Raw genomic sequence first — 57,186 nt, forward strand, 5'->3', positions numbered from 1 at the left:
ATGTCATCACGTTCACAAGCTCATCGACAGCGCGAAATCTGGTGGCGCTACTCGCTTCGATCAATCGCAAAATTCCCGATGGCATCGCGCTCGCCTCGATTGGCCCCATCACCTCTGGGACTCTTCGGGAACTCGGATACGAACCGTCCTTCGAAGCCGACGAACCGACCATCGATTCGCTAGCGATCGCCATCGCGAGACACCTAAAGCGGAGCTAGTGCGAACTCCACGTCTTATCGGAAGCATTGCAAAGATGCTCGAGAGAGCACTCGGCGCAGCGCGGCTTGCGGGCAACGCAGACCTGCCTTCCGTGGTGGATCAACTCGTGCGAAAACTGTATCCACCGGTCCTGTGGAATGACCTTCATCAGGTTTTGCTCGACTTTTTCGGGAGTCGTGTTCTTCGTCAGCTCCAACCGCTTTGAGAGTCGCAGTACATGCGTATCCACGACGACGCCCACAGCAATTCCATAGAACGAGCCGAGCACGACATTGCCAGTCTTGCGCGCGACTCCGGGAAGACGGAGGATCTCTTCCATCGTCTGCGGAACCTGGCCTTTGAAGTCATTCACGACGACTTCGGAAGCGCCCTTGATCGACTTCGCCTTGTTGCGAAAGAAGCCTGTCGTGCGGATGAGTTCTTCAAGCTCCGGCAGGGAAGCGGCGGCCATCGCCTTCGGGGTCGGGAAGGTCTTAAAGAGCGCGGGTGTGACCAGATTCACGCGCACGTCGGTGCATTGCGCGGAAAGGATCGTGGCAATCGTAAGCTCCCACGCATTGCGATGATTCAACGCGCACACGACACCGGGATAGGTCTTCCGCAACGCATCGAGAATCGCCGCTATGCGTTCCGGCGCAAGCGGCTTCTTCGTCTTCCCGGGTTTTACCTTAGGGGCAACTGGTTCAGACTTGGCGATAGACTTCGCCTTCTTCGCGGGCACGCCTTCAATCGCAAGTCTTCGCGCCGCCGCGCTAAGCTTCTGGGGCGGAGTCAGCGCAGCGGCGGCTTTCTTCTTTGCCTTCGGAATCGTGGCCGGCATCAGCTATCCCAGCCGGTTCAGCATCTCTGAAGCAGGCAGCCGGACGCAGCTGAAGATCGGCGTGTCCTGCAGCGTGTAGAGGCTGATCTCCGTCTCGCGAAGCTGCTGTACCAGGTCAAGAAAATCTTCGGGAAAGTTGGTCTCGAAAGCCACAACAAACTCCTGATCATCGATGCCAAAGGAGTAGGTGGTGTTGAGCTTCACACGGGGATACATCAGACCAATGCGGATGTGTTCATCCATCAGGCGCTTGCGCTCCGCGGCCGTTAACAAGTACCACGGACGTGTCTTCCAGAACGGATAGATGAAGATGTACTTCTGGCCACCGGGGCGAATCGCGCCGCGGCCTTCGCCTTCGCTTTCATCCGGTCGATCGATCTGGTACTGCGAGCGCTTCGTCATGGCGAGGAAGTTGTGCGGCGACGTAAGGTATCCGCCAAGCTCCGTCCCCATCAACTCGCTTCGCATCTGATTCAACTCATCGACAGCGTAACCGATGGACCAGACACACATATCCACGTCGCCGCGCGTTCCAATGGTGGAGTAGGTGAGCGAGAGAAACTCGCCCGGCTTGTTCCACTTCGCGATCACAGCGGCGAACTCCGCCTTCTGTATTGCCTTGGTCTCCTTCGGCAAACGACGCCACTCAGGCATCACCTTGTAGAAGCTGAAGCATACGATCTGTCGCTTTACGGGCGGCTTCGATGGATCATGGGGTGCTGCACCATAGCTGCTCGCCGGACGGCCCGATGCTGCGGGCGTTGCCACCGCTGTTGCTGTTCCCACCGGTGCTTCTACGGTCCCGGATTCAACCGGAGAAATCACTGTCTCTGCCATCGCTATCCTCTGTAGCAATGATAAAGGCTTCGGACGATCACCGCATCTGTTTACGATCAACTAGCTTGAATAACAACAGCACTGGCTGGTTGAATTATGACGCTCTCGGCGGATAGAGGTATCGGCCAACCGGTCCATCGTCCCTGAGGATCGACCGCAGCGCCGCCGAAGGTAATACCCGTCGTGCTCTCAGGCGATGGGCCTCTGAGATAGAGCACTGTCAGCTTGCGAAGATTCAATTCCGAAAGAGAGAAGGGAAGGCTGGCGGTCGCGGATTTATTGATCAGGACCACACTGTGAAGTCGACCCGCGCGACCGAGCGTAAAGGAAGAGAGTTCGCGGTCGCTCGTTGCGTGGCTCATTGCGAGAACTTCGCGCGATTCAGCAACTGCGGTGGCAAATGCGAGCATGCCGTAGTATGGTGCACCTGCCGAGTTATGACCCGCGCCGTCATCCTGAATAGGCGAATAGGAGCTGACGAAGCCGAGTTGATTTACCCCAGTTTCAATATTCACCCCGGCACAGCCACAAGCAGCGAGCAGGAGCGTAAACTCAAGCGTCCATAAGGCCCCGGCGAGAGTGTCGCTGACGCCGGGCCGGCCTCCGCCGAAGAAAGAGTTGGTCTCGCACATTCGCCATGGAATGCCGCTCTTTTTTGACGCCTCACGTAGACGCTTGAGACGATCGATAAGCTCGAGATCGGTTTGGAGTAGTTGATCTTGTGTGCCGTGTCGCTGGTCTCCGCGATAGTAGTGTGTGGTGAGCAGTTGAACATCGCCGCGTGAGTCCGCTGCCATCTTCTCGACCCACTCGACCGAAGCGGCCGTATCCGGCGCGGCGAAGCAAAGCGTGGGGACCGCGGCAAGAATCGCTGCACGCCAACGGCTGTATTCGGCGCGGTAGTTATCGTAAAGGTAGGGTGGCGTCCGAAGCGGGTGCTCGCCGCGGCTGTAGTTTTCAACTTCGTTGCCGAGTTCAATCGCGTTCAGGCGCGACCCGAGAATCTGCTGCACAACTTTGGCCTCGGCGACTGCGTCGTTGAGGGTGCCGCTACCGAAGTTGAGGCTCCAGATAGCTGTCCATCCCGTTGCATCAAGGAGAGTCCGAAGCTGAATAAGACTATCGCGCGTGATGACGGTATCTCTGGGCTGGGCCGAGCCGGGGCCGTGTGGAGAATAGCTCGTGAAGTCGGCCACGATGCCGCCAATGCGCAAAACTCCCTTCGGGCCGAGATTGCTGAGAAGATGGACGTATGCCGCATTTTTACCGGTCAACAAGTCGGCGCGACCGACCGAAGACATCTCGTAGCCGAGGCCGATGAAGTCGGACGGAATGCGTGCGAGCGGTCGACCGGACGTTGCAGAGACTGGCTCCGCAATCGCCAGCCGATTGCACTTCAAAGCAATGAGCGCGGATGAAGCAAGGGCGGATCGAAGAAGGCTGCGACGGGTGGTCATGGGCTTCCTGATAGATCTGGCTGAGTTTATATCTTTGCGGCATGTGCCATAGGCCGGATATCCGAATTGATCTTGAGAAAACTCTGATCCGATATACTTCTGGGCAATGTCAGAGAAAATTCTTGCACTCCTTGTCGCCTTCATCTCCACGGGCGGCTACGCCAGCGTCGCTCTGCTTATGGCCATCCAGTCGGCCTGCATTCCGATCCCTTCGGAAGTGATCATGCCGTTCGCTGGCTTCGTCCTGGCACACAACCAGTTACAACTGGTGCTCCTGGCGACGGTGGCCTCTCTGGCCTCGAATATTGGCTCGATCCCCGCATACTGGGTTGGCGCGTGGGGTGGCCGACCGATGGTCGAGCGCTTCGGCGGCTATGTCCTGCTCAGCCGGCACGATCTCGATCGGGTGGACTACTTCTTCAACAAGTATGGCTCCATCACGGTGCTCATCGGTCGCATGCTGCCGATTGTCCGCACCTTCATCGCTCTGCCCGCCGGCGTAGCCAAGATGAACCAGGTTCGCTTTCACATCTACACCTTCATCGGATCGTGGCCCTGGTGCTACGCACTGGCCTACGTGGGCATGAAGCTGGGGGCGACGTGGAACTCGAACCCGGAGTTCAAGGCGTTCTTCCATAAATTTCATCTCGGCGTTGAGGCTGTCTTACTGGTTGGAATCGTATGGTTTGTGTGGACTCATTGGAAAAATCGCATCCGCTTCGAGGCTGCCTGAGAGTCGTTCGAAACTAGTCTGAGAGAGCCCCTGAAGCGCAAACGTAGTTTCGCGTTTCGGGGGCTCTTTGTCGTCGCCGCACGAAACATCCGGGCGTGGCCGTAAGGCGCACAAATCACTTGCTATGAACCCCTTACGTAAAGCCTTCAGCAGCGCTCGACGTGCTCTTAAGTCCTTCGTTAGCGATAACTTAGCCACTCTTTGCCATGTTTGCTGCACCCCTTCCAATGGGCAATACTGAGGTGTCCGGCAGTAACGGAACTATCGACCAAAAGAAGGGTATCGCCAAGCATGTCAACACCCGGCGCCGCAACGCAAGACGCGGCCAGCATCAAGCCCGCAACTGGAAAACTCGGCATCATGATCCCCGGCATGGGAGCCGTCGCTACAACTCTTATCGCCGGCGTGGAAGCTGTCCGCCGCGGCCTCGCCAAGCCGATCGGATCAACCACGCAAATGGGCACCATCCGGCTCGGCAAGCGCACCGATGGTCGCAGCCCGCTCATCAAGGACTTCGCCCCGATTGCCCAGCTCGACGACCTAGTCTTCACCGGGTGGGACATCTTTGGCGGCAACCTCTACGACGCCGCAAAGACCGCACAGGTCCTCGACCGCGATCAACTTGAGTCGATCCGCCCCTATCTCGAATCCATCGAGCCCATACCAGCCGTCTTCGACCAGCACTACGTCAAGCGCCTTACCGCGAAGAAGGCCAAAACCGGCAAGAACAAGTGCGACCTCGCCAACCAGATCCGCAACGACATTGCGGAGTTCAAGACCAAGACCGATCGCCAGGTGATGATCTGGTGCGGTTCCACCGAGATCTTCCTCGAGCAGGCGGCGGTCCATCAAACGCTTGAAGCGTTCGAGAAGGGCCTCGTCGACGACGACCCAGGCATCACGCCCTCGATGATGTACGCCTGGGCCGCGCTCAAGGAAGGCATTCCCTTCGCCAATGGCGCGCCAAACCTGACCGTCGATGTCCCGGCACTGGTTGAGCTCTCAAAGAAGATGAACGCGCCCATCTGCGGCAAGGACTTCAAGACCGGCCAGACCTTCATCAAGACTGTTCTCGCCCCGGCGTTCAAGACGCGTCTGCTGGGCATCTCTGGCTGGTATTCGACCAACATCCTCGGCAATCGCGACGGCGAGGTCCTCGACGACCCCGAGAGCTTCAAGACCAAGGAAGAGTCGAAGCTCGGCGTGCTGGACTACATCCTCCAGCCGGAGCTTCATCCCGACCTCTACAAGGACATTTACCATAAAGTTCGCATCAACTATTACCCACCACGCGGAGATAACAAAGAAGGTTGGGACAACATCGACATCTTCGGCTGGCTCGGCTACCCGATGCAGCTCAAGGTCGACTTCCTCTGCCGCGACTCCATCCTCGCAGCTCCGCTGGCTCTCGACCTCTGCCTCTTCCTCGACCTCGCCTCCCGCACACCTTCTCTGCGCGGCCTCGGCATCCAGGAGTGGCTGAGCTTCTACTTCAAGGCCCCGCAGACCGCCCCCGGCGTGTATCCGGAACACGATCTCTTCATCCAGCAGATGAAGCTGAAGAACACACTCCGCCACATCATGGGCGAGGACCTCATCACCCACCTCGGCCTTGAATACTATGGCGAGTAGTCATCGCTCTCGCAAAGCCGGAACGCCCACTCTTTCCCAAGGGTGGGCGTTCACTTTTTGTTGATGAGTTGGCCAAAGAGCACTACCATCTCTCGCAGGAGGACTCCATGTTTCCCTGCGCGACCAACAAGCTCGAACACACAAAGCGCGTGATCGAAGCGATTGACGCGGACCTCAGGCAGTCCAGCTTCCGGAACGTCAATCTATCCGACGCCCTGCTGGACGATGTGAATCTCACGCGAGTCTCTATCCACAACGCGAACATGTCGCACCTGACAATTCGTGACGCGTGCCTACAGGGCATGTCCATCGCCGACTGCAGCACCGCAGGCGCGACGATCAACGGCATCCTCGTCGACGATCTTCTCGCGGCCTACAACGCCGCGAAGAGCTGACCTACTTCGCAGCCTCCTGACGCAGTGCGGCGGGAACTAACTCGGTCGAAAATGCCTTCGAATCTTGGGTGAGATAGAACGTCTGGATTGCAGGAAACTGCTGCTCCACGAGAATCAGCGTCCTGAAGTCGAAGCTCTGTACGTCTGAGCGCGCCTCCATATGGTTCCGCGTGATCGCTCCGCACAGCGTGTCGACAAACTCCTGCGGGCTGACCGTGTGGTTCTGTAGCATCTCTGCGGGAATCTTCAGCTTTGGATCCATCTGCGGAACGTAGTCCGGCAAAATCTTAGTCTCAAGATTGAAGTGCACCCGTTCTCCGGCCTTCGCCCGTTCCGCAGCACGCGGAGTCGTCTTGCCCGTGCCGTTGCGGTAGTAATCCGTATAGAACGCCGTGAAGCGAAATAGCTGTTCCGCGTAGGTAGGCACGTAGGGACTGATGAGGTGCTCCTGTGCGGCGAAGGCGACCGCTACCGGAGACAGTGCGAGCTCATTCACCTGGTTCGGGAATTGGTTCGGACCGTGGTGCAGCTTATCGCAGATCAGCGTCGCCTGTGCATCGTGGCTCGAAATGTCGCGAAGATAGATCCGGTTCTCCATCGTGTAAGGTGAGCCGTCCGCCTTGCGGCACGACTGCGGATTGAAGAACTGGTCATGCCAGATCATCGAAACACGGTCAGTCGTAACTCCGGTATCGGTCTCAATCGTGTCGATCAGGTTATCCAAGCCAGACTCGAAAGCGGGCAGAGTGTTCTCGGGTCTCAAACCACGGCCGCCACGATGGCCCGATACGTTGAAGTCCTTGAGCTTCGCCGCCATCTGCGGCGAGGACGCGCGCTCCTCCGCAACCACCTTCTGCAGCAGGTCTGGGCGGTCAGAGATCAGGCCGTCGACTCCGGTACGAATCACGGCGCGCATCTTCTCTGGGTCGTTCGTAGTCCACGGGACAACCTTGATGCCGAGCTTCTGGAGCGCCGCAACTGGAACCGAACCGTCGATAACTGTGTAATCGAGCGGTGACAGCGCGGGGATAGTGGAAGCGTGGCTGGCCTTGGCGTGCGCCGCCGCACTCTTCATGAGTTGCTGATACGGATTCTCACCTTGCGCTGGCTGCTGGGCACCGGCCAGGCTGGGTGCAAGGGCAACAAACAAAGCGGCGGAGTTCCGCAGGGCGAACAAGGCTTTAGAGGACATCGCTCGATCGTCATGGATTCCGGTTACAAGACGATGAACGACCTCCGTCGGCCTCGTCCCATTCCGCGAGAAGAGCATAAACTTGAGAGAGTCGAAGAATGAGCGCTTCGACAGACGCAGGAGAGATGAATTTGCCGTTGCCGCAGAACGAGACCCGCACCGAATCCAGGCATCACCGATCCATTCAACTTGCCGTGGTCACCGCGTCTCTGATCTGGTTTGCCGCGGCTAACCAGATTGCCACCCAAGCCGCGAGGGGACTGGCCGTGCGTCTGAATCTGAGCGACGGGTATCAACTCCTTCAATCAATCTTCCTGCTCTTCCTACTCGTTGTCGGTACGATGTTTCTCCAGTCGATCTTCTCGGGCGGAACTCCCGTTCGCCGACTGATTGGACTGCCGCGCCGCCCCTCATCACGCAAGGAATTCGCGACCGGAGCCGCGATCGGTTGGGGCGTCGTCCTGCTGGCCGTGCTCCCACAGGCTTTCTTCGGAGCCTTGTACGTACGCTTCTGGATCGCGCCGCGTTCGCTCTATCTGCTGGTCCTGAACCTCATAACCGTCGCCATGCTTGCTCTTGCGTCAGAGATCGGATTCCGCGGCTTCGCCTTCCGCCGCTTGATCGAAGCCCTCGGCCCGGCATGGGCAACAGTTATGATTTCACTGCTCTTCGGGCTCATCGGTAGCTTCAGCCGTGATTCCACAATCCTGAGCGTTATCGCGTGGACGATCTTTGGAGTCTGCCTCTGCCTTGCATGGCTGCGAACCCACGGCCTCTGGCTCGGCTGGGGGCTTCACTTTGCGTGGATCGCCAGTCTTGGCATCCTGTTTGGCCTGCCGGTCAATGGCATCGATAATCTCGCATCGCTCGTGGAGTCACGTGCAATTGGTCGTGCCTGGCTGACCGGCGGAGCCTACGGCATCGAAGCCGCTCCGTGGACGCTCATTCCGCTGGCCGCAGCCATCGCCGCAGTGGTTCTCGTCAGCAGCGACTGGGCATGGGACTACACGCGCAAACCGCTGGTCCCTGCCGGGTACGCGATGGATGTTCCTCCACCTGCCGCTCACACCGAGATGGAGCGGGCTATTCCACCAGCACCTCCCGCGTTAGTACAGATTCTGCCCACAACCCCGCAGTCCAGATCGGTCGAGCCGGAACGCTAGTTCCACTACCGTTGAAAGCGCGGTGTCAAAATTGAACCCCCCGGCCGCTACGCCTGCGCAATTGACTTGTCAAACCTCCCGGATGAGCGGAGAATCACTTGCATCTGAGGTGCAACATGGTGAAGTCCGCGTCCAGATGGGCCCCCATATTTTTGATCGCCGCATCGTCAACCGCCTGCCTCTCGCAGAACGGTGAACCGGAGAAGCAGAAGCCGGATGTCTTCGTGGTCGGCGAGCATAGCGCCACCGCCGGAATCGCGACCGATTTCACCCCCACCCATATGCAACTGCCCGACGGTCGCCTCTCGGAGCGCGGACGCCGTGAGTTGATCCGGGACCTAGAGTCGGAGCAGGGATTCGCGCACCGCGTGCTCCCCATGGGCGCAGGCTTGATGCTCGAAGCCAATGGGGAGCTTACGCCCGGCGCAGCCGAATACAAGAAGATGATCTACGAAAAGGGTGCGTCCGTCTCCGTCGGCGACCGGGTCGTCGTGACGGCCCTGACCTTCAAGCCCGACCGTATTGTAATCGATGTCAACGGCGGCCCCTACGCCAAGCACCGCTACCTCAGCCACATTTCGTTCGGAGACGGCCCCGTTGCCCGCCGGGGCGACGATCCTACGGGTGCCCGCGTAACCCTCATCTTCAAGGGTGGTGTGCCCGAGATCTCGGCTCCGGAAGTAAAAGCCCTCCTGACGCCGGTGATCGACTTCGGCGCCAAGACCTCAACAGACGCCTACGCCGACACTCTCCCCGCACCTGTAAAGGAATCGATCTCCGCACACGAAGTTTTGGTCGGGATGGACCGCCGCATGGTTCTCGCATCCGTAGGCGCACCAGAAAGCAAAGTGCGTGAACACGCCGAGGACACTCCGGAAGGAGTTCACTACGAGGAATGGATCTACGGGCATGTTCCACAGACCGTTCGCTTCGTACGATTCAAAGGCGATCGCGTCGTCTTGGTCAAGGTCGCGGCGCTAGGCAAGCCGATTGAGGTTCACGATAAGAACGAGATGGGAGACTTCGCTCCAGAGCCCGACAAACGGGATATCGCTCTCGGAGATGGAGTCGACCCTAATCACACAGTAGCTCCGCCCACTCTTCGTCAGGCGGGTGAAAAAGACGATACAGTGCCGGTAAGTAACGCCCATCGCGTCCAGTATCCTCCGCCATCGAAGACCGGCTCTGCTCCCGACCCAACGCAGCAGCCCTCATCTCCTCAGGCACCGCCTACTCAGTGAGCGGAATCTACTGTTTCGAGCTTCTCTCGACGACCTATCACCCACTCCGTAAAACGGTCTTTGTGCTTCAGGATCGGAGACTCGTAGAACTTCCAAGAAGCGGCAGAGAAGGCTACGGAGAGAATGACGGTCGTGATGGAAACGATCCAGTAGCGGGCCTCCTGATTCAGGCCGCCTGCAATCCTCGTCACACCAGCCCGAACCAGGAAGTACATCGGGAGGTGGATCAGGTACAGCATGTAGCTGATCGAACCAAGATAGACCATCGGCTTCAGCCGTAGAAACCAGCTGACCGGATTAGAAGATCCCGCATGAAGGATCAGCCAGCCCACTGCTCCGGCGAATGCAAACTCAGCAAAAGTCATGCTCAGAAGTTCGCGGTGCAAGATCACGAGCAGCAGATAGATCACGCCCGACAGGGCTGACGCGATTCCGAAGAGAAGATCGTTTCTGCGCTGCGTTCTCGCGTCGAGGCCTCTACGGTGCTCAATCCAAAGGGCCAGCAGAGCACCCGCAATCAGAATATCGCTAGAGCGCAGGATCATCGAAGGCGGGCTGATGATCCAACGCAGCAGAAATCCCGCCACACACATCGCAAATCCCACCGCGACGATCCTAGTGCGGCTGAGCAATAAAACAACTGGCGCCCACAGGACGTAGAACCACTCTTCGACCGAGAGCGACCACGTCGGGCCCAAGGCGCCCGTAATCGGCAAGATCGGGTAGTCCGGTTCGACAAACTTATTGAAAGTGATGGCAAATGGATTCGGGATCAAGCCTGGATGTTGGATCACGTCGACAAGCCGATGCAGATCGCTCCCTATGTTTACGAAGCTCCGCAGAAAGAGGATCTGTCCTAGAAATTTTTCCGGCTCGATTGGATCATGAGCGAAAAGGGCGATTCCGTAGACAATCACGAGAAGCAGAATATACGGCGGCATGATCCGGATGAATCGTCTCGCGTAAAAGACCTTGTAGGGATGATCCGCGTGCTTGAGTTCCAGCAGGATAGTGGTGATCAGAAAGCCTGAGAGGACGAAGAAAATATCGACTCCCAAACCGCCATAATGCGCCGGAATCTGGCCGAACCAGTTTGAAAATGGAGCAAAATGGCAGGCGATTACACCCGCGACAGCAATTGTCCGCACACCGTCCAGTTCCACAATTCGCTTCATCGGCCATCTCCTGGAACGGGGTCTTTGAACTGGTGCGCGTTCTCAAAGGATACATGAGGCCCATAGCCGATCTTCTCCCTCCTGCTGGGAGAAGTCATCTTCCCGAGATAGCCTGCCCTAGAGCCCCGTTCCTTCATGTAGACTTATCGATGGGCGTCAGCCACTCGTCCGACTCTCCGATGCCTTGCCCGAACCGGCGGCCCCGGGTTAGAGTCGTGCTTCCCGTGGACAGCCTAGAGATCAGCATCAGGAGATTACCAAGATGTCGAAGATTGCCAAGACCGGCGACCGCAAGAAAGTCATGGACACCAACAAGAGCACCGATTGTCCCAAGTGCTCCAAGCCCACCCGTATCGTGAAGCGCGTTAAAGACCGCGAGCGCGGCATCCCCGGCGGAGTGTACATCTCCTGCTCGGCCTGCGAGTTCTTCGAAAAGCTCTAAGCAACAGATTGATTCACACGATCGTTTGACACGCAAAATAAGCTCCGGCAACGGGGCTTTTTGCATTGACTCTCATCATGGAACGCACCCTCTCACGTTTTCCGCAGGTCTTACAACGGTAAGTTACCTCTTCTGATTCAGTCCCATAGAGGTACCGTTAAATTCGAGCGCGGCACTTGACGAAGCTGTACCAACAGGGGGAGACTCAAGCACTGAAAGCAGGACCTCTTGTCATGAAAAGCAGTACCGGTTTGCAGTTGGATACAGTAAGCAGCACGACGCCTTCCCGAAACTCCCCACCTCCCCCACAGTTCGATACGCCTACCTTCCTGATGTGCGCCCCGCAGTGGTATGACGTTGATTACGTCATCAACCCATGGATGGCGGGCAACCTTCACCGCCTCAACCGTGACCTCGCCTTCGCCCAGTGGCGCGAGCTGCATCGCCAGCTCCAGCTGATTGCGGATGTCCGCCTGATTCCGGCCGTCCAGGGTTCGCCTGACATGGTATTCGTCGGCCACACAGCCGTCGTCCAGCACGGCGTCGCCGCCGTTTCGAGCTTCGCTCACCCCGAGCGGCGCGTCGAAGAGCAGCCCGTCCGGCGCTGGCTGAAGGATCATGGTTTTCTCCTCTGGGAGACGCCTCGCGAGACCGCCTTTGAGGGCGAGGGAGACGCTCTTTTCGATGCCAACGGCAAGCTCCTCTGGGCAGCGCACGGGGTCCGTACGTGCCTCCAGTGCCATCGTCACCTGGCGCAGGCGTGGCACCTCCCGGTCGTCTCACTGCATTTGGTCGACCCGCGCTTCTATCACCTGGATACGTGCTTCGCTCCGTTGTCCGGCGGCCACCTGATGTACTTCCCGGACGCCTTCGACGCAGCGTCGCGAGTTGCCATAGAGAACGCCTATCCGGAGGAGAAGCGAATCGCGGTTAACGAAGAGGAAGCCACCGCGTTCGCCTGCAACGTCATCAATATTGGCGAGACCGTTCTGATGCATAAGGTGTCCAGCGACCTCTCACGACGGTTGGGACGGCTTGGATTCGACGTGGTCCAGATCGACCTAAGCGAGTTCCTCAAGGGAGGCGGATCAGCCAAATCGCTCGTCCTCCGCCTAAGCGATATCCAGTTGCAGGCGGAGATCGCGAGCTAATTCTTCATTGCAGGCGAAAGGCAGCTCCCACGACCAGTCTTTTCCTAGGTTGTGGGAGCTTTTCTTGTTCGGTTTAGGAGATGGAACCAGCGGCTTCGATCTCAGCAAGGATCGCTGCCGCTGCCTGCGCCGGATCAGCCGCCTGCGTGATTGGCCTGCCAACAACCAGCATGGACGCGCCATCGCGAATCGCCGAGCCCGGCGTTGCGATCCTGCGCTGGTCGCCTATCGCAGCGCCAACGGGACGAATCCCCGGTACCACCAGCAGATTGCCAACGTCGAGCTTGCGACGCAGAATTTCTACCTCTTCCGGGGAGCACACCATCCCGGCAACTCCACACCTCTGGGCCAGCAACGCCAGACGGACGGCCTGGTCGCGGGGACTCGACGCAACTCCGGTTCCATTCAGATCTGCCCCATCCATACTTGTTAGAACCGTTACAGCTAGAAGTCTTGGTGAACCGGGTGCCTGGGCTGCCTCAACCGCGGCAAGCATCATCCTCTCGCCGCCAGACGCGTGGAGCGTAAGCAGGGAGGCTCCGGTTGAAGTGACCGATTGAACCGCGCCCGCGACCGTATTCGGGATATCGTGCAGCTTCAGATCGAGGAAGACTTCAAAACCCTTTTCGCGAAGGTCATGGATCAGCCCGCTCCCAGCCGCGTAGAAGAGTTCCATCCCCACCTTGAACCACCGGCAACGTCCTTCAAGCCGGTAGACAAAGGCAAGAGCGGACACCGCGGAAGGGAAGTCCAGCGCCACCGCGAGGCGATCTTTCGCATCTGTTCGAGCTTCGGCGACAGCCTGGTCCAGCCTCTGAGGCGCTGCGATTTCCATGCCTTCAAGTGTAACGAATACTATCGGAGAGGTGAAGACCGTCCTTACGATCGCTGGCTTCGATCCCTCGTCAGGTGCCGGCGTAACTGCCGACCTGATGGTCTTCGCAGCACATGGTCTATTCGGAACGTCCTGCATCACGGCGTTGACCGTCCAATCCACGATGGGTGTACGGGCCTTTTATCCCGTCGAGGCTAGCATCCTCTCCGACAGCCTGGCATGCCTCGACGACGATCTACCGCCAGCTGGAATCAAGATCGGCATGATGGGAACCAGAGCCGCCGTCGCAACGGTATGCGACTACCTCGAGCGCCTTCGCCGACGAGGCTCGGATATTCCGGTAGTGCTTGACCCCGTCATCCGATCTTCATCAGGCAGGGAGCTGCTAGAACCTGAAGGAGTCGACCTCCTGAAAAAGAGGCTGCTGCCTCTAGTGGATTGGGTGACACCCAATCATTCCGAGCTTGGCTGGCTGACAGGCAGATCAGACATCAAGTCTAAGGAAGAAACCGTTCGAGCGGCTGAAGACCTCCAGAGGGAAGTTATCGGACATGGCGGCAAGCCTTTAAACGTGCTGGCTACAGGAGGGGACATCATCCCTCCCGACGACCTTCTGGTCACCCTCGCATCCAGGCATCATTGGATGTCCGGCGAGCATGTTGAAACAAGCTCGACCCACGGAACGGGCTGCGCTCTCTCTAGCGCTCTACTGTGCCGGCTGGTCTTGGGGGACGATCTGATAACGGCAACACGGAATGCAAAAAGCTACGTAGCCGAAGCGCTGCGATCAGCAGTCCCTATCGGTCGCGGCCGAGGCCCTATGAACCATCTATGGCCCATTCGATGAATCTAACGCCGTTGGAACTCTGGCGACCCAAAGAGCAGCCCGGCTGCCAGTGCAGCCTGGGTATCGGCAGGTAACGGAGCGGCACCGCGCATACCGGGGGTTCCAAAGGCAAGCGGATCGCGCTTCCGGTCAACCACGGCGACCTGCTTCAGACTTGCCTGCTGCTGTGCAGGGTCAGAGGTGACCTGAGCGAGAATGGCCTCGCGCGTCCGCTCGCTTACCGACAAGTGGAGTAGCTTTGTCTCAAGCTCCGATTCTTTTTCTGCCGGATCGAGCTCCGCGGTATTGAGAAACTGATTCCAATCGACTCTGACACCGACAACCCGGTTCGACGATAGAGCCAGCGCGAAGTTCAACCGAGCTATCAGTGATGCGGAGCTGTTCCACGGATCGGCCTTCATCGAATAGCCGTTCGGCGTCTGCATCCCGTATACCGGCATTCCCAGATCCGAGATCACATTGGCGATCGCACCTGCGCTCTCAACCTCCGCCCCCGAAGCGCGAACCGTCGAGACTACGAAATCCTGCGGCGTTTTCACCTTGGCGCGATACGTTGCCGTGGTGAAGAACTCCGGTGAGTTGACCATGGAAAGAAGAACCTTGCGGATGTCGCCATGCGTCGACTGAAAAGTCTTTGTCATCTGATCTATCAGCGCCTTCGGAGGATCGTCCGCCACGAAACGGACGGCAATTTTGGTGGAGATGAAACGGGCTGTCTGCGGACTCGTCGCCAGCATGTGCAGCACCTCCAGGCCCTCCTTTTCGCCGTTCTCCTTGATCTTCACCCCGAGCACGGTCTTCGACCCGGGCTCATGTCTGGTCTCGTCGAACTCCACCCGTGTGGGAACTCCTCCTTTCTCGGGCGATCCGACTGTCCATCCGGTGAAAACCTTGGCGACCTCGGTCACATCCTTCTGGGTATATCCTCCGTTGACCCCAAGCGTATGCAACTCCATGAGCTCTCGGGCGTAGTTCTCATTGAGGCCAGTCTGTTTCTTCGGCTGCCCGTGCCGCCCGCCGGCGCGTTCCGCAAACATCGATTTTGGTCCAATGCTCTGTGCGTTGTCGAGATAGTTCAGCATCGCAGGACTTCCAGCAGTCGCTACGAGCAGGCTCTCAAAGCTCCCAAGAGCATGCGGACGTATGGTGTCACGTTCATAACTATCAATGTAATAAGGAGCATCCTGTGATTTCTTCATGTAAACATTGAAGTGGTTGAGCCAAAAGTCAACCATCACTTCATCTAATTGCCGCTCGCTGTAGATGTCACGAAGAAGCTTAGTCTGCGTGTCTTCCGCTCCTACTAAGCCGACGGGGGATTCGAATGCAGCGAGTGCCTCGAACTGCGGGGGGGTAAATCCGTCAACCAGACGAATGCGATCTGCAGGCTGCGTGGAGCGGCGAAGTTCAGTCAGCTGCTGCGGCGTGAACTTGCACAACACGCTGAAACGGCTTTCTGGGGTCATCGCGATCAAGGTCGCGACATCCTGGGGGAGCGGCGGTGGCGGATCTTCGGCCATCTGGCCCTGGTCGCCGTCACCGTCTTTGTTCTTCAACTTCTCCTTGTACCTTTCGATGGAGTCTTTGTAGATAGCGTTCGCTATCTGTCCACCAGGCCGGTCCATCCTTCCGTTCATCTCTTTCCGGACCGCCTGGCGATTGGGATAGAGCGCCATGAGCTGTGGAAGGGGAAGCTGCATCGCGGGAAACCTTGCCAGCCGTCGATCTAAATCGCCGTCGTCAATCGTCTGAGGGGCAAGCTGGCGGTTGAACCATGTCTGAAGTCCCATGGAGCGCAACTTCTCAAGATCGCCCGGTCTCGGCCCATAGGTGAACCGGTTCAGCACCAGGAGCAGTTTTTCGTCCGGGCTAAGCTGACCGACCTTGGCTTTCAAGGGTGGATGCGCAGCAGCGGGACTCTGACCAAAGACTTCTACAGGTCCCATCAAGAGTGGAATGAGCAGTGCTGCTACGAGTGACGATGCCTTCGATCTGAGTCTGTGATTGGTCATGAGGTCTCCGCAGCGGTCCACGGAAATTGGAACCCAAGCCGTCGAGAGAAGTTCCGAGCTGTGCATCTGCTCTGGCAGGTCGATGTCCCGCCGGCGGGACCAGCGACCTGATACTCTCAGAGTCGTATGGCACTAGAAATTATTCTCAACGGCCATGTCCGCGTCTTTGCGGAGATGGAGAATGGCTCAACCATCGCACAGCTTCTCGGCGCTCTTGAGCTGAAAGCCGATCGGGTTGCGATCGAGCTCAATGGCGCAATCACTCCCAGAGCAGCGTGGGCAGAGACAATGATTGTCTCCAAAGACCGCATCGAACTTGTTCATTTTGTTGGAGGTGGGGCTCAATAGTTCAATTTTCGAATGAACTATTGAGGCCGCGCAATACCGCGAAATTAGGTTGTGACTAGCGATCTTTTCGATAGAGCAGATCTTTCATCGCGGCACGCCGGGCTTCGTTAGCCTCCGCGTTGGCCTTGCGTTCGTCTGCATCCATGCTTTGTTTGCCGCCCGCATACTGCGACTCTGGCTCGCTGCAACTGGGGCACCGATTGGCGAAGCCAGGCTTATTAGGCTTCAGCTCAAACTCTTCTGAACAGACGACACAAACTTTTACAGGGAACGCCATACTGTTCGTATTTTACGCGAAAGTTCAAGGGGAGAAGGCAGGCTGAAGCGCGCTGGCGTAGCTTAATCAAGCGTTACGATTCTGTTGGAGCAAAGCTAAACCGTCGCTGGATCTGCAAAGCGGTTCTGTCATCATAAAGCGCCGTAGTCGTCGTGCGGTGCGTAATGTGGGAATCGACGTACTGTGTGGATTCCCAAGGACTGTGGGAAGAGTGGGACAGTTTCATCGTTCCACGCTTTCCATCAGGCCGTCATTTCCACCGCAGCCGGCGGCGCGTTTTTTGCTTTGTAATTCACCCCGTAAAGTTGACGCGGGTTCTTCTTGTAGCCGCCCTTCTCGCTGTTGGTTTGTATCCTTGGAACAAGCGTTGCATCCTGTCTCGCCTTGATGATGGATAGGGCATGGCTCAGTCGTTTGCGCTCGACGATGGCTGCTGGGTTGACGCGCTGGTCCTTGTCGAAGACGCGGTAGGGAAGTACGTGCCCGTGCGAGCGCACCTCCAGCCGGCCATCGGGGAATGTGTAGATTTCGACGTATTTGCCGCCCAACTCTTCGCTGATCTCATTACGTTCCAGGATGAGCTGCTTACGGTCGTAGCTCAAGGTGAGTTGCTCACTGACATGGCGTTGCTCGCGTTGGCTCAGCACGTCGTTGAGTCTGCCGGGGGTGTTTAGTCTGCGATGAAGATCGGCTGCCGCTGCAGGCTTGAGTGCGAACCGCTTGTTGAAGCGTTCCACGAAGCCGGGCAGGAAGGCGTTGCCAGTCTCCAGATCACATACGTTCTCCAGACGTAACTCCTTGACCAGCCGATCCTGCAGGGTACGGTTGGCTCGTTCGACGCGCCCCTTGGCCTGGCTCGAGTTAGCGCAGATCATCTCGATGTTAAGCTCGGCCAGCGCACGGCCGAACTGAGTCATTCCGCAGCCGTTCTTCGTGTCCGGTCTGTTCACTCGGAAGACGGAGTGCTTGTCCGAGTAGAAGGCCACCGGACAACCATGCGTTTCCAGATAGCTGCGAAGAACCTCGAAGTAACTCGACGTGCTCTCACTGAGGACGAAGCGCAACTGCATCAAGCTGCTTGTGGCATCGTCGATGAAGACCAGCAACGTGCAGGGCTCGCCACGGTCTTCGAACCATCGATGTTCGCTGCCGTCGATCTGGATCAGCTCGCCGTAACTCTCGCGACGGAGCCTTGGCTGATGGAAGCTCCTGCGCTGCTTGCGTGACAACCACAGACCGGCCTCGACCATCCACTTGCGCAAGGTCTCGCGTGAGACCTCGACACCGTGACGCTCCAGCAGGACCTCCGCTGCAAGTGTCGGCCCGAAGTCACGGTAACTCTGCTGTACGAGTTCGAGAACCAGCTCACGTGTGCCTGCGCTTAACTTGTTGCTCGCCGGGCGGCCGCGGCTCTTATGGATCAGGGCTCCGCCGCCGCCATCACGGTATCTAGCTACCAGCCGTTGTGCCTGCCTCAAGCTCACATCCAGCACGCCCGCCGCCGACTCCGTCGTGCGCCGACCCGCCAGCACCTCGGTCAAGACCTCAACCCGTCGTAACTCCTGCTTGCTCATCTGTAGCCACCCCATCTGCCGCCTCCAACCCTCAGCTCAGGATGGGGCAGCGACACTTTGGCTTTGCAGAGCTATGACATTATTGCTTTGCGCTTACAGATTCAGGTATACATAATATGTGTTATCGGACGTAACCGATCCACCTGATGGAGAGGTGTTCTTTGAGGTTTGGCTTGGTAGGAGTTATTTATGGCGGAGAGACAGGGATTCGAACCCTGGATACCTTGCGGTATACACGCTTTCCAAGCGTGCGCCTTCAGCCACTCGGCCATCTCTCCGCAAATTGCGAGCCAGACTCACTTTACCACATGGCGGCTATCGGCCGACCCGATCCAAAGTGGGCTTGCAATTCCCTGAATCTACACTAACGCTGTCTGCTCATCAGGATAGAGCGACGCGTACTTGTTGATGCCCACCATCGTGAAGACCTTCTGGAAGTGGGCGCTCAGGCCGAAGATGCCGACCTTTCGCGTTCCGGACTTGCTTGCCTCCAGCAGTAGCTGAATGATGATCGCAATGCCCGAGGAGTTGATGTAATCGACAGCAGTAAAGTCCAGCAACACATTAGTCGTCGCCGCGCTCAGGCCGTGATACGCCTCGAGGATGGCTTCCTTTGAAGCTGACGAGATATCGCCGGAAAATGCGAGGACAGCAATGGATGTTCCTGCAGCGGAGGTAGCGGTGCGCTGGGTGACTTTTGTAGTCGCCTGCATTTATTGACTCTCCTTGCCTTGATGGGCGTCGTGATGGGCGTCGAGACGGATAACGAGACGGACGAAGCTCTTGCCGGGAGGCCCCTGGTGCCACTCCGCTTCGTCGACTAATGCTTGGATAAGAAACATGCCCATGCCGCGCGGATCTTCTTCACCGTGCATCTTGCGGTCGATGTCGGGCGAGGCTGGGGCCTTCGCGATTCCCGCGCCGTCGTCGATGACCTTTACTTCCAACTCATCGTCGGTCGTCGATAAGACGACTCCAACGTTGAGCGTGCTGTCGAGCTGATTGCCATGCTCGATGGCGTTGATGCACGCCTCGGCCACGGCAGTCTTCAAATCTTCGATCCGGTCGTTAGAAAATCCCATCAGCGCTGCCATGCTGGAGGCAGTGCTCATCGCGACCTTTTCAAAGCCGAGCTCGGAAGGGATACGGACTTCGACGGAACTTCCGCTTTTCATGAGGCAGCATGCTCCTGCGAAGAGGAATCGAGATGATAGATGGCGAGAGCGGTCATGTCGTCGGTTTGCGGCGCGCCGTCTGAAAATGTAGCCAGCGTCTCCCAGAGTGTATCGAGAATGTCCTTCGCCTGCGAAGAAGAGTGGTCCCGGAAAGCGTCCATCAAGCGGTCTGTACCGAACTCGTCATCCCCCTGGAAGACCTCCGTAAGGCCATCCGTATAGAGCAGAATCCGTGCACCGGGTGGGAATGAAAACGTCTCCGCAGAGTAGACCATGCCCGGCAGCATACCGAGAGGCGTGCCCGAAGCATCCAGCGTTTGCAGCGTGCCGTCCGCCAGGACGAGTGCGCCGGGATTGTGGCCCGCGTTCACGACCTCCACCTCGCCGTTCTTCGAATCCAGGCGCACGAAGATCGCGGTGACATATCGCCGTTGCGCCTCGGTTCCCTCATCCCAATGCTGTTGACCGATGCGGCTTACGAGCTCCTTCAGCGGCATAGGCTGGCTCGCAAGCGAGCGAAACGCAGCCCGGAAGCTGGTGGCGACGATCGCCGATGCGAGTCCCTTGCCCGCGACGTCGGCTACCAGCATAAGTTCGCTGCCGTCCGGAAGCGTAAGCGTGTCCATGTAGTCGCCGCCTACCTCATAGCAGGTGCTCGACTGCCCGGCAATCGAGTAGCGCTCGATCTCGGGCATACTCCGTGGCAGAAGCGAACGCTGGATAGCACGAGCCGCATCGAGATCCTGCTGCACCCGCGCCCATTGCAGGTCGCGCTCATGCAGCGTGGCGTTCTCCAGGGCGACCGCAGCCTGCAGCACCAGGCCTTCGACGAAATCCTGCTCGTACAGTGAGAACGATCCATCGGAAGGTGTCGCCAGCACAAGCTCCGCGAGGACCTGATTCTCCTTTGAAAGAAGTGGAAACCGCCGGCAACCCTCGTAAGGCTCCGCGGGCATATGTCCCCACATCTTCGACATCACCCTGGATGAGGTCGAGAGAAAGAGCGCGCCTTCCATCTCGAGTTCGCGCACAAGGATCTGTGCCGTCCGGTCCATCACTTCATCAGGAAGAATGGTCGAGTGAATCTGCCGCGTGGCTTCCAGCAGCGCCTGGAGACGCGCCACCTGCTGCTCAAGAGGCAATGTATCTTGTGACAAATAAGGAGGCGGTAGATCCATAAGATTAAAGGGTCCTGACGACACGCCGAATCGTTGATCCGGCCCTTGCGAGTGAATCCTGGTGGAACATGGGGAAGAGCCTCATAGTATCCAATTGAGCGTCGCAGGGGCAAGACGAATCTGCCCAGACCGCCATACGGGCCGCCTGCGATGCTAACTTGCCCGCGATTACGCGACTCGCTCCACGGCGAGTGAGCCGGCGGCCTCTCCTTCTGCCACACTGGGCAGGTAGATCGTGAAGGTCGAGCCTTTACCGAGCTTGGTCTCAAACTCGATCCATCCCCCCATCATGCGGGTCAATCGTTGGCTGATCGCGAGACCAAGGCCTGTACCTCCGTGCCTACGCGTCGCGGAGGAGTCAACCTGCGAAAACGCCTGGAAGAGCTTCGCCTTATCGTCCTCGGCGATGCCAATCCCTGTGTCACTAACCTCCCAGCAACTCCATATCGCTCCGTCTCTCACACGTTCCTCGACCCGCAGCCGAACGATGCCACCCTCCGTAAACTTGCAAGCATTGCTGAGGAGGTTGAGCAAGCATTGGCGGAACTTCGTCACGTCCACGTAGATGGTGGCATTCGCATCCTCCGTGGATGCGAGAAAGACGTTCTTGTTCTTGCGGGCGATAGGGTCAATCGTCGCTACGATATCGTTCACCAGCGTCCCAACCTGCGCGGGCTCGGAGAATAGTTCAACCCGCCCAGCTTCGATCTTCGATAGGTCAAGCACATCATTGATCAGCATCAGGAGGTGTCGGCCAGCGGATTCGATCCGCTTCAGGTCGGCAACCTCCGACTGGTTCCCTGCCGCTTCCGCATCCTCTTCCAGCATCTCGCTGTAGCCAAGGATTGCGTTGAGCGGTGTCCGAAGCTCATGGCTCATATTCGCCAGAAAGGCACTCTTGGCACGATTCGACTCTTCGGCGACCAACTTGGCGTTCAACAGGTCCTGCTGAATCACCTCTCTCTCCGCGATCTCATTTTGAAGTTCTCTCGTGCGGTCGGCCACCCTTACCTCCAGATCGTCCTGGGCACGCTTCAACTCCAGATCGCGTTGGCTTACCTGCTCCATCATGGAGTTGAACTGATCGATCAGCACCCCCGTTTCGTCTTCCGATCTCGAAGCTGCGCGAATCGAGTAGTTCCCTCCCTTCGAAACTCGTTTTGCAACTTGGGTCAGGTGAATAATCGGGTCTGATATCAGACGCTGCAGACGCAACGACATCAGCATCGCCAGCAGAGTAGATGTAAGCAGCACGAGCGCACCGATGATCCCGAACCTTCGCAGGCGCGAATACATCTCCACTAGGCTCACACGCAGAAGCAGACTTCCACTGACTTCGTTGTCCGTCACAATCGGGTGAAGGACAGTGAAGTTACGAAAATTGAAGCGGAGCGGCACGACGATCTGATGCTGAGTACAGGCGCGATCAGCAGATGTTCTTATGTAGCTTGCAAACAGGTTCCCATGCCTGTCATAGAGACACGCGGACTCCATCCGCGAATCCGCTCGGAGCACCGCCAGCGACTCCGCCGCCGCCTTCTGATCGGCGAAGGTCAACGCAGGGGTGCTCGATTCCCCCAGCATCTGTGCCATTGTCGAGACCTCCTGCACCAGCGTCTGCCTGTACGCAAGTGTTAGATAGATCCAGAAGACAATGCAGGCGAGAGTCAACGCCACCACCGTGTTCGCCGTGAACAGCAGCATCAGCTTCCTTTTGATCGAGCCCGACCACAAGCTGCGCATCGAGAGTCTTTCTTCGCCCCATAAGAAGTTCATCGCGACACCGTCGCAATCTTCAGGAGTTTGGAGCTCAGTGTTAAACCGCTCTGCTGGGCGGCCTTGAGATCAACAACGATCTGAACCCGGCTATCCACCATGGGGAGAGAGATTACGATGCCCCCCGTCGTGGGATTATCGCTAATGGTAAGTACCGCGCACTTGGCGATGTCAGCTGGTGCCTCGAAGATTTTCTTCCGATCTAGCTTCGGGGCGTAGAGGACGTGGCAACTAGCCGCAGCGGACGCGGAAGAGATTCGCCGCACAGTCACCTTGCGGTCTTGTCCCGAGCTCTCGCGAGATTGACGGTCGCGGACTAGAGCCTCGGTGTCGTCGCCCACAGCATCACTCGCGAGAAAGCAGAGAACGAAAGGTGCGGACGGCTCGTTGAACTTCCAGGGAGGCCACTCGACGTACCGGGTGAGGTTGAAGATCATGGCGGCTCGAATTTGCGCCTCATCCACCACTGGCGCAGCCTGCCCCAAGGACGGAGTATCCGTCGCAGCGTTGAAAGACATGACGAGCAAGAGAAGGCGCAACACTCTCCACCCAGGTTTGATCGGAGTGGTCACGTCTCAGAAGCTCCATAAGAGTTTTACGAAGGCACTGCGCGGAATCTGCGAACCTACCGAGTAGCCGTCGTCCGCAGGGTTCAGCTCAACATGCCGGGATTCCTGCAAATTTTCGCCTCCCGCAGTGATCTGGAGATTCTCCTTCAGGCTGAACGAGAGGTGAGCGTCCGCTCGCAGATACGCACCTACATGGGAGTTAGGATCGACCGGATCGTCAGGCAATTGGGTTACTGTGTAGAGCGACGAATAGAAGGTCCACCGGCGAGCGAACTCCCACGTTCCTCGCAGGCTGAGAGTGTTCGTCGGGGTTGACCAGGAATCGCCAGTGGTCGAGGAACTGACATGGTCCAGCCAGCGACGTGCGTTGATCCACGAGTACGCCGCATCCATTCGAACTGAGCTAACCGGCCGAAATGAGACCGCTGCCTCCACCCCATCGCTGCGTGCTTCCAGCAGGTTGCCGTAGACGATCGGGATAACCACCTCAGGTGTTGGACTTGCTACAAGATAAGGCTGAAGCTGCGATTGACTCCTGAGCCTCTTGTATTGGTTGTAGAACCCTGCAATGTCAACGGACAGACTCTTGCCGAGTGCCTGCCTGTAACCAGCTTCATACGCGTGTACAACCTCTGACTTGAAATCGGCATTCCCTTCTGCCAGGATGTCCGTCAGGATGGGTCCGTCGTTTGGAATAGGTCGCAGATAGTGGAGGTCTCGTTCCTGGACCGAAGGTGTACGTACAGCCCGTGAAACCGCTGCCCAGACAGCATGCCGTTCATCGGGCGTCCAAATCCCCCGGAGACCCGGTTGAATCTCAACCCCAGTGTAAGAAGTGTTGAGCAGTTTGAATCCGCCCGTGACTTTCACTCTTCGAGGCACGACAACTAGATCATCCTCAAAAAGGAAACTGTACAGAATGTCGCGGTAGTGCTCCCGGTTGAACGTAACGGGGTCACTCTCGATCCGGTCCGTAACCAGCCGATACCCTACACCCAGAGTCGCCTCATTTTGCTTATACCGAGGCAGGTGTGCAAGCAAATCAAGATCGAGCGTGCGTTCGCGCCCATTGCCCGATAACTCAGCGTGATTCTCCTGGTTGTAATAAGTCTGCAGTCCCAGGTCCCATTGCGAAAAGGTATGGTCCCATCGGGCTAGGGCAAAGCCACCCTCGGTATTCACGTTGGATGAGGTCGGCTCATTGACTCCATCGACATGAACTCTCTCGTCACCATGACCTCGGTACAGATCTCCCTGAAAGGAGACCGAGTCTTGGGGATGCGCTTGCCAATCGGCGCGCGCTCCTACCCGCACGGAGCTACCAGCGTCCCCGGCGCCCTTGCCGGTCGCAGTGACCAGTTGATTGCGCTCCAGGAACTTTACATACGATCGATACTTCAATTGCTTCCCGATTCCTCCGCCAAATCGCGCCGCCCCCTCTTCGTCCAGGCGACCTCCTTCGCCGATCAACAGCGCACCTTTGGTATCCCCAGCCTTTAGGGTGATGATGTTGATGATCCCATTCACCGCGTTGGCGCCCCACAGCGTTCCGCCGGGACCTCGGATCACCTCGATGCGATCAATGTCCTCGAGCAGCAGGTCGTTCTGGTCCCAATAGACCCCGGAGTATATTTCGGAATAGATACCCCGGCCATCGATGAGGACCAGCATCTTGTCAGCAAATCTTCCGTTGAATCCACGGCTGCTCACCGCCCACTCGTTGGCATAGAGCTGCGCAACCTGCATCCCAGGCACCATGCGCATCAACTCCGGCAGACTCCTGATTCCGCTTCTGCGAATGTCGTCGTGAGTGATCACAAAGACCGCAGCCGGTGTCGCGAAGAGTTGCTGATCCTTGCGCGCGACTGAACTGACCTCAATCTTCGTTAGATCTTCCAGGCTTAGTTGGGACAGATCGGATGCCTGCTGCGCCCAGGCGGTCACCAGGCACGCAGAGACCACGCAGGCCGAGATTGCGAGTTGAAGAGCTGCACCAGCCACTTTTGCTCGGAATCTCCGTGACATCAGACCGGCTCCTCGCGCGGGGAGTGCAATGCCTCGATCGTCGGGCCGCCTATTCGATGTTTCTCCTGGCCCCGTTTCGGACCAAGCATGCGTTCCGCTGCCGCTGCGTTTACGGGACGAGAGAAGAGGAATCCCTGGCCATACTTGCAACCTAGCTCGCGCAGACGCGAGACATGGGCCGCATTCTCTACACCCTCCGCGACAACCTCCATCTTCAGATTGCCGGCCATCTGCACGATGGTCCGCACAATCTCTTCGATCTCCACACTGTCCTGATCCAGCTCCTTGGTGAAGGAGCGATCGATCTTGAGCGAATCGAAGGGAAACTGGCAAAGGTATTTCAGGCACGAATATCCGGTTCCAAAGTCATCGATCTTCAAGCCGATGCCAAGTCGCTTGAGAGCGTGCAGCACAGCCTTCGCCTGGTCGATGTCCTCCATTAGCAGGCTCTCAGTAAGCTCAAGGTTGAGGCTCGAAGCGGGCAGCCCGGTTCTCTGCAGGATCTCCGTCACGCTGCTGACCAGGTTCGGTTCCTTGCACTGCTGTGGCGACAGGTTGACCGAAACTTCAAAGTCTTCAGCAAGGTTGTACTGCTTGCGCCAGAGCTGCGTCTGTTCGCAAGCTCGTTCAAGAACCCACAGCCCGATATCGTGGATGATCCCGCTCTCCTCTGCGATAGGGATGAACTCGAGTGGCGACACCTGGCCGCGAGTAGGGTGGTTCCATCGCACCAGAGCCTCGAAACCGCAGATGGCTCCCGTATCCAGGTGCACGCGTGACTGGTAGAAGACCTCAAACTCCTCTCTCTTCACCGCAGTCCTAAGATCGATATCCAGCTGCAATCGCTGGTCGCGAAGTTTACTCATGGACTCTTCGAACAGCACCCACTTTCCGGCCCCGCGCAATTCGGCAGCGGACGTTGCCGTGTTCGCATCGCGAAGCACGTCCTCCGCGCTCTTGTGGTCAGGTCTCCCAATCACCAGTCCGAGGCTGATAGAGCAGAAGATTTCGCGCTCCTCGATAGAGAACGAAGGACGCATCTCGCGAGTCAGAAGATCGGCAAGCAACTCCGCCTGGGAAACGTGCCTCAGTGGATCAACCAGAATCGCGAACTCGTCTTCGGCAAGACGGGCAAAGATGGGCGGGTTTCCGGGGTTCTCCAATTCGGAGCTTCCGAATTCTGAAAGCACCTTCTGTACTCTTTCGGCGAAGCGTATCAATAGAAGCTGACATCCTGCTTGAGTAAGGCTCGGCTTCAGATGCTTGAAATGGTCGATGTCGAATAGGAGAACGCAGAATCTGCCCGAAGGCACTCGTGCCCGCCGCAGGATCGCTGTCTCGATCTCTTCTTCGAGCACACGCTTGTTTGCTAGCCCCGTAAGGGTGTCGATCGTCAGCCGTGCGGTCACGTCAGTGATCGAACCGACTCGGCGAATCGGTACACCGTCAGCATTCCGGAGAGTCACGCCGCGCAGCGAATACCAGCGATACCGCCCGCTCTCGTGCCGCAATCGAAACTGGCTCGCGCTCTCATCTGCTGGATCATCCGTAGAAGTGAAAGCAAGAGCGAAGGCGCGACGGTCACCGGGGTGGACACGGGCCACGCAGCTTCGCGGATGGTAAGCCTGCTCCCGCGCCGCGAGACCGACCAGGCTATGCAACTCTCGCGTACAGAAGACGGTATTGCTCGTAAGGTCCCAGTCCCATAGGCCTTCACCAGAGCCCCTGGCCGCGAGGACGTGGCGCTCTTCGTTCTTCCGAACCTTGTCCTCTTCCCTTCCCATCGCAAGCTGTGTACGAATTCGAGCCAGCGCAATCTGGAAGTCGAGAGGTTTGGTCACATAGTCGTTCGCGCCCAGGTCCAGGGCCAGTGCAATCGCAGAGCTATCGCTGACGGCCGTCACCATGATGACGGGCAATCGCTGCGCTGACTTGCTCGCTCGGATCTTGCGCAATACCTCGGTACCGGTCATCCCCGGCATCATCTGATCGAGCAACACCAGGTCCACTGGCGACTCCTCCAGCATACGAAGGGCTTGCTCGCCATTGCTTGCCGAAACGACGTTGTATCCGCATCGGCTCAAGCGCCGCGACAGCATGTCGACATTGCTATCTTCGTCATCGACGATCAGGACTTTGCTGGAAGATTCCATCTACAGATCCTTCCCGGCGACGAACTCCGTCATCTTCCCAAGGAGTCGCGAGTACTCTACCGGCTTGGTCTCAAACTCATCGCATCCCGCGAGCATCGCCTTCTCGCGGTCACCGTTCATCGCATGAGCAGTCAACGCAATAATAGGAATATCGCGAGTGTGCAGGTTCTCCTTCAGCAGCCGAGTCACACTCCAGCCGTCCATCTCCGGCAGGCTCATGTCCATCAGGATCAGATCGAACTCCCCGCCGCGCGCACGTTCCAGCCCTTGAACTCCATCGATCGCGACCTCCACCTCCCAGCCGCTCCGCCGCAGTCGTCGTGAAAGCATGTCCCGGTTGAACTCGTTGTCTTCAACCAGCAGAACCCTCCCCACGTACGCGTGATGGTGAGCAACCGCCGGTTGATAGTCTCTGGCCAGAGCCTGCATTACTTGCCTCTTTCTTCGCGTTGATTGTGAATGGAAATACTTCGAGACAGAGTGTCCTCTGGAGCGCCTATCGGCTCAGAGATGTCTGAAAGTGAGTTGGAAGATTTCGTGGAGATACATCTTTGGTGGAATTCACCGGGACACGTCTGTGCGCGTTCCCTGTTTCGAGCAGAAGCGAATGCTCCGCGGAATGGGTCAAAAGAAAAGGCCCCGGAAGTATCCGGGGCCTTTCTATCTTGCACATCGCTGAAGACGCTTCAACCTTACCTTTCAGACTGAAGTTTGATCGGCTTATCGGGATCAGGCAGATCGCCGGGAAGCGGCTTCTTCTTCCGCTTCACCGGAGGGGCCGAGCTCGGAGGACGCTGCTTCCCTCTTCCGTTCTTCTTGCCGTTTGGTTCGACAACTGCACGCATCCAGTACTCGCCGTTCCCATCCACTTCAATTCCGTGAGTCTCGCGTTCAAAGCCGGGAAACCGCTTGCCAAACTCTTCCATGGCAAGAATCAGCTTGATGACCGGGCTGTCTGAACCTCCAAGGCGTTCCCCAGGCATGCTCATAGGAATGCCCGGAGGATACGGCACCAGCATCACGGCAGCGATTCGTCCCGCCATCTCCGCAAAGCGAATCTTCTCTGTCTCATTTCGCAACAGCTTCTGATAGGTCTGCGACGGTGTCAGGATAGGGTCGAAGTCCTCATCGCAGGCAGCATTCACCAGCCCCGAAAGATTGAGCTGCTGCATGACGGCGTGCATCTCATCCGACAACTCTTTCAGCGTCACGTTCCGATAGCGATGCGGATACTTGGAGACGAGCTCTGGCAGAGCCTCCTCAAGCGACGCCTCAGAGTCGTAGAGCCGCTTGAACTCAAAGAGATTCTCAAGCAGCGCTCCCCACTTTCCTTTGCTGGTACCGACTGAAAAGAGCACAAGGACGGTGTAGTCACCGGTACGCGCGATCTCTACACGTCGCCCATCAAGGAACTCCGTAAGGATCGCCGCAGGAATTCCCCATTCTCCAATCACGCCCTGCGCGTTCACTCCTGGAGTAAGGATGGTGACCTTTGCAGGATCCAGCATGCAGTAGTCGTCGGCGATGTCTTCATCTTGGAAGCCATGCCAATCCTCGCCCGGCTTTAGCGTCCAGCAACTCGAACGGTTGGTAAGCGCACCATCAGGGCACTCCTCGAACAGATACTTCTTCCCATCAAGCGGGTCGGTTACAGAGTCGGGCTGGTAAAGGCTGAAGAACCATCCCTGCTCAGCGGCAAGTAGCCTGTGAGCGATCGAAGACATGGCCTTGCGGAACGCGATGGCGTCCTGCAGCGTCTCGGACATCAAGGTCGGCCCGGCAGGCTCGTCCATCATCGCTGCGGCCACATCCAGCGAAGCGATCAGCGGATAGAACGGCGACGTCGTCCCATGCATCATGAACGACTCGTTGAACTGGTCGTAGTCAAGCGGCGCCCGGGGGCTCAGCTTGACGTGCACCATCGATGCCATAGAGAACGCAGCGAGCATCTTGTGCGTCGACTGTACAGAGAAGATCGTAGGCCGGTCCGGCATGTCGTCCGGAACGTCCATCGCAAATCTTCCGCGATAGATCTGGTGGAACTTCGCATAGGCATACCAGGCCTCGTCGAAGTGAAGGCGAGGCACGCTCTTCGAAAGCACTTCGGCAACGCGGTTCACGTCATAGCAGAGCCCGTCGTAGGTCGAATTCGTCACGACCGCGTAAGTCGGCTTCTTTGACGGAGCTCCCGCACTAAAAGGACTCTTGTCGATCAGCGCCTGAATGTTCTCCGGACTGAACCGCTTGATGGGCACCAGGCCAATCATCCCGTAGCCATTGCGCGTCGGCTTGAAGTAAACAGGCCGCGCCCCGGTGACCGTTAGCGAATGGCAGATGGACTTATGGCAGTTCGCATCCGCAAGAACAATGTCATCCTGCGCGATCACACCATGACCCACGATCTGGTTCGAAGTCGACGAACCGCCCAGAACATAGAATGTCCAGTCCGCACCAAAGATGCGAGCGGCGTTCCGTTCCGACTCTCCCGGAGGCCCCAGGTGATCCAGCCACGAACCCAGCGGCGATGTCGAAATGCCGAGGTCCGAACGCATGATGTTCTCACCGAAAAACTTGTGAAACTCCATCCCAACGGGATGCTTCAGGAAGGCCACGCCACCCATGTGCCCCGGCGCGTCCCACGAGTAGGCTCCCTGGTCGTTGTACTTCTTCAGCTCGCGGAAATAAGGCGGAAGCAACTGCGCGTGATAACGTTCGACCGCGAAGTCCACGCGGTTCGCGATGAACGCTGGCGTGTCGCCGAAGAGGTGAATGTACTCATGCACCTGCTGGACGACCTCAAGTGGAAGTTCGCTGACCAGAGTTCGATCCGCGATCAGAAAGATCGGAATCTTCTTGTTGCGCCTTCTGACCGCACGCAAGATCTCTAACGCTACGCGCTCTTCAAACTGATTGTCCCCTTCAAGGTCCCAATCCAACAGGATCGCACTATGCGATGGATCGCTGGTAACCAGTGATAATCCATCCTCCGGCGTCGACGTCCGGACGACCTCGTAACCCTCTTCACCAATCGCGTTGATCAGACGCTCCATAGCGCGGTCGGACACCGAGTCCGTACCACCCACCTCACTCGCAATCAACAACACCCAACGGCCTTCGCTCATACACCTCTCACTTCAAATCTCATGGTACAGCCAGAGTTTGAATGGAGTATGCACAGGCCAGGCTGCGAGATCTTTCCTCCGTCTGAAAGCGCTCCGGCCTCGCAAATTTGAGGCCGGCCCACGCAGCACTTATTCAGCTGAAATACCTTCTAAATTGCCCGGACGGACAGATTGTGGCGCACTGAGTTTAACTTTATGCAGAGACGTCTCCGCCTGCACCCGCTGCAGTTTTTTGTCGGAACCTGAAATTACGAAGGAGGCGACATAGGTCTCCGAGATTGTCTTTCGAAACTCCGACAAGAGTGGAGCCAGGGATACCGGGTTCCCGGTGCCCTGATAGAGTGCGTGCCCACCGGTCCCATCTGCCACCTGCGTGAGATAGCTCTGGCCGCTGAAGCTCGCTCTTTCGCCGCGAAACCCCGCATTGCCAAAGTAGATCGATGAGACCGCCACGCCGGCCCTCTGCGCATCCCGGATTGCCGCCTCAACATAAGGACTATCCTGGTTCAAGATGCTTGTGCTCCCGTTATAGGGATCGACGCCATTGGTGACCATAAGCACAAAGCGTGCTCCCGGTCGCGAGCCATCCGCAGGCCAATGCTTCACAAACTCTGAAAGACAGAAGTATGGACTGCCGCTGATTCCCGGTGATCCCAGCGGAAGTCGAAAGCTCGCAGCCGCAGCACCATGATCGGTTGTGAAGCTTTGTGCGGTGAAGACAGTTCCATTCCGCATATACCCCACGTAGATCTGCGCTCCCTCAGGAAGCTCTTTGGTGAATGCCTGTAAAGAATTCAGCTCCGTTCCAATGGACTGGCGCAGACCTTCATCGATCAGAATCGCTACTTGAACTCCACTCGCCGGCACCTGCGACCAGCCTGTCAGCTTCTCTTCTTTCCCATTGACCTTGATCCTGATGTCCGAGATGGCCGGAATCTGATCGCCCTTTGCACTTACTCCCACCAATGCGTCTGTCTGCCGAGGGCCTTCCACCTGTGCAATCGCTACACCCGCACTCAGTGCAAGTGTCACAGCCAAAACCAATACTTTCATCATTGCGGTATTCCGCCTTCCCTGCTCCATCAGTTCGATGCGATTGCGGCCAGTCTCGGCTTACTTATTCCGAGACGGCCTCGCAATCGACACAGAGAGAAAGGCCTTTACTCTCCGCCGAACCTGTAAGTAAGACCGCCACGCGCGGTAAATGGAAGCGACGGATAGCCGATCGGCCCGATGTGCTGCTGACTCAACAGGTTATCGAGCTGCGTAAACAAAGTAAGCTTCCGCGTTGCCGCAACGCTGGCGTGAGCATCCAGCTTGGCGTAGGCGAAGTCGAGGTCGCGATTAGGCAGCAGTAGCGTGTTATCGCCGTTCACATCCGAAAAGCCCAGAAAAGTCGAATCATCGCTACGGCTAGCCAGAGTTCCCGTCATGCCGACCGAAAACTTACTCACCGAATACTGGACCGCGAAGTATCCCGTATGCGGCGCACGGCGAAACGGTCTCGCGCCTACCAGCGGAGAGAACGCCCCAATGGCGATGCCAGGGAGATTCGGATTCGTCGTCGGAATTCCATTCTGCGCCGCAGCGGCATCCGTTGCGAACGACTGAATTACCTTCGCGTTTAGGTAGGTATACCCGCCACGGACAAAGAGATGCTTCATTGCCTGCCACTCGATCTCGGTCTCGGCACCTTGCCCGCGGAATGCCAGCGAGTTCACATAACCCTCAAACAAGGTATTCGCCACAGTAGGAGACAAGCCGAAGTATTGCTGCAATCCATTCGAGTCGATGCCTTCAAGCTGCCTGTCAAAAACATTGTGAAAGTATCCAGCCTTGAAGATCAGCCTCTCGCCATGGATGTTCTGCTCCACGCCAGCGTCGTAGCTGCGCGAGCGTTGCGCCGTCGGCTGCCGGATGTTGTAGGCCGCAATATCCACTGCAGCATTCGGATCGTTCTCCTGCAACTGCGTATAGAGACTCGCGAACTCCAGTGACAGTGTCGGCTCCTGCACGCCAGTGGCCGCGCTCGCTCGCACCTTCGTGCCTCTAAACCAGCCATTTGAAATGCGCACAGGAACATACGCCAGGCCAATTCGCGGCGTGCCCGCGATTCCGTACAGATGGTTCTTCTCGATAGCTCCGCCAACTGAATAGAAGAGTCGATTCTTGATGTCACCCTGAAACTGCAGCGTGTACTCGTAGTTCGTACGCTTGATCCTTTCGTTCTCGACGAAATCAGGGAGAACGAAGGTCCCCCGCTCATTCTCGTAGCGGAAGCTGCCCAGCCCGCTCAAATGCCGACTGAAAGCGTAGTCTGACTGAAAAAACAACTCATCACGATTCGTCGAAGCGTTGCTGTTGCTACCGAAGAACGAGGTCTGTCCCGTAGCGCTATACCCATTTGCTCCGCGGATGGTTACAACATTGCCGAAGTTCTCCGGAAAACCAAATACCGGAATGACCGTCCCTTCGTAGGCGTACTGTGCAAACTGTTCACGCTTGCGCGTAACACCGTAGCGCACGAGATTGTGCCAGCGATCATTGTTCGTCCGGCTCTCCAGCGTCAATCCAGAATAGAGGTCCTGGTCTGACTGTTTCCCATTGTTCGAAATTCCAAAGAAGTCGTGCGCTCCCGGCAGGCCACTCGCTGACACTCCATTCCGCAGCGTGAACCGCGCCAAAACTCCCGGAAACAAAGCGTATCCAAGATTGGCCGCTTCAGTGATCGAGTGATACTCATCCAGCGGCAGCGCATTCGAAGTGTTCAACCTGCTGAAGGCAGCGTAGTAATCGAGCTTCTGGCGCGTTCCGCTAAACTCCGCCTGGTTGCGGTACGTGGAGAAGTTACCGCCCTCACCCTTGTAGACGAACACAGGCCGGACTGACTCGCCTCTCGGCGTGTTGAACGACACCACCGCGGCTCCTGCATCCGAACCATAAAGCACGCTGTTCGGGCCGCGATACAGTTCGGCCGAAGAGATCGCCGTAGACGACAGCGTGCCATAGTCGAAGACGCCACCCACATCTTCAGCCGTTATTCCGTCGATCAGCACCTTGTTCGCTGTGGAGCTTCCGCCTCGAACGAACAGCGAACTCACTCCGCCAAGCTGTCCCTGCTGCACAAACTGCACACCGGGAGCCTGCCGAAGTGCATCCACAACTCCGAGACGGGTCGCGAATTCCTCGTAACCAATCAGCGACAGCGCAGCGCTGGTCTGTTGAACCGGTGTCTCGATTCCCGTAGCCGTTACAGTAACCTGCTCAGTCACCGAGGCAATCTCGAGCACCACATTCTGCGAGACGACCTCCGTCACGCCGCCGTAGAAGTCCTTCCCAACACCCGGAGTAAAAGTGGCGGCACTGCCTAGCAGCCGGAACCTACCCTTTGCCGTACTACGAATTTCAAAGATGCCATCGACACCCGATACGCCCAGCGCGATCACCTGCTGGCCCTGGATCAACTGGATCCTCGCCCCGATCACCACAGCGCCGAGCGGATCCGTAACCGTTCCCTTCACGATCACCGCGTTCGCATTTGTAACCAAAAGCAACAGCGCGGCCAGCATATAGATCCCCGCGCGAACATTCGTTATAGAACGCAAAACAACCTCTTTCATCTTCGTACCCCGTTCGTGAAGCGTAGTTTGAATACGCAGATTTCAAGCCTCGTTCGAGAGACTACAGATCGTCCACCGGGCAAACTTCAGGGCAACAACAGAACCTTGCCGGTCGTCATCCGCGACTCGAGCGCGCGATGCGCCTGCTCGGCCTCGCTCAAGGCATAGGTATGTTCTATGCGCAGCTTCAGGCTGCCATCTGAGATCCAGCCAAGGACATCGCCGGCTCGCTGCTCCAGTTCGGCTCGGGTCACGATGTAATCCTTCAACGTGGGACGCGTGACGAACAGTGATCCCATCGTCGACAGACGGATAAGGTCAAAGGGAGGTACAGCACCACTCGATCCGCCAAACAGCACCAGGTTGCCCCGGCGACGAAGACAGCTAAGCGACTGTTCAAAGGTTGATCTACCCACGCTGTCGTAGACCACAGCAACGCCCTCGCCGTCGGTCAGGCGCTTCACCTCGGCGGCGAAATCGACCTTGGTATAGATCAGCACCTCATCCGCACCAGCTTCGCGTGAAAGCTCCGCCTTCTCTTCAGTCGAGACAGTGGCGAAGACCCTCGCACCAAGCTTCTTCGCCATCTGCGTTAGCAAAAGGCCCGTGCCTCCGGCCCCCGCCTGGATCAACACCCGGTCGCCCGCCTGAATCGGATAGGTGGAGTGGCAAAGGTAGTGGGCCGTCATCCCCTGCAACATCGCGGCTGCCGCCTGCTGAGATGTTACGTGATCGGGAACTCGGACCAACCGAGCCGCCGGCGCGACAGCGAACTCCGCATAGGTGCCCTGAACTCCGCACCAAGCCACTCGATCTCCCACCGCGACCTCGGTCACTCCATCCCCAAGACCGGCAACCGTTCCGGCGGCCTCCTGCCCGGGAATGAACGGGAGTTTCGCCGGATAACGCCCCTCGCGAAAGTAGACGTCGATGAAGTTGACTCCAACTGCCTCAATCGCGACCAGAACCTCTCCCGGCCCGAGAACAGGCTTGGCAACATCGGACACCACGAGGGCCTCCGGGCCGCCGGGATTCGAAATCAATATTGCTTGCATATAAGAGGATTGTAGCGAGGTCAAAACCTGATTGCCGAAGAACTTATGCGAGGTTCACCGAATGAAATCCGAAATAAATTCACCCACCATTCATCCTCGAAACCCTTGATTTCTCTAGGCTCAACTTCATGCGGGACAAGGAACTTGTTTACACCATCAATGAAGGCACCCGCGAGGGTACGGTAATCGTTCGGCTTGACGGCCCTCTGACACTCGGCAATATGTTCAAGATTCAGGACGAATTGCGTGCGATCCACCCGCCCGTCACGATCTTCGACCTCTCAAATTGCGACTACATGGACTCCGCAGGATTGGGCGTGCTCGTGAACTTCTACGTCTCTGCGGAGAAGAACGGCCGGAAGATCGGACTCGCAGGAGTCAACGAGCGCATTCAGGCGCTCCTAGATATGACCCGCGTGACGGCTCTTCTCGGCGTGTTCTCGACGGTCGATGAGGCATTGGCGAACCGGTAGGTCGCACCTCAGCGGTGGCTTGCAGTAAGGAACGTTACTGCAGCAGGCTCTCTTCGGACGACCGAAGCCGCAGGATGCGATCCACCGCATAGGGCGCACGGTGTGCCGAAGTGTGAAAGTGGCGAACCTGCAACTCTCCCAGCAGGCCGATCCCCATCATCTGGATACCCGCAAGGATCAAAACTCCAGCCACCACAAAGATCGGGCCATGGGCCTGCATCACGTGTTGTCCCGTGAAGATCTTCAGCAGAAGCAGCCAGGCGGAGAGTCCACCTCCAGCAAAAACTCCGAGCGCGCCAATCGTCCCGAAGAAATGCAGCGGACGCGTCATATACCGGAGCAGGAAGCGAATCGTCAGCAAATCGAAGAACACCCTGATCGTCCGCGAGATCCCGTAGTGACTCTTGCCGAACTCCCGCTTTGGGTTGCTGATCGGAATCTCGCAGATCGACGCTCCAAACCACGAAGCGAGTGCCGGAATGAACCGGTGCATCTCGCCGTATAGCGGGATGTTCTGGATCACTTCGCGGCGATAAGCCTTGAACGTCGTTCCGAAGTCATGGATGTCCACGCCAGACAGCTTCGCCATCAGCCAGTTCGCCGCGCGTGAAGGGATTCGGCGCAGAATAAAATTATCGCCGCGCTGGCTTCGCCACCCGCTCACGACGTCGTATCCCTCTTCCAGCTTGTTCAGAAAGTTGGGAATCTCGTTCGGATCATGCTGCAGATCGCCGTCCATCGCCAGAATAAAGTCACCCTGTGCGTGGTCGAACCCTGCAGCAAGCGCGCTGGTCTGACCAAAATTCCGGCGAAGCTTGATCACCAGGACACGGCTATCGACCGCTGCGATCTCTTCCAGCAGGCGGTACGTCCGGTCGCGTGAGCCATCGTCCACGAAGACCATCTCGAAGCTTTCGCCAACCTGCTCCATAACGTGTTTTACGCGGTCATAGAGGGTGGTTACGTTTTCTTCTTCGTTATGAAAGGGCACGACGATGGAGTACTTAGGCACTTTATGATCATACTCTGGGTGCTAATACAGGCCAAACCCTTTCTCAGAGAACCCGTCGCCGAAGTCCAAGAGTGAAGTTAGTATCTCCGTAGGGGCTTTTATAGATTTTCTTTCTAGGACAACGTTGTCTTTATCAACCCTATTTAAAACAAACACTTACGCCGCCAACCGCTCGCCGATAAACTGCCACAAGTACGGATAAATGTATATTTCTTCCATTTGCTATTGATTTCGGGAGATATTGTGCTACATTCTTCCTATGGCTGCTGCGGTCTGGCACCCAGAAATTTTGCCGGAAACGGGTTGTGATTTCCTTCCACCCACCGGCGCAAGTTGCGTCACTGGCCTCCCGGCACGGGCAAAAGACCGTTCGTGCCGTCCTTTTTTTGCCCTGACCTCCCCTACTTCCCTTCCTCCTCAAAAGCGGTACTATGGTGCGTATGAAGCGTTTCTTTGGCTGCCTCCTGCTCGGAGTTCTATCCCTCGCCGCGTCTGCTCAATACACGAACCCGTCTGCTGATGTGCCTGCCTACAACCTCGACGCGCCGAAGAAGCCGCTCCCACCGATCATGTCCGGCACCCAACTTACCGGCCCGTACTTTGAGCACTCCTATCAGGTTGTCGCCTACAAGATGGCGGCAAAGATTCCCAATGTCCTCAATCAGCAGCCCTGCTACTGCCGCTGCGATCGGGCCATGGGCCACAATAGCTTGCATAGCTGCTTTGAAGGCACTCACGGCGCGGCCTGTTCGACCTGTATGAAGGAAGGCGTCTACTCCTATCAGCAGACCAAGCTTGGCAAGACTCCCACTCAGATTCGCGCCGGCATCGAGCGCGGCGAGTGGCAGCAGGTAGATCTTGAGAAGGCTGCACTCTGAGCTGGCTGGGATGGGCGCTTCTCTCCGCCGTCTTCGCTGCGGCGACTGCCCTACTCGCCAAGGTCGGTGTATCCGGAATCGACTCCAACCTCGCGACCGCAATTCGCACGACGGTAGTCTTCGTCTTTGCCTGGGCAGTCGCCATCGCCCTTGAAAAGCACAACGCCATCGCCATGATCGGTCGCCGGAGCTGGGTCTTCCTCATCCTCTCCGGCCTCTGCACTGGTCTCTCGTGGATCTGCTACTTCCGCGCTCTCCAGCTTGGCCCTGCCTCCAGCGTTGCTCCTATCGATAAGCTCAGCGTCGTTCTGGTCATCGTCTGCGCGTGGCTCTTCCTCGGCGAACACCTGAATGCGATGAAGGTGATTGGCGGATCGCTCATCACCATTGGCGCGATCGTGATCGCCCTCGCCTAGCTAACGCCTCGCACGAACATCGAAGGTATACTGATAAAAGTTCTTTGTAACGCTTCAACGCAATGTTGAGCCAGCTCCACAATGGGGGCGTCACGGCTTCGACGGGATTGCTTGTGGCAGAGAGGCATGCCGGGGTGGGTACACCCGTAATCGCGCCCAAAACTATAAGTGCCGAACCTCAGTTCGCTCTTGCTGCTTAATAATAAGTAGCCGATTGCTTCCGCTTCGCCTACGGGCGGATACCAATCGTCGCACAGTAGGCTGGCTCAACGTGTTCCGTCTGGACGCCGCGAGTGAGATCAATCAGGCTGGTCGCCGTCGCATCTTCGTCCGTTCTAAGCGCCGGTGACGAGACAAAGATGAACCTGGAAAAAGCATGAAAGCTCTCTGTTATTGGTAGTTTCGGACGCGGGTTCGACTCCCGCCGCCTCCACCATCATTTTTTCCAAGGACGTCTCAGACGATGTCTAAAGCCATAGATAATGAGTGGCTTATCTTGGCGAGGCAATTCTAGTCCGTACGATGTGCCTTCAATCTCTCCACCGCTGTCCGAGAAAGTCCTTGAAGTTTACACGGGGGCGGTTGATGCGAATCAGCCATCAGACAATGTGGAGAAAGAGGATCTCTATTTTCACGCGCTAAGTAAATCGTTTCGGCTCCAAAGGCGCCACAGATTCTCCTCGACTCTGCGTCAGATACGGGGACTCAGTTCGCCGTTGAGACCTAGAAACGTTTACCAATCTAGACATTGACCGACCTGCACGTTGATCGACGATCTTGCGAGAAAGCACACATCGATCTCCATCATCATCCGGCCCCTCCAATCTGGACACGGACCGTGACGACTCCCCATCCCGGAACATGGATCGTCCCTCCATCCACGGCCCTTTCCTCAGCCTCGCTCGTATCGCTTACTGAACTCTTCCCGGTGATGTTCGATCTCCAGCGCAGTCGGGTCTCGCGGTTCTCGCCGGAAGCTCCAAACAACGTGACCATCATGGCCTTCCCATCTTCACTGGGCTTTAGTGAAAGAACGACGACATCCGGCGAGTCGAGACTGAGCAGCGGCTCCCGCAAAGTCCGTCCGGAAGCGCGCGTCGCAACAAGGGGCTGCGACATTCCCATCGCCAGTTTGGAGGTCGCGAGCGCGTCATACCCTCCATGTGGCCGCAGCGCGTATCGGAACTCCACTGGCCCTTCCTGATAGGCGCGGTAGTTCGTTCCCCAGTGATTGTTCATTACCCATGAGTAAAATTTCTGGGTCGGCTCTATGTAATCCCGCCAGACATTCGGATCTCGCTGTGACCCGAGCATCACCGCCGAAACCTCGCCTACCTCAATCAACGGAGCGTCGAGTGTCACCCACGTCACACCAGTCTTATCGTTTGAAACATCCACCCACCGTCCTACGGGCAGCCAGTTTTTACACGCTCCTGGCAGTTGATCGAACTCTGGACGCATCTCAGCCAGCGGAATATCCATCCGCATCTTTCCTTCCGGCACATGGAACGGGAAGGCAAACTGCACGCTCTCCTTGCTTCCCCGCTGCGCGAACTCGCCATCCTGCGCTGCGTTGCCGGGGCGCGGGTTCAAGGCTGCGCGCTCTTTATCCACTACATTGCTTAGCTCGACCCAGTCCGCGCCTGCCGTGAGCTGTACTCGTCGAACCAAACTCCTACTCCCTGGAGCGGAGCACTCGATCCGCAGCGTTGCCACAAGTGGACCTTTCTCTTCTTCGACGATCGTCACGACCCCAGATCGCTGCAGCTTGGACACATCGCCGCCGGCGAGAAACAGGTATGCATTTGCCTGCTCGCCGTCGCTCTCGACCAGATTCTCTGAGCATCCATGCAGCTTTAGCTCTGCGATGTTTCCAGTCGAACGATCTACCCGCACCTCGACGATGCCGTTGCTCAGCAGGCCATCCTTGACGGTAACTGCCCTTGCCGGAGCATGAGCCGCACCCTTCACGACGCGATACCGTGCGGTGCCAAAGGCTGGCACTCCTTCCACCCAGAAGGCAAGCTCTCCCGTTGAAAGCCGCTGCGAAGCCACGAGTTTTCCATGGCCATCCTTCACCTGATCTCCTACGGCGGAAATCTCCTTACTTAGAACTACGAGCTCACTCCGGGCCCAGGACGCAGAGTTATGGACATCAATCCCATCGCCCACACCAGCCGTACCCAGCATCTGTGCGAGCAGATCCATCGACTGCTTCTCGGCATCTACCGCGAACTTCCGCTTATAGTCCCACTGCTTCGTTGTGAACGGGTTTTCGGAGTCTGAGACGCTGCACCATGCGCCCCATGTGTGTTCCGAATAGAGCAGCACATTCCGCCACGCTTCATGGAACGCCTCAGCCTTGTAAGCTCCAGGTGCAAGCATCGCGGAGATCGCGGCTGCCTGCGTCAGCCTGTCAGCCGCGACTCGGCTCATCCGTGTCTCAAGGGCCGAAGATCCCGCACCATCCTCCCAGTAGGGCGTGAGGTCGCCCTTGAACGTGGGGATCTTCTCCCCATATGTCTTCTCAAAATCAGCGAACGCAGCGCTCGTCGAGGAGATCTCAAACTTCGGCCACTCAAACTCCGCATTCCAGCCCTTCACAAACTCGCTCAGCTCCGGGTCCGGTGCGGCATTGTCTCCGTGCCCGGACCAACGCACATGCGAGATCTCGTAAGGGAACGCAACGCTGTCCAGACGATCCTGGTACTTGCCCACCCACTGACGATCCAGCTTCATCACATGCGACAGGGCATAGCCGGTCCATGGGATCCACAACAGCACCTTTTCTTTGCCTGACCGCGACACCCACCAGAACGGCTTGTCCTGCCACTCCACCATCATCTTTCCAATACGGTCGAAGTAATTCGGCGCGGTAGAGAAATACTTGATGCCCGCCTGGGACATTGCCGTCACGGTGCCCCAGGTAAAGCCCGGAACGTCGCTCGCCATCGCTGAATTCACCTTCACGCCACACTTCGCGCCAAGCTCGCTCGAGTACCGGAACAGCTGCAATAGCTCCTCAGGGCGGCAAAGCCCGGTGAGCTCGTTCGCGTACATGCCGTTCAGGCTCACCCAGCCCTTCTTCACTGCTTCGATAAATCGCGCCTTCTCCGCCTCCGACTTGCGGCGCATGAACAGGTCAGCTCCCCACAGCACTTCCAGATTCCAAATGAAGCGTGAGCCCTCAGGATACGAAGAAGTCCTCTCAGCGAGGTCGATTCCCTGCAGGATGTTTTGCATCTGTTTCTCTTCAACATCTGCCTGGAGGTCCGTATATCCAAGGTCATGGTGCGAGTGTGGCAGCACGTACACCTTCACCTTGCGGACGGGCTGCAACTGCACCAGGCGGCTCGTCACATCGCCGGCAATCTTGACGTCAACCTTCACATTTTTCACTGCGTCTACGGGTTCCATCGTCACGTAAAACGTGTTCATCCCCGCCGTCAGTGCATGCCGCTCTACCTCGTGCCCATCGATCGAGACGATTGCTTCACCGGCCCCACCGGCGTGCGGTATCGACATCTCGATGGGCTGCACCAGCTTTCCATCCTTGCGCATCAACCCGCGCACTGGCGCGGCCAGCGGCAGATCGTCCATGGCGGGTTCGGCATCGGCCTTCATCGGCCATGCCGCCATCGGCAGCAAAGCCCCGCCGGCGGCGAGGGTCATCCCCTTCAACAGCTCACGTCGTTTCATAGCACCTCTTGGTCCGGGTCAGCACAACATCGCTTTAGGCGATTTGCAGTTTGCATGAACGATACATGCATAATGCGTCATAATCAACGATCTGTTTAGATGGAAAAAATCATAAACTAAGGCTGTGTCGCCGAGCTTCAAACTGTCTTGGCGGCCCGGTTTGGTATTCTCCGTGAATGTCCCGAAAGTCCGGCAATCTCGTCGTCCGGCAGGAGTTCATCCTCCATCGCCTCCAGGAAACCGGCACGCTCGCCATCGACGAGCTGTGTGTTGCTCTCGATGCTTCCATCGCCACCATCCGCCGCGATCTTGAAGACCTCGAAGAGCGCTCGCTGTTGAAGCGCGTTCGCGGCGGTGCTGTCCCGATCGGGCCGCTGTTCTACGAGCCATTCCGCCACGACGTCTCCTTCCAGGACAAGGTCTCCAGCTTTGCCGACGAGAAGCGCCGCATCGCCCGGACGGCGGCCGAACTCGTTCAGACCGGCAATACGGTTGCCCTCTCCGGAGGAACGACGACTACCGAGGTCGTTCGTAGTCTGAAGCGCCTCACCGGCATCACGATCGTGACCAACACCGTCAATGTCGCCATGGAGCTCAGCAACCGCAAGGACATAGACGTCATCGTCACAGGCGGCCACCTTCGCGGGAACTGGTTCACCCTGGTTGGCCCGCTTGCGAATGCTGCCGTGGACGCCATCTTTGCCGACATCATCTTCCTGGGTGTCGATGGTATCCATGCTGAACATGGCCTTACGTGCAGCAACCCGTCTGAGGCGGAGCTCCTGCGAAGACTGGCGAATCACAGTAAGAAGAAAGTCGTTGTAGCTGACCACAGCAAGCTTGGCGCGGTCAGCAATTTCCTCCTCTGTCCCACCTCCGAGATCGACATCCTCATCACTGATTCCGGTGCTGCCAGCGAGGCTGTCGAGCCGTTTGAAAAGCTTGGTATGACCGTCACGCTTGCTTAGTCTTCAATCCTGCCGCACATAGGCCTTGATTGTCGCCAGTGGGGATCTCACCTCGCCCAGCGGGCGCACAACATAAGGTCCGACAGCAGCCGGAATGATGAACGTCTCCGCGTAGTGGACTTCAAACGGTGCAAACGCTTCCGTCGGACTTTCGACCACCGCCGCATCGCCTTCCACCAGATTCAGAACGTGTAGAGCGCCTTCTGTATCGTGCGGAACCGCTTCGGTGAACCACGTCCGACGCGTTTCGAGGAATTCCTTCACGTGAAGTCCTGTGCGCTCCTCGCGCCACCCTCTTCCCTCGGCTACGGTTACCACCTGGTCCAGTAACTCCGCCTTCACCCAGGCAGTGTCTCGCTCCCACTGAAGGTTTGCAAGACCATGCTTTAGATGGATTGGGCGTGGCTTGCCGTCGAGTCCGACCCGTCCCCAGTCCCACAGCTTGAAGGTAAAGATGTAGGGAGTTGCGCTGATCTCCAGCACTAGGTTCCCACTGCCCGAACAATGGATCGTTCCCGCCGGAATCGAGAAGTGATCATGCTTCTGGGTCGGCCAGACATTCACATAGTCCGTCGCCTCGAATGACGACTGGCCTCGTTGCGCTGCTGCGAGGTTGCGCCGCATCTCGTCGCGATCCACGCCCTCCTTGAGTCCCAGATAGAGCTCTGAGTCTGGTTCGCAGTCGAGTATGTAATAGCTCTCGTCCTGCGTGTACTTCATGCCGAAGTGCTCGGCGATGTACTCCTTCAGCGGATGCACCTGTAGAGACAGACTCCCTCCGCCCACGGTATCGAGCAGGTCGAAGCGAATTGGGAACTCAGCGCCGAATTGCCGATAGACGGCTTCTCCAAGTAAGGCCTCCGGCTGTTCATGCACGAGCACTATCGCCGGCAAATGAAACCGCCGAGAACCGAATCCGAAGGTGACGCTGTTTTCTTCCGGGACGCAGTCGAAACACCAGGCGTAGTTTGGAGGGCCATCCGGTAAACCAAACTTCTCCTTCATCCACTGGCCGCCCCACGGCCCCGGATCGAAGAATGGCTCGACGCGGAACGGTCGCTTGACCGTCTCTGCAACTGCGGTTCGTAGCAGATCGCCACGCACCATGCGTGGCGTCTCCTGATCGTCCAGGTCGAGAAAGTAATCAATCTCCGCATACATGGCATGGCGAATCTCATCCCCAATTCGCCAGTCGACAAAGTAGGCCCTCTTATACAACTGCGATGCCGATTCGTCCGGTTTAATCAACCCGAGATTGCCGATGGTGTGAGTCCGCTGGCGGCGCTGCAACTCCCACCGGGTCACCCCCGCGTGCAGCAGCAGGTCAGGCGTTTGTGCGATCTCCCGCGTTCCCGAACCGATCAGAAACGTCAGTCCGTCCGCTGATCCGATCTCCGCCCGCAAGTCATCCAGCTTCCCGCCATCGAAGAGCTGGGTGATCTTCCACGGGTGCATCACGCCGAAGACCGGGTCGTTGGTCAGCGCCGCGTCGAACTCTCCGCGCAGCACCGAGGCAGACCGATATGCCAACTCCACATTCAAGATCTTCGCGGTCGGGAATGCCGCTTTCAACGCCAACTGTAGATTCGCAAGCATCACGCCGGGATAGCACTCTATCGCTACAACAAACCGAGCCGTAGACCCGATTCGATCATGAAGCTCTTCCGAGATCTCATCCCATCCTTCGAGACACGAAGCCTCATCTGCGTTCACTTCGTCCTGGTTCACTTGGATCACGGGTTTCAAGTCGTAGTTCCGAACTGCGCTCATACATACCCTTCTTCAAACAGAGCTTCCGCTCCGACATATGCCGCGTGCGTCCCAAGCGCCGCGCTCTCAATCTGACTCGCACCTCGACTCGACCGCCACGCGTGACGCTGCACGTACGCCCTGACCGGCCCAAGAATCTCCTCGCCCCGCGCCATCACGCCACCGCCGAACAAGATCACCTGTGGCCCATATGCGTGGACCAACGTCGCCGCCAGCGCCGACCAGACGGCGATACTGTGATCCACAATCTCCCGGGCCACCCGGTCACCCGCCTCCTTCGCTCGGAAGACCTCGGCGTAGTCCAAGCGCGTCGATGCGGCAAGTTCGCTCTCAGCGAACCCCGGCCATGCTGCCGCAATCGCTGGCAATACTGAAGTGGAAGCCTCGGCCTCCGCGCACCCGATGGCCCCGCAGGCGCATCGGCGCCCATCCATCTTTAGGGTGAAGTGCCCACCCAGTGATCCGGCATGACCCATGCGGCTCCTTATCAGCCGATGCTCCAGCATCGCGCTCACGCCGATGCCCGTCCCCAGCGTCACAAGTACGACATCGCCAAATCCACGCGCTGCTCCCGCGCGGTGCTCGCCCAGCAAGGCAAGCGCGGCATCGTTCTCGATCCGCAGCGGCAGACCGAAAACTACTTCGCTCCATCCCCTAAGCGCTCCAGCGTCCAGGTCTGCGAACTTGTTGAAAGCCGAAAGGACCTCACCTGTCCGGCCATCCACCAGGCTCGGTATTCCAAAACCGATACCCCGGCAGTTCCTCGGGCTTACCCCAGCCCGTTCGCAGCAATCGAGCAAACCCGCTTCGATCTTCGGGAGCACCTCGCTCATTGAACGCGCGTCTGTGGCAATCGTCATTTCTGCCAAAACGCGGCCTTCGGCTTCGACCGCAAGGCCCACATGTGAGCCTCCGAGATCCACTGCCAGAACGCTCACTCTTCGCACCTTCCCTTGAAGCAAAGTTTAGACAGGTTGACCACAGGGACTAGATATGATCTTTTCTCCATTCATTATGATCTAAACGCGAATTTCATACACGTATTGCGATCATAAGGAAGCTTTTCGCCAATAGCCTGTAGACTTGCTTGCGATGGAAAAGACCGTCAAGTTGAACTCGCTGGTCATTCTCAGCACTGCCGTCGCGGCGCTTGGGGGCCTGCTCCTCGGCTTCGATACAGCCGTCATCGCCGGCACTACGCACGGCCTGACGCAGGCATTTTCGCTTACGCCGATCACGCTTGGAGTCACCGTATCGTGTGCTCTCTGGGGAACCGTCTGCGGCGGCTTCTTTGCTTCGCCGCTGGCCCAGAGATACGGCGCACGCTTCGGACTTGCCATCATGGCCGTGTTGTACATCCTCTCCGCAGTCGGATGCGCCCTTGCGTGGAGCTGGTCGAGCTTCGTCATCTTTCGCGTCATCGGCGGGCTGGGCATCGGCGGATCGTCTGTGATCAGCCCGATGTATATCGCGGATATCGCGCCGAAGCAGTGGCGCGGCCGGCTTGTCGCCTGCTTCCAGTTCACGGTCGTTGCGGGCATCCTGATTGCCTATGCGTCGAACGCGGCAATTGCGTCGGTCGCCGCGTTCCACATCCACGGTGAATGGCGCTTCGAACTCGGAGCTGCTGCTCTTCCTGCGGTGGTCTTTCTAGTCACATTATTTGCTGTCCCGGAGAGCCCGCGCTGGCTGCTCTTTCGCGGAAGCATCGAAGAAGCCAGAACCGTCCTCGATCTCATGGGGGCCGCGGACCCCGCTTCTGAGATCGATCGCATGGTGGAAGCGATCAAATACAGCGAGACCGGTGGAAACCGCTCGCTGTTCAGCCGACCTCACCGCAAGCTTATCTTCATCGCCATTTCTATTGGCGTGCTGAACCAGTTCTCCGGCATCAACGCCATCCTCTACTACCTCAACGATATCTTCGCGCAGGCCGGTTTTACCGCCGCCAGTGCCAACGTCCAGGCCGTGGCAATCGGTACCGCAAACCTCCTCTTCACAGTCCTCGCAATGTTCCTGATCGACTTGGCGGGCCGACGGTTTCTATTGTTGCTCGGTGCTGCCGGAACCGCCGTCTGCCTGCTTGCCATCGCCATCGTCTTCGCAACTCAGCAGCACAAGTCTGCGCTGCTGTGGCTACTCATCGCTTATATCGCGTTCTTTGCGGTCTCGCAGGGGACAGTTGTGTGGGTGTACCTCAGCGAGATCTTCCCTCCTGGCATTCGCGAAAAAGGTCAGAGCCTCGGGACGCTCTCTCTTTGGCTTACGAACGGATTAATTGCGGGCGTCTATCCGAAGATCGCTTCGGTTGCCGGACAGTACCCGTTCTTTCTCTTCTCGGCGATGATGGTCGTACAGTTTTTCCTTACACTCTTCGTCTTCCCCGAGACCAAGGGACTCTCACTCGAGAGTTCCTCCGAGCGGTTCTCGGGTTCGTGAGACTCGAAGGCAGCCGAGTGACAGACGTTAGGTGAAGCGGAGTTTGCCGCCTGCTTTGATGTCACTGTGCTGAACCATCCCGCCAGCTAGCGGTTTGCCATCGAGCGAAGTGTGGACCGTGCTGCCGCCCTTGTAGGCGTTCTCTACGACGAGCGTCTTTCCGTCCGGAAGGTGTACGGTGGATCGGGAAAAGAGTGGGACTCCGAGAACGTACTCGGGCTTGGCCGGGCAGAGCGGGTAAAAGCCGAGAGAGCTGAGTATGAACCATGCAGCCATTGAGCCTGTGTCCTCATCACCTGCAAACAGGTCAGGGGTGTAAAGCTCATCCATTACGCGCCTGGTCCAGTAGGCAGTGCGGTCTTGCCGGCCAGCGACGGTAAAGATGTACAGGATATGGTGAGAAGGCTGGTTGCTATGTGCGTACTGGCCAAATTTGACGGCGGCCATCTCGGACATTTCGTGGATTTCGCTGCCGTATGCACCGACCTCGAAATCGGGGAACATCGTCAACATCTTCTCCAACTCTGCGACAACTTTCTCTTTGCCTCCCATAGCTTCAATCAACTCGGGCATGGCGTGCGGAGCGTCGAAGCGGTGCTGGTAGGCTGCACCCTCAACATAGGGATCGCCCCAGCGGATGGGGCTGAACGGTTCGAGAAAGCTGCCGTCTGACTTCTTGCCGCGGAAGAAACCGGTCTTAGAATCGAAGATGTTGCGCCAGTTTTCAGAGCGCTTCATGAACATGGCGTAGTCCTCTGTCTTGCCGAGCGCCTTCGCTACCTGGGCGATGCAGAAGTCGCCGTAGGCAGCGTCGACCGTCTCCGCAGCTGCCTGCTCGACCTTGTCTGCGGGGTCATAGCTGAACTTCAGATACTCCTCTATCCCCCGACGTCCATATCCCGCGTCGGGATTTCCCGGCTGGGTCGCGTGCTTCTTCAGGCCTTCATAGGCAGCAGCCATGTCGAAGCCCTTGATGCCCTTTGCTGCCGCTTCGCCGAATAGAGAATCGATAAGACTTCCTGTCATACAGGCACGGTATCCAGGGCATGGGAACTGTGGTAGCCAGCCGCCTTCCTGGTAGACATTTACCCAGGCCTGAAGGATCTCTCCAAGGCGCTCAGGGAATAGGAGCGACATCATGGGATACCAGGCGCGATAGACGTCCCAGTAACCGTGGTCCGCGTACATGACTCCCGGAACGACCTTTCCGTTATACGGGCTGCGGTGTTGCATCACGCCAGTTACGTCGGGCTCATGCCAGATGCGCGGGAAGAGGAGCGTGCGATAGAGGCAGGAGTAGAAAGTGCGTTGTTGCTCTGTGGTTGCGCCTTCAATTTCGATGCGCTTGAGATACGTGTTCCAGACCTGTTCTCCTTCGGTACGGAGAGCTTCAACGGATTTCGCGCCCATTTCGAGTTGCAGATTGCGCTCCGCTTGTTCAAAGCCTATGAAAGAACTCGCTATCCGCACATCGATCGAGCGCACGCTGTCCGCGAAGCGAAGATGCGTGGAGCGATGGCCCTTCAGATCCTTGTGGTCGAGAGTGGTCCAGTCCTCGGAAAATTGGAGGACATAAAAACACGCAAAGTCTGCGGGGACGCCGCCAGAGTTGGCCGTCGAGCGAAAGCGGACTATGCGCCGGGAAGCATCTTGCTCGGGCCTTGGAGGATTATCGCCCGGGACGTCGAAGACGAAGCCGGGTGTCTCCGCTTCGCCGTATTTCGCGTGGATGAGCGCGCCGCGCTCTGTCGGTACCAGCTCAGTATCGATGCCGTAACGCAATAACCGCATCGCCATCGTGTGGGGCGAAAGGATGGAGTCCTCGGGGCGGTATGACGCGGCGCGCGATCCGAAGTCCAGGTCTGGTGTACCGCAAATAGGAAGAAACGTAGCTTGGCCATAGTCACTGAGCCACGGGCTTAGCTGATGTGTGGAGCGGAAACCCTGGATGCGCCGCTGGCCGGGTTGAAACATCCATGGCGAGTTCGCTGACGTCTGTAGCGTCCAGTGCGCCATGCCAAATGGACGAGCGGCAATCGGTAAGGTGTTTCCCCGGGAGAACGAAGGGGTGGAGTCCGTTCCCTGCAGAATGTTCACCAGGGTGACTGGACTTGAAAGCCGCGCCCCATTACTTGATGCGTGTTGCGCGATTGTCGGCGCCTGTGCCTCCAGATTCGTTGCGACCGGAGTGATCGCTGCTACAGCGGCCAAGCCAGAAGATTTTAGAAAGGAACGACGGCTGGTTTCTGAGGGTTCTTTCTGTTGAATCACGATGCGGCTTCTCCCTGTCTTAGAACAAATTGTATCCGGCATGGTCGAGGCTCACGGTCACCGCGCACGAGACCTGAAGTGGATCCAGAGGTGCAGGTAGAAACCGGAACTGATCCAGTCGATGGCACATCGATCTTCACAGCGATACAGGAGCGTGTGGGGATGAAGTTGGAGCCTGCAAAGGGACCTGTGCAGGTCTGATGGTCGACCACGCCGAGCGACCCTCAGGAAACTAGTCCGAGAATCGGAGCACCTGGGCTTCGGTGACCGCGGTTGCCGTAGCGGCGAGTACGATTCCTGCCGCGCGAGCGCTCGTATCGATCTAAATTCGGTGCTTCCATGGGAGTCGATGGCAACAGCGTAGTGCTAAGGAAGCAGATTAGCGTTCCGAGAGAAGCCCCTTGATGTTCGTTTCAACATTATCTTTATCGACCACCACGCCGACATACGCGACCGCTACCCTGCCGGACTTATCGATCAAGTAAGTGGCCGGATACGCATTCAATGCGTATGTCTTGGAGATCGCATCGTCACCCATAGCTATGCGGTAGTTGATTCCCTTCGTCGCCATGAAGGGTCGCACCTTCGCCCATGCTTCATTTGCGTTCTTCAGACCATCGTAGGAGATGTCCATTGCGACACCGACAGCCACAAATCCCTTCTCTCTGTAATTCTTCTGAAACTCTATGAAGGACGGAATCTCAAGAACGCAACCACCGCAATCGGTAGCCCAGAAGTTCAACAAGACGACCTTGCCTCGGTAGTCTGCAAGGTGCATCTTCTTGCCGTCCTCAGAGATGAGTTCGAAAGCGGGAGCCGGTCTCCGGCTTTCAGGCGCGGTCAACGACGCGTGTTTATCCTGCTGTCCGTAGAGCGCCGGCGTAACGGACGCGATCACAACTGCTAAACCGCAAGCAGCAACCCATAGCCGTCCCGTGATGACAGGTTTCGTAAATTCACTTCGCATATTCGGTCGGCGCCTCAAATGATCGTCATTTATGCAGCGAAATAGACAGTGTCGCTTATAACCTCTACAATGTAACACTAATGATCGGTGAGTTCGAATACCTCTTGATCGCTGCAAGTCATCGTCTTGGCGAAGACGCTTATGGTGCGTCTATTCGTCGCGAGGTTGAGGCTGCGACTGAAAGACCATGCTCGATCGGTTCGCTCTACACGACCTTGGATCGGTTAGAAGCGAAGGGACTAGTGACGACGTGGATGGGAGAGGCAACTTCGCAGCGTGGAGGCCGCGCAAAGCGGATGGTTACTGTGACCGCTAAGGGAATTGAGGCGGCTTCTATCTTTTACCGTGCAATATCTAAAGTTAGTCGAGACATCTCCTGGGAGGCACAGTGCCCTTTGTCTCAGGAATAGACACCGCGATGAGCCGCCTCTTGAGCGGTTTGCTCAAAGCGCTGGACAGCGATGAGAGAGAGGCCGTCTCAGGCGACCTGCTAGAAGCGCGCGAATCACCGAGCGCATCGGCCTTGCAGGTCCTCGGACTCATCCTCAAGAGACAACTCGATCCCTGGGCCGGGTGGCGGCCTTGGCTTCTCCTAATTACGGTCGCACTTCCTTTGGCCGTGGCGCTTTCTCAAGCCACGAGGGAGTTCGCGGGGTGGAGTGCGATCTATAGCTGGATGTTGATCAACAACACGGATGCCGCTCTCTTGAGAAGCGCTGGATTTTGGTCGGGGGTCCGCGAAAACAGCTGGAAGATTGGGGAGTTTGCCCTCGTCCTCTTCTGCTGCTCCTGGGCGTGTGGACGATTGATCGCACAGCTCTCTCGCAAGGCGCATATGTCAATGGCATTCCTCTTCGTGTTGACATCCCTCTTCGTCCTCATCGCTGGGATACCTTCCCACGCGCGGGCAATTCTGGTCCATTCAAACGACAGGTACTTCCCAAATGGAGCCGTGTTCGCCAATGCGTTCTATCGCGACTGGTTTCCGTTGATCGTCTACGCGATCACTGTATTGGTTCCTTTGCTGCTGGGGTTCGCGCACGCCGAACCGGCCGTGCGAAGACCTAAGGCGCTTCGCGTCTTCTTCTATTGCTCTACAGCACTCGTCGCCGTTGGCCTAGTTGAACAGCCGTGGCTGCTGATGGAGATGTGGAGTTGGCAAATGATCCCTGTTCGTTTCCTGACTCTTCCGAGCCTCCTGCCGGTGGCATCCATAGGACCCGCTTGCCTTCTAGTCATCGATGTTGGGAGACGGTCTATCAGGCTACGTTCAAATCGATCCACTCGCTGGACTGACACCAACTGGTCTCAATCTCCGGAACGCTAAGTTGGCCGTGACCGTTCTTGCACATGAGTTCCATACCATTCCATTCGAGCAGGTTGTGAGATGGTCGACCTATTCGGGTTGGCTTGGTCAGTGATCGCAAACACTGCTTGCAGCGTTGTTCCTGGTCGCGAATGGCCCAGCGCAAGCTCATCAGAGCAAGACAAACAAAGCAGAGCATCTGCAGCAGATCGGAGATGTTCGGAAATGTTCTGTGGATGGGCAGGCAGAGGCTGGCGCTTAAGAGGAAGGCCAGGAGCAGCACCTCTGCGACCTGCGCGAAGAAGAAGAATCGCAGGCTGAGCCTGAGGCCTCGCCGGGTGCTCTGCTCGAGGTGGCGGTTCGAGTTGGTCATGAGGGCCACAAGAAGCACCAGAGGGGAGGCCACTAAGCAGTCCTGGAAATCGGCGGCCAAAGGAGCTGTACCAAAACGCCAACTCGATTCAAGAAGAAGGATTCCTAAGCCCGACAGAACATTAAGAGAGAAGAGTGTCGAGAGACAGAGGAACGCAGTGCCACTGAATTTGCGACGCCAACTCTCCACGCGGAGCCACCAGCCATCGAGAACTAAGCCTGCGGCGAGGTCAGCGATACCGCGGCGGCTCGGCCGGCCGCCCTTATGCCGTGGGTGACGCATGTGCCAGAGCTCAGCTTGCCATGCCCGGCCCCATTCTTCCCTGTCGCCAACCGGCACAAGCCTCGCTACAAGATGCAGGAGAGAGCTATCGAAGACCGGCAACTCCCGAGGAGGCCCTTGGGTCATGCATTCTTCTCCGTAACGAGATGAGCAAGAAGCGGATACCGTTCCGTCGCCGCAAGCGCTGCTGTCTTGCCCGCTGGCGTGACCTCATAGTATCTGCGGGCCGGCCTCTGCTTTGCGGTCGCCTCTTCTTCGGGCTCCCATCGCGATTCCACCAACGAATCCCGCTCCAATCGACGCAACGCAGGATAGACGGTGCCGCTGGGCAGGCCGGTGACTTCCATCACGTCGAGACCGAAGCAGTAGCCGAGGCTGAGCGCTTTGAGGATGAGGGCGGCGGAATGTGAGAGTCGAGGCATCGTTACCTATGTAGTATGCTAGCACGAAGTAGTACACTACATAGGGGTGAGAGATGCTTGAACTTCAACACGCTTCCAAAAGCTACCGCAGCATACCCGCCGTCGAGGACATCAACTTTGTGCTCAGAGAAGGCGAGGTGCTCGGCTACCTCGGCCCCAATGGCTCGGGTAAGTCGACCACGGTCAAGATGGTCATCGGAATGATTCAACCGACAAAGGGAAAGGTCCTTTTCGCCGGCCGAAACATCCATTACGATCTGGCGGCCTATAGGGCTCAGTTGGGTTATGTACCTGAAGAGGCGCATGTCTACACACATCTCTCCGGCCTAGAGTATCTGCAACTGGTGGGCCGGTTGCGCGGGCTGGAGGAACGGGTTCTTGAGTTGAAAGCCCGTTCCCTGCTGCAATTGCTCTCGCTCGAAAGCGCGCAGTACTCTTCGCTGTCGGACTATTCGAAGGGCATGAAGCAGCGGGTGCTTCTTGCTGCCGCGTTGCTGCATAATCCTCGATTGATCGTCTTTGATGAGCCGCTGTCCGGACTTGATGCGGTGTCTGCTCGCCTCTTTAAGGACCTGCTCGTCCTGTTGGCGCGGGAAGGCAAGGCCATCCTCTACATCTCGCATGTGCTGGAGGTGGTGGAGCAGGTCTGCGATCGAGTGATTGTGCTGGCTAAGGGCAAGATCGTCGCGGACGCACCGCCACGTGAGCTGACGAGGCTGATGGAGTTGCCGACACTCGAAAGCGTCTTTGCTCAACTTGTTCGACAGACGGATACGTTGCGGATCGCGAATCAGGTAGTTGAAGTCATGAAGGTGAGCCATGACTAACCCGGCCAATGTCCTTCGTGTGTTGACGGCGCATTTCTTTCGACGTTTCTTTGATAGCGATACCGTCCGGGTCGAAGGTGAGACTCTAACGACCGTTGTACGTGCTCTCGCAGCCACTGCCGCTCCGGGATTGATCACAGCCTTCTTCCTGGAAAACCACTATCCCCGAAGGCCGGCGTGGGGCGCGATCGAGGACCAATACTTCTTCGTCTTGTATTCGTTTGCGGTGATGGGTGTCGTCGCGATCTTTCAGTGGGAGATGCTGTTCCCTGACCGGTTGGATTTTCTGGTGCTTTCGTCACTTCCCATAAAATCCTGGCAGCTTCTCACATCGAAGGTCATTGCGTTAGTCGGCTTCTTTTGGCTCTTTCTCTTTGCCTGCAATATCCTTGGGGCGCTGGTGCTTCCTGTAGTGACAAGTGGTGACTTCGCCTTTCCAGATCGCTTTGTTGCTGGGGAGCTGGCTCTCCCCGCAGCGACGATTGGCGACGTCTTCCGGCAAGCCTACGCTCAAGTTATTGCCGCAGCACTGGCTGGAACCTTTGCCGCCGCGTTCTTTCTCGCACTCAGCGGCATCCTACTTTGCATTCTGAATACAGCCCTGTTCCGACTGATATCGCCCTTTGTTCAGATGTTCTCCGTGGCAATACTGATACTGTGTTTTCTGTTTTACGGAAAATTGGGCGATGCTCTGCCGTTGGTTCTGTCGACGCCGATTGGATGGGCGCGTTGGATGCCGCCCCTATGGTTTCTCGGCGTCTATGAAGACATCCTCCATGGCTCTAGCGGGCCTCCCTTCGCGCATCCGATGGCACAGTATGGCCTTCGTGCAACGGGAATGGCGCTGGTGGTAGCGACGCTGACCTATCCGATTGCGTGGGTGCGCATGCGCAGGCTCGCGGTCGAAGGAATTTCCAGCGGTCTGAGCCGGCATGCGTGGTGGTTGCGCTGCTTGATTCGCTTGGGTAGTCGCCGGACTGGAGAGATCGCGATCCTTGCGTTCATCTGGCAGACACTGACACGGAGTAACAGGTACCAGGTCTATCTGGCGATGTATGGCGGGGTGGGAGTTTCACTAGCGGCTGCCTGCGCCGTCGACTTCTCCACCGATGGTTCCAGGTTCCTGCCGATAGTCTCAGAACGCGGTCTGCACGCAACTCTTCCTCTTCTTCTCTTTTGGATGATCTCTGGGCTACGGATCGCGTTCGCATTGCCACTCAACCTTTCGGCAGGATGGATCTTCCGGATTACCGGAGTGAGCATTCGAGAGTGTGCTGATGCGGCGAGGCGCTGGGTCTTCTTGTGTGCCTGTGCCATCCTGCTTCTCGTGATGCTTGTACTCACGGCAGAAGAATGGGGATTCAAACTGCTCCTTGTGCAGGCGATTGTTGGGTTGAGTCTTTGCAGCTTGCTGACAGATGCCTTCTTCCTGGGCGAGCCCAGCGTTCCCTTCAATAGGGCGCGAATGCCGGGTAAGACGAATCTTCCCCTCCTGCTGACGCTGTACCTGGGCTTCTTTCCCTTGTTCGTCTATGGCGTGATAGCCCTCGAGATCCATATGGAGAAGCATGTGGGGAGACTCCTGCTCGTCTCAAGCGTTGCTCTCGGCTTCAACCGATTGGCACGTAAGATCGAGGACCGACCGGAGGAGATAGAAGAAGAGATGGAAGGGTATGAAGGAGAGTTCCAGTTGCTAGGGCTGAATTAGTGCGGTGCTCCACTGAGACTGTTATGAATCGAACCTCGACTTTGGCCGTCTAGCGTTCACTCCAGGAAATAGTTCGGACTTCACCATGGATCCGAATACGACGACATGCATCTTCACCACGCCACTTGCTTCGGGACGCAGTTGCAAGATCGGCTTCATCTTCACGCCTTCCGCAGGGGGCAACAGGTCCGCAGTGTTCTCAATCATTGATGACACGATCGCCGGGCTCAACACGATTCAACTGTCGGGATTGGGTACCACTTCGGCGACGCTGACGCGTGCGAGTATCTCTTTTGCAAGCACGAACGTCGGAGCTTCATCGACGGCGCAGGTAGCGACACTGAATAACACCGGCAAAGCAGTCATGATGATTCTAACAGACGTCCGGCGACGTAAATTGTCGCGCCGAGAGACGTTGAGTGCCTGTCCGGTTTGTCTACACTCGGATCCGTCGAGGCAAATCGACCGGGACTTCAGGGTTCTCCAGCAGTCAGTGGCGGCCGTTCGGCAGGCTTACAATCCGTGAACCTTTTCCGGGGTGAGACATCCCCGGGTCGTCGCCAGACATCGCATCGAGGAAGGAGCCACAAAAGCATGTCAGATCCAACTCGAGAGATGGGAATCAAACCGACCGACTTCGACACACTGCAGACACTGAACGATGAGGTTCCGAAGGCACCGCACGACGCAGAACACATAAACCCAAAACTGGCTTCGGATATACGTTACTGGGCTGCGGAGTTGGGCGTATCCGGCCACGCATTGCACGAGCTGGTGCGGGTGCATGGCACATCGGTTGCGAAGGTACAAGCGGCCATTGAGCAGAACGCGTAAAGATCAGCTGAAGCCATACGGCGTCATAGACATGAGATTTGACATTGTCAGCAAAGATGGCAGGCAGACTGCACGAAACATTCGAGCCTCGCATTCGAAGTTCCGGGGCAAGCATCCGCCAGCGTGCCTCCCGCAACACGACATTATGGGAACTGCGTCGCTCGTACAGTCCTGCTGGAAAGTTTCAGCGGTTGTAGTTCTGTGCGTACATGTCGTGGGGTAATCCCAGGGAACGGGATCGCCGGGCTAAAGCATAGGCCGCTTGCTGATCCATGACTCCGCCTATGGAGACGAGATACGGCGAATGACCGCTCGAAGTGAACACCACTGGCTTTAGCTCTGGATGGCTCTGAGCGATGCTTGACACCTTCTTCTCAGCATCCGGCTTGCGGTTATAGGTGTACGCGATCACCCGCCATCCGGCACTATGACCAGCCATTGCGTTGAGGCCCACTCCTTGAGCGCTAGGCTTTGGTGTTAAGACGTTCGAGATCTGCCCATTCGGCTGGGCAGCCGAACGGGCAGGCTCCTGGACCGCAGGCTTTGAAACGGCCTCAGCCTTCGACCCTTCGAGTCGCTTTGCCTCGCCCGCACGTCCATGTACCCATAGGAACCCGATCACAAGAAGACTTACCATGCCGACGATCCCTAACCACCTGGGACTAAGCGAGAAGCCCTTGCCTTCAGTTCGAGCAACCTCGCGCGGGTTCGCGCGAACAGATCTCATGTTCAGCTCCTCGTTAAGCAGAGGAAGCGGAAGCGAAGCCTCCGGCGGCATAGAAGTCTTTGCCGCAGCTGCAGGTGCCGGGGACAAGCCGTTCAAAGCCGGTTCTACGGGTTGCTTTGAAGCAGAATAGTCTTCGAGCGCAGCCCTGATGTTCTCAAGACCCCATGTGCCATCGAGTCCCTTGCGGATGATCTGGTTGAATGGCTTTGGCAGGAGAGAGTCGGGCAGGCCCTCAACCGATCCACGTTGCGTTATACCCCGGAGCAGCACGTTCGCTAGGTCGCTCACATCGCGTTGTTTTGCGGCGCGGCCTGCCTCGCCCTCAGGAGCTTCACGGATGCAATCGCTACGCAGTTTGACAGTGTCATTCAGGGCAAAGACGTTGCGTGGCTCTACATGCTCGTGAATGAAGCCGTGGGTGTGAAGCACATCAAGTGCTGCCACCAGGCTTAATCCGAGCTGAGCTACGTCGTCAGACGACAGCGTTCCGCGATCAAGCACCTCAGCAAGGTTCGCATCCACCTTTTCCAGCACTGCATAGACGACTGGACGGCCATCGATGTCGGTTTGCCCAAAGTGCTCAAACTTTAGAAAGTTCGGGTGGTTCAATGCCTCCACGCTACGCCAACGAGCGAGGATGTCTTCTTCATCGAAGTGGCACTCGATGAGGCGTACTACCTTCAACTCACCGTTAGGACCGGTGGTGGAGTAGAACGCGCTTCGACCTTCCGGCAATAGAAGCTTCTGCAAAGGATAAGCGCCGTCGATGGTGACGCCTTCGTACTCGGTCC

The 57,186-nt window shown here is 57.4% G+C and carries 50 protein-coding genes, 1 tRNA gene and 1 other RNA gene (2 of these 52 cut by a window edge); 22 read left to right on the top strand and 30 right to left on the bottom strand.

Annotated elements, in window-relative coordinates; genetic code table 11:
• Positions 1-218, top strand: partial view of a uroporphyrinogen-III synthase gene (locus HDF16_RS13105; RefSeq protein ID WP_246409049.1) — the 3' end only. 553 nt of this gene lie to the left of the window's left edge; 218 of the gene's 771 nt are visible here — the last part of the coding sequence; the start codon falls outside the window, past its left edge; the stop codon is at positions 216-218.
• Here the strand turns inward: HDF16_RS13105 and nth are convergent.
• The 3 genes from nth to HDF16_RS13120 are packed head-to-tail and all read right to left on the bottom strand — an operon-like array spanning position 215 to position 3,333.
• Entirely contained in the window at positions 215-1,039 is an 825-nt protein-coding gene (gene nth / locus HDF16_RS13110) for an endonuclease III (RefSeq protein WP_184217186.1), read from the bottom strand. The genes HDF16_RS13105 and nth overlap by 4 nt on opposite strands.
• 3 nt (positions 1,040-1,042) lie before the next feature.
• Complete coding sequence (locus HDF16_RS13115) at positions 1,043-1,876, bottom strand: chlorite dismutase family protein (RefSeq protein ID WP_184217188.1); 834 nt, start codon at positions 1,874-1,876, stop codon at positions 1,043-1,045.
• Positions 1,877-1,932: 56 nt separating this feature from the next.
• A complete protein-coding gene (locus tag HDF16_RS13120; RefSeq protein ID WP_184217190.1) occupies positions 1,933-3,333 on the bottom strand; it encodes a glycosyl hydrolase family 79 C-terminal domain-containing protein in 1,401 nt (466 codons plus the stop codon).
• A 106-nt stretch (positions 3,334-3,439) separates the two neighbouring features.
• Between HDF16_RS13120 and HDF16_RS13125 the strand changes: the two genes are divergently transcribed.
• From HDF16_RS13125 to HDF16_RS13135, 3 genes are all read left to right on the top strand, one after another.
• A complete protein-coding gene (locus tag HDF16_RS13125) occupies positions 3,440-4,066 on the top strand; it encodes a DedA family protein (protein WP_184217192.1) in 627 nt (208 codons plus the stop codon).
• Between the two features lie 291 nt (positions 4,067-4,357).
• A complete protein-coding gene (locus tag HDF16_RS13130) occupies positions 4,358-5,698 on the top strand; it encodes an inositol-3-phosphate synthase (protein ID WP_184217194.1) in 1,341 nt (446 codons plus the stop codon).
• A gap of 107 nt (positions 5,699-5,805) precedes the next feature.
• On the top strand, positions 5,806-6,093 hold the full coding sequence (locus HDF16_RS13135; RefSeq protein WP_184217196.1) for a pentapeptide repeat-containing protein: 288 nt from the start codon (positions 5,806-5,808) through the stop codon (positions 6,091-6,093).
• Position 6,094: 1 nt separating this feature from the next.
• On the opposite strand, the gene HDF16_RS13140 is transcribed toward HDF16_RS13135, so the two are convergent.
• Positions 6,095-7,285 carry a glycerophosphodiester phosphodiesterase family protein gene (locus HDF16_RS13140; protein WP_184217198.1) on the bottom strand — a complete coding sequence of 397 codons (1,191 nt, stop codon included), beginning with the start codon at positions 7,283-7,285 and terminating at the stop codon, positions 6,095-6,097.
• 98 nt (positions 7,286-7,383) lie between these two features.
• Here HDF16_RS13140 and HDF16_RS13145 point away from each other — a divergent pair, with 98 nt between their 5' ends.
• The gene (locus HDF16_RS13145) at positions 7,384-8,448 is read left to right on the top strand and encodes a CPBP family intramembrane glutamic endopeptidase (protein ID WP_246409050.1); all 1,065 of its coding nucleotides are present in this window, start codon (positions 7,384-7,386) and stop codon (positions 8,446-8,448) included.
• A gap of 116 nt (positions 8,449-8,564) precedes the next feature.
• The gene (locus tag HDF16_RS13150) at positions 8,565-9,689 is read left to right on the top strand and encodes a hypothetical protein (RefSeq protein WP_184217202.1); all 1,125 of its coding nucleotides are present in this window, start codon (positions 8,565-8,567) and stop codon (positions 9,687-9,689) included.
• Here HDF16_RS13150 and HDF16_RS13155 read toward each other — a convergent pair.
• The gene (locus HDF16_RS13155) at positions 9,683-10,864 is read right to left on the bottom strand and encodes an acyltransferase family protein (RefSeq protein WP_184217204.1); all 1,182 of its coding nucleotides are present in this window, start codon (positions 10,862-10,864) and stop codon (positions 9,683-9,685) included. The genes HDF16_RS13150 and HDF16_RS13155 overlap by 7 nt on opposite strands.
• A 262-nt stretch (positions 10,865-11,126) precedes the next feature.
• On the opposite strand from HDF16_RS13155, the gene HDF16_RS13160 reads away from it, so the two are divergent.
• On the top strand, positions 11,127-11,306 hold the full coding sequence (locus HDF16_RS13160) for a hypothetical protein (protein WP_184217206.1): 180 nt from the start codon (positions 11,127-11,129) through the stop codon (positions 11,304-11,306).
• Positions 11,307-11,539: 233 nt separating this feature from the next.
• Entirely contained in the window at positions 11,540-12,457 is a 918-nt protein-coding gene (locus tag HDF16_RS13165; RefSeq protein ID WP_184217208.1) for a dimethylarginine dimethylaminohydrolase family protein, read from the top strand.
• A 73-nt stretch (positions 12,458-12,530) separates the two neighbouring features.
• Here the strand turns inward: HDF16_RS13165 and pyrF are convergent, their stop codons facing one another.
• Positions 12,531-13,292 (bottom strand): orotidine-5'-phosphate decarboxylase, encoded by a 762-nt coding sequence (pyrF, locus tag HDF16_RS13170; protein ID WP_184217210.1) that lies wholly within the window; start codon positions 13,290-13,292, stop codon positions 12,531-12,533.
• On the opposite strand from pyrF, the gene thiD reads away from it, so the two are divergent.
• Positions 13,291-14,139: a bifunctional hydroxymethylpyrimidine kinase/phosphomethylpyrimidine kinase gene (gene thiD / locus HDF16_RS13175; RefSeq protein ID WP_184217211.1), complete on the top strand. Its 849-nt coding sequence runs from the start codon at positions 13,291-13,293 to the stop codon at positions 14,137-14,139. The genes pyrF and thiD overlap by 2 nt on opposite strands.
• A 2-nt stretch (positions 14,140-14,141) precedes the next feature.
• Here thiD and HDF16_RS13180 read toward each other — a convergent pair whose 3' ends face one another.
• Positions 14,142-16,151, bottom strand: a complete 2,010-nt coding sequence (locus tag HDF16_RS13180; RefSeq protein WP_184217213.1) for a DUF1800 domain-containing protein — start codon at positions 16,149-16,151, stop codon at positions 14,142-14,144.
• Between the two features lie 126 nt (positions 16,152-16,277).
• On the opposite strand from HDF16_RS13180, the gene thiS reads away from it, so the two are divergent.
• The gene (gene thiS / locus HDF16_RS13185) at positions 16,278-16,499 is read left to right on the top strand and encodes a sulfur carrier protein ThiS (protein WP_184217215.1); all 222 of its coding nucleotides are present in this window, start codon (positions 16,278-16,280) and stop codon (positions 16,497-16,499) included.
• A 519-nt stretch (positions 16,500-17,018) separates the two neighbouring features.
• Here the strand turns inward: thiS and HDF16_RS13195 are convergent.
• The 14 genes from HDF16_RS13195 to HDF16_RS13260 all read right to left on the bottom strand — a co-directional run bounded on the left by HDF16_RS13195 (position 17,019) and on the right by HDF16_RS13260 (position 34,975).
• Entirely contained in the window at positions 17,019-18,365 is a 1,347-nt protein-coding gene (locus HDF16_RS13195) for an ISNCY family transposase (protein ID WP_348641318.1), read from the bottom strand.
• A 175-nt stretch (positions 18,366-18,540) separates the two neighbouring features.
• A tRNA-Ser gene (locus HDF16_RS13200) sits at positions 18,541-18,628 on the bottom strand.
• 81 nt (positions 18,629-18,709) lie between these two features.
• Positions 18,710-19,063, bottom strand: a complete 354-nt coding sequence (locus HDF16_RS13205; protein ID WP_184217219.1) for an STAS domain-containing protein — start codon at positions 19,061-19,063, stop codon at positions 18,710-18,712.
• Positions 19,064-19,525: an ATP-binding protein gene (locus HDF16_RS13210; RefSeq protein WP_184217221.1), complete on the bottom strand. Its 462-nt coding sequence runs from the start codon at positions 19,523-19,525 to the stop codon at positions 19,064-19,066.
• A complete protein-coding gene (locus HDF16_RS13215; RefSeq protein ID WP_246409051.1) occupies positions 19,522-20,667 on the bottom strand; it encodes a PP2C family protein-serine/threonine phosphatase in 1,146 nt (381 codons plus the stop codon). Before HDF16_RS13215 ends, HDF16_RS13210 begins: the two co-directional genes overlap by 4 nt.
• A 204-nt stretch (positions 20,668-20,871) precedes the next feature.
• Positions 20,872-22,407, bottom strand: a complete 1,536-nt coding sequence (locus HDF16_RS13220) for an ATP-binding protein (protein ID WP_184217225.1) — start codon at positions 22,405-22,407, stop codon at positions 20,872-20,874.
• Positions 22,408-22,475: 68 nt separating this feature from the next.
• Positions 22,476-23,018, bottom strand: a complete 543-nt coding sequence (locus HDF16_RS13225; RefSeq protein WP_184217226.1) for a YfiR family protein — start codon at positions 23,016-23,018, stop codon at positions 22,476-22,478.
• Positions 23,019-23,054: 36 nt separating this feature from the next.
• On the bottom strand, positions 23,055-25,073 hold the full coding sequence (locus tag HDF16_RS13230; RefSeq protein ID WP_184217228.1) for a TonB-dependent receptor plug domain-containing protein: 2,019 nt from the start codon (positions 25,071-25,073) through the stop codon (positions 23,055-23,057).
• Positions 25,073-27,226: a putative bifunctional diguanylate cyclase/phosphodiesterase gene (locus tag HDF16_RS13235; protein WP_184217230.1), complete on the bottom strand. Its 2,154-nt coding sequence runs from the start codon at positions 27,224-27,226 to the stop codon at positions 25,073-25,075. Before HDF16_RS13235 ends, HDF16_RS13230 begins: the two co-directional genes overlap by 1 nt.
• Positions 27,227-27,655 carry a response regulator gene (locus HDF16_RS13240; RefSeq protein ID WP_221312716.1) on the bottom strand — a complete coding sequence of 143 codons (429 nt, stop codon included), beginning with the start codon at positions 27,653-27,655 and terminating at the stop codon, positions 27,227-27,229. It abuts the gene before it with no gap.
• A gap of 263 nt (positions 27,656-27,918) precedes the next feature.
• Complete coding sequence (locus HDF16_RS13245) at positions 27,919-30,348, bottom strand: Orn/Lys/Arg decarboxylase N-terminal domain-containing protein (RefSeq protein ID WP_184217232.1); 2,430 nt, start codon at positions 30,346-30,348, stop codon at positions 27,919-27,921.
• 129 nt (positions 30,349-30,477) lie between these two features.
• Positions 30,478-31,404, bottom strand: a complete 927-nt coding sequence (locus tag HDF16_RS13250; RefSeq protein WP_184217234.1) for a hypothetical protein — start codon at positions 31,402-31,404, stop codon at positions 30,478-30,480.
• A gap of 104 nt (positions 31,405-31,508) precedes the next feature.
• Positions 31,509-33,953 carry a TonB-dependent receptor gene (locus tag HDF16_RS13255; RefSeq protein ID WP_246409052.1) on the bottom strand — a complete coding sequence of 815 codons (2,445 nt, stop codon included), beginning with the start codon at positions 33,951-33,953 and terminating at the stop codon, positions 31,509-31,511.
• Between the two features lie 101 nt (positions 33,954-34,054).
• Positions 34,055-34,975 (bottom strand): quinone oxidoreductase family protein, encoded by a 921-nt coding sequence (locus HDF16_RS13260; RefSeq protein WP_348641319.1) that lies wholly within the window; start codon positions 34,973-34,975, stop codon positions 34,055-34,057.
• Positions 34,976-35,151: 176 nt separating this feature from the next.
• Here HDF16_RS13260 and HDF16_RS13265 point away from each other — a divergent pair, with 176 nt between their 5' ends.
• Positions 35,152-35,496 carry an STAS domain-containing protein gene (locus HDF16_RS13265; protein ID WP_184217240.1) on the top strand — a complete coding sequence of 115 codons (345 nt, stop codon included), beginning with the start codon at positions 35,152-35,154 and terminating at the stop codon, positions 35,494-35,496.
• A 34-nt stretch (positions 35,497-35,530) separates the two neighbouring features.
• Here HDF16_RS13265 and HDF16_RS13270 read toward each other — a convergent pair whose 3' ends face one another.
• The gene (locus tag HDF16_RS13270; RefSeq protein ID WP_184217242.1) at positions 35,531-36,508 is read right to left on the bottom strand and encodes a glycosyltransferase; all 978 of its coding nucleotides are present in this window, start codon (positions 36,506-36,508) and stop codon (positions 35,531-35,533) included.
• 440 nt (positions 36,509-36,948) lie between these two features.
• On the opposite strand from HDF16_RS13270, the gene HDF16_RS13275 reads away from it, so the two are divergent.
• From HDF16_RS13275 to ssrA, 3 genes are all read left to right on the top strand, one after another.
• The gene (locus HDF16_RS13275; protein ID WP_281383460.1) at positions 36,949-37,386 is read left to right on the top strand and encodes a CYCXC family (seleno)protein; all 438 of its coding nucleotides are present in this window, start codon (positions 36,949-36,951) and stop codon (positions 37,384-37,386) included.
• A gap of 5 nt (positions 37,387-37,391) precedes the next feature.
• Positions 37,392-37,802, top strand: a complete 411-nt coding sequence (locus tag HDF16_RS13280) for an EamA family transporter (RefSeq protein ID WP_432432245.1) — start codon at positions 37,392-37,394, stop codon at positions 37,800-37,802.
• 83 nt (positions 37,803-37,885) lie between these two features.
• Positions 37,886-38,238: a transfer-messenger RNA gene (gene ssrA, locus HDF16_RS13285) on the top strand.
• A gap of 371 nt (positions 38,239-38,609) precedes the next feature.
• On the opposite strand, the gene HDF16_RS13290 is transcribed toward ssrA, so the two are convergent.
• Positions 38,610-41,501 (bottom strand): glycoside hydrolase family 38 C-terminal domain-containing protein, encoded by a 2,892-nt coding sequence (locus HDF16_RS13290; protein ID WP_184217245.1) that lies wholly within the window; start codon positions 41,499-41,501, stop codon positions 38,610-38,612.
• A gap of 176 nt (positions 41,502-41,677) precedes the next feature.
• Here HDF16_RS13290 and HDF16_RS13295 point away from each other — a divergent pair, with 176 nt between their 5' ends.
• Positions 41,678-42,469: a DeoR/GlpR family DNA-binding transcription regulator gene (locus HDF16_RS13295; RefSeq protein ID WP_184217247.1), complete on the top strand. Its 792-nt coding sequence runs from the start codon at positions 41,678-41,680 to the stop codon at positions 42,467-42,469.
• 3 nt (positions 42,470-42,472) lie between these two features.
• On the opposite strand, the gene HDF16_RS13300 is transcribed toward HDF16_RS13295, so the two are convergent.
• Entirely contained in the window at positions 42,473-44,239 is a 1,767-nt protein-coding gene (locus HDF16_RS13300) for a class I mannose-6-phosphate isomerase (protein WP_246409053.1), read from the bottom strand.
• Entirely contained in the window at positions 44,236-45,177 is a 942-nt protein-coding gene (locus tag HDF16_RS13305; RefSeq protein WP_184217249.1) for an ROK family protein, read from the bottom strand. Before HDF16_RS13305 ends, HDF16_RS13300 begins: the two co-directional genes overlap by 4 nt.
• A 154-nt stretch (positions 45,178-45,331) precedes the next feature.
• On the opposite strand from HDF16_RS13305, the gene HDF16_RS13310 reads away from it, so the two are divergent.
• Positions 45,332-46,678 carry a sugar porter family MFS transporter gene (locus HDF16_RS13310; RefSeq protein WP_184217251.1) on the top strand — a complete coding sequence of 449 codons (1,347 nt, stop codon included), beginning with the start codon at positions 45,332-45,334 and terminating at the stop codon, positions 46,676-46,678.
• A gap of 27 nt (positions 46,679-46,705) precedes the next feature.
• Here HDF16_RS13310 and HDF16_RS13315 read toward each other — a convergent pair whose 3' ends face one another.
• Positions 46,706-48,889: a GH92 family glycosyl hydrolase gene (locus HDF16_RS13315; protein WP_246409054.1), complete on the bottom strand. Its 2,184-nt coding sequence runs from the start codon at positions 48,887-48,889 to the stop codon at positions 46,706-46,708.
• Positions 48,890-49,039: 150 nt separating this feature from the next.
• Between HDF16_RS13315 and HDF16_RS31845 the strand changes: the two genes are divergently transcribed.
• Complete coding sequence (locus HDF16_RS31845) at positions 49,040-49,150, top strand: DUF3738 domain-containing protein (RefSeq protein WP_432432246.1); 111 nt, start codon at positions 49,040-49,042, stop codon at positions 49,148-49,150.
• A gap of 178 nt (positions 49,151-49,328) precedes the next feature.
• Here HDF16_RS31845 and HDF16_RS13325 read toward each other — a convergent pair whose 3' ends face one another.
• Positions 49,329-49,916, bottom strand: coding sequence for a TlpA disulfide reductase family protein (locus HDF16_RS13325; RefSeq protein WP_184217256.1), 588 nt, complete (start codon positions 49,914-49,916; stop codon positions 49,329-49,331).
• A gap of 80 nt (positions 49,917-49,996) precedes the next feature.
• On the opposite strand from HDF16_RS13325, the gene HDF16_RS13330 reads away from it, so the two are divergent.
• Both HDF16_RS13330 and HDF16_RS13335 read left to right on the top strand, forming a co-directional pair.
• Entirely contained in the window at positions 49,997-50,326 is a 330-nt protein-coding gene (locus HDF16_RS13330; protein ID WP_184217258.1) for a PadR family transcriptional regulator, read from the top strand.
• Between the two features lie 8 nt (positions 50,327-50,334).
• Positions 50,335-51,243, top strand: coding sequence for a hypothetical protein (locus tag HDF16_RS13335; protein ID WP_221312718.1), 909 nt, complete (start codon positions 50,335-50,337; stop codon positions 51,241-51,243).
• On the opposite strand, the gene HDF16_RS13340 is transcribed toward HDF16_RS13335, so the two are convergent.
• Both HDF16_RS13340 and HDF16_RS13345 read right to left on the bottom strand, forming a co-directional pair.
• Positions 51,176-52,003, bottom strand: coding sequence for a hypothetical protein (locus HDF16_RS13340; RefSeq protein ID WP_184217260.1), 828 nt, complete (start codon positions 52,001-52,003; stop codon positions 51,176-51,178). The genes HDF16_RS13335 and HDF16_RS13340 overlap by 68 nt on opposite strands.
• Positions 52,000-52,299 (bottom strand): PadR family transcriptional regulator, encoded by a 300-nt coding sequence (locus HDF16_RS13345; protein WP_184217262.1) that lies wholly within the window; start codon positions 52,297-52,299, stop codon positions 52,000-52,002. Before HDF16_RS13345 ends, HDF16_RS13340 begins: the two co-directional genes overlap by 4 nt.
• A 53-nt stretch (positions 52,300-52,352) precedes the next feature.
• Here HDF16_RS13345 and HDF16_RS13350 point away from each other — a divergent pair, with 53 nt between their 5' ends.
• The 3 genes from HDF16_RS13350 to HDF16_RS13360 all read left to right on the top strand — a co-directional run bounded on the left by HDF16_RS13350 (position 52,353) and on the right by HDF16_RS13360 (position 55,668).
• Positions 52,353-53,126, top strand: coding sequence for an ABC transporter ATP-binding protein (locus tag HDF16_RS13350; protein WP_184217264.1), 774 nt, complete (start codon positions 52,353-52,355; stop codon positions 53,124-53,126).
• The gene (locus tag HDF16_RS13355; protein WP_184217266.1) at positions 53,119-54,834 is read left to right on the top strand and encodes a hypothetical protein; all 1,716 of its coding nucleotides are present in this window, start codon (positions 53,119-53,121) and stop codon (positions 54,832-54,834) included. Before HDF16_RS13350 ends, HDF16_RS13355 begins: the two co-directional genes overlap by 8 nt.
• Positions 54,835-55,428: 594 nt before the next feature.
• Positions 55,429-55,668, top strand: coding sequence for a DUF3606 domain-containing protein (locus HDF16_RS13360; RefSeq protein ID WP_246409055.1), 240 nt, complete (start codon positions 55,429-55,431; stop codon positions 55,666-55,668).
• Positions 55,669-55,852: 184 nt separating this feature from the next.
• Here the strand turns inward: HDF16_RS13360 and HDF16_RS13365 are convergent, their stop codons facing one another.
• Positions 55,853-57,186, bottom strand: partial view of an SPOR domain-containing protein gene (locus HDF16_RS13365; RefSeq protein WP_184217268.1) — the 3' portion only. The gene runs 10 nt beyond the window's last position; the window shows 1,334 of its 1,344 coding nt (coding positions 11-1,344); its start codon lies off the right edge, out of view; the stop codon is at positions 55,853-55,855.

Source organism: Granulicella aggregans, from assembly GCF_014203275.1.
Taxonomy (GTDB): domain Bacteria; phylum Acidobacteriota; class Terriglobia; order Terriglobales; family Acidobacteriaceae; genus Edaphobacter.

What these genes read in the sequence shown, in the direction of transcription:
- nth (WP_184217186.1), bottom strand. Translation starts at nt 1,039, where the DNA reads ATGCCGGCCACGATTCCGAAGGCAAAGAAGAAAGCCGCCGCTGCGCTG.
- HDF16_RS13115 (WP_184217188.1), bottom strand. Translation starts at nt 1,876, where the DNA reads ATGGCAGAGACAGTGATTTCTCCGGTTGAATCCGGGACCGTAGAAGCA.
- HDF16_RS13120 (WP_184217190.1), bottom strand. Translation starts at nt 3,333, where the DNA reads ATGACCACCCGTCGCAGCCTTCTTCGATCCGCCCTTGCTTCATCCGCG.
- HDF16_RS13125 (WP_184217192.1), top strand. Translation starts at nt 3,440, where the DNA reads ATGTCAGAGAAAATTCTTGCACTCCTTGTCGCCTTCATCTCCACGGGC.
- HDF16_RS13130 (WP_184217194.1), top strand. Translation starts at nt 4,358, where the DNA reads ATGTCAACACCCGGCGCCGCAACGCAAGACGCGGCCAGCATCAAGCCC.
- HDF16_RS13135 (WP_184217196.1), top strand. Translation starts at nt 5,806, where the DNA reads ATGTTTCCCTGCGCGACCAACAAGCTCGAACACACAAAGCGCGTGATC.
- HDF16_RS13140 (WP_184217198.1), bottom strand. Translation starts at nt 7,285, where the DNA reads ATGTCCTCTAAAGCCTTGTTCGCCCTGCGGAACTCCGCCGCTTTGTTT.
- HDF16_RS13145 (WP_246409050.1), top strand. Translation starts at nt 7,384, where the DNA reads ATGAGCGCTTCGACAGACGCAGGAGAGATGAATTTGCCGTTGCCGCAG.
- HDF16_RS13150 (WP_184217202.1), top strand. Translation starts at nt 8,565, where the DNA reads ATGGTGAAGTCCGCGTCCAGATGGGCCCCCATATTTTTGATCGCCGCA.
- HDF16_RS13155 (WP_184217204.1), bottom strand. Translation starts at nt 10,864, where the DNA reads ATGAAGCGAATTGTGGAACTGGACGGTGTGCGGACAATTGCTGTCGCG.
- HDF16_RS13160 (WP_184217206.1), top strand. Translation starts at nt 11,127, where the DNA reads ATGTCGAAGATTGCCAAGACCGGCGACCGCAAGAAAGTCATGGACACC.
- HDF16_RS13165 (WP_184217208.1), top strand. Translation starts at nt 11,540, where the DNA reads ATGAAAAGCAGTACCGGTTTGCAGTTGGATACAGTAAGCAGCACGACG.
- thiD (WP_184217211.1), top strand. Translation starts at nt 13,291, where the DNA reads ATGCCTTCAAGTGTAACGAATACTATCGGAGAGGTGAAGACCGTCCTT.
- pyrF (WP_184217210.1), bottom strand. Translation starts at nt 13,292, where the DNA reads ATGGAAATCGCAGCGCCTCAGAGGCTGGACCAGGCTGTCGCCGAAGCT.
- HDF16_RS13180 (WP_184217213.1), bottom strand. Translation starts at nt 16,151, where the DNA reads ATGACCAATCACAGACTCAGATCGAAGGCATCGTCACTCGTAGCAGCA.
- thiS (WP_184217215.1), top strand. Translation starts at nt 16,278, where the DNA reads ATGGCACTAGAAATTATTCTCAACGGCCATGTCCGCGTCTTTGCGGAG.
- HDF16_RS13195 (WP_348641318.1), bottom strand. Translation starts at nt 18,365, where the DNA reads ATGGGGTGGCTACAGATGAGCAAGCAGGAGTTACGACGGGTTGAGGTC.
- HDF16_RS13205 (WP_184217219.1), bottom strand. Translation starts at nt 19,063, where the DNA reads ATGCAGGCGACTACAAAAGTCACCCAGCGCACCGCTACCTCCGCTGCA.
- HDF16_RS13210 (WP_184217221.1), bottom strand. Translation starts at nt 19,525, where the DNA reads ATGAAAAGCGGAAGTTCCGTCGAAGTCCGTATCCCTTCCGAGCTCGGC.
- HDF16_RS13220 (WP_184217225.1), bottom strand. Translation starts at nt 22,407, where the DNA reads ATGCTGCTGTTCACGGCGAACACGGTGGTGGCGTTGACTCTCGCCTGC.
- HDF16_RS13230 (WP_184217228.1), bottom strand. Translation starts at nt 25,073, where the DNA reads ATGTCACGGAGATTCCGAGCAAAAGTGGCTGGTGCAGCTCTTCAACTC.
- HDF16_RS13235 (WP_184217230.1), bottom strand. Translation starts at nt 27,226, where the DNA reads ATGGAATCTTCCAGCAAAGTCCTGATCGTCGATGACGAAGATAGCAAT.
- HDF16_RS13240 (WP_221312716.1), bottom strand. Translation starts at nt 27,655, where the DNA reads ATGCAGGCTCTGGCCAGAGACTATCAACCGGCGGTTGCTCACCATCAC.
- HDF16_RS13245 (WP_184217232.1), bottom strand. Translation starts at nt 30,348, where the DNA reads ATGAGCGAAGGCCGTTGGGTGTTGTTGATTGCGAGTGAGGTGGGTGGT.
- HDF16_RS13250 (WP_184217234.1), bottom strand. Translation starts at nt 31,404, where the DNA reads ATGATGAAAGTATTGGTTTTGGCTGTGACACTTGCACTGAGTGCGGGT.
- HDF16_RS13265 (WP_184217240.1), top strand. Translation starts at nt 35,152, where the DNA reads ATGCGGGACAAGGAACTTGTTTACACCATCAATGAAGGCACCCGCGAG.
- HDF16_RS13275 (WP_281383460.1), top strand. Translation starts at nt 36,949, where the DNA reads ATGAAGCGTTTCTTTGGCTGCCTCCTGCTCGGAGTTCTATCCCTCGCC.
- HDF16_RS13290 (WP_184217245.1), bottom strand. Translation starts at nt 41,501, where the DNA reads ATGAAACGACGTGAGCTGTTGAAGGGGATGACCCTCGCCGCCGGCGGG.
- HDF16_RS13295 (WP_184217247.1), top strand. Translation starts at nt 41,678, where the DNA reads ATGTCCCGAAAGTCCGGCAATCTCGTCGTCCGGCAGGAGTTCATCCTC.
- HDF16_RS13300 (WP_246409053.1), bottom strand. Translation starts at nt 44,239, where the DNA reads ATGAGCGCAGTTCGGAACTACGACTTGAAACCCGTGATCCAAGTGAAC.
- HDF16_RS13310 (WP_184217251.1), top strand. Translation starts at nt 45,332, where the DNA reads ATGGAAAAGACCGTCAAGTTGAACTCGCTGGTCATTCTCAGCACTGCC.
- HDF16_RS13325 (WP_184217256.1), bottom strand. Translation starts at nt 49,916, where the DNA reads ATGCGAAGTGAATTTACGAAACCTGTCATCACGGGACGGCTATGGGTT.
- HDF16_RS13330 (WP_184217258.1), top strand. Translation starts at nt 49,997, where the DNA reads ATGATCGGTGAGTTCGAATACCTCTTGATCGCTGCAAGTCATCGTCTT.
- HDF16_RS13335 (WP_221312718.1), top strand. Translation starts at nt 50,335, where the DNA reads ATGAGCCGCCTCTTGAGCGGTTTGCTCAAAGCGCTGGACAGCGATGAG.
- HDF16_RS13340 (WP_184217260.1), bottom strand. Translation starts at nt 52,003, where the DNA reads ATGACCCAAGGGCCTCCTCGGGAGTTGCCGGTCTTCGATAGCTCTCTC.
- HDF16_RS13345 (WP_184217262.1), bottom strand. Translation starts at nt 52,299, where the DNA reads ATGCCTCGACTCTCACATTCCGCCGCCCTCATCCTCAAAGCGCTCAGC.
- HDF16_RS13350 (WP_184217264.1), top strand. Translation starts at nt 52,353, where the DNA reads ATGCTTGAACTTCAACACGCTTCCAAAAGCTACCGCAGCATACCCGCC.
- HDF16_RS13355 (WP_184217266.1), top strand. Translation starts at nt 53,119, where the DNA reads ATGACTAACCCGGCCAATGTCCTTCGTGTGTTGACGGCGCATTTCTTT.
- HDF16_RS13360 (WP_246409055.1), top strand. Translation starts at nt 55,429, where the DNA reads ATGTCAGATCCAACTCGAGAGATGGGAATCAAACCGACCGACTTCGAC.